The 54462-nt window shown below is 69.4% G+C and carries 60 protein-coding genes and 1 tRNA gene (2 of these 61 only partly in view); 33 read left to right on the top strand and 28 right to left on the bottom strand.

Annotated elements, in window-relative coordinates:
- From thiL to ACODRV_RS12295, 3 genes are all read left to right on the top strand, one after another.
- Window positions 1–632: the 3' portion of a thiamine-phosphate kinase gene (gene thiL / locus ACODRV_RS12305; RefSeq protein ID WP_141626865.1), read on the top strand. Its footprint begins 358 nt before the window's first position; only the last 632 of its 990 coding nucleotides appear in the window; the start codon falls outside the window, past its left edge; its stop codon occupies window positions 630–632.
- A gap of 41 nt (window positions 633–673) precedes the next feature.
- The gene (locus ACODRV_RS12300; protein WP_488908516.1) at window positions 674–1099 is read left to right on the top strand and encodes a hypothetical protein; all 426 of its coding nucleotides are present in this window, start codon (window positions 674–676) and stop codon (window positions 1097–1099) included.
- Window positions 1100–1277: 178 nt separating this feature from the next.
- Window positions 1278–3428: a sodium-translocating pyrophosphatase gene (locus ACODRV_RS12295; RefSeq protein WP_141626863.1), complete on the top strand. Its 2151-nt coding sequence runs from the start codon at window positions 1278–1280 to the stop codon at window positions 3426–3428.
- Between the two features lie 231 nt (window positions 3429–3659).
- Here the strand turns inward: ACODRV_RS12295 and ACODRV_RS12290 are convergent, their stop codons facing one another.
- Window positions 3660–4136 (bottom strand): outer membrane protein assembly factor BamE, encoded by a 477-nt coding sequence (locus tag ACODRV_RS12290; protein WP_141626862.1) that lies wholly within the window; start codon window positions 4134–4136, stop codon window positions 3660–3662.
- 87 nt (window positions 4137–4223) lie between these two features.
- On the opposite strand from ACODRV_RS12290, the gene ACODRV_RS12285 reads away from it, so the two are divergent.
- From ACODRV_RS12285 to ACODRV_RS12255, 7 genes are all read left to right on the top strand, one after another.
- Window positions 4224–4754 (top strand): ubiquinol-cytochrome C chaperone family protein, encoded by a 531-nt coding sequence (locus tag ACODRV_RS12285; protein WP_488908515.1) that lies wholly within the window; start codon window positions 4224–4226, stop codon window positions 4752–4754.
- Window positions 4751–5263, top strand: coding sequence for a YceD family protein (locus tag ACODRV_RS12280; RefSeq protein ID WP_488908514.1), 513 nt, complete (start codon window positions 4751–4753; stop codon window positions 5261–5263). Before ACODRV_RS12285 ends, ACODRV_RS12280 begins: the two co-directional genes overlap by 4 nt.
- Before the next feature lie 92 nt (window positions 5264–5355).
- Window positions 5356–6435, top strand: a complete 1080-nt coding sequence (gene plsX, locus ACODRV_RS12275; RefSeq protein ID WP_488908513.1) for a phosphate acyltransferase PlsX — start codon at window positions 5356–5358, stop codon at window positions 6433–6435.
- Complete coding sequence (locus tag ACODRV_RS12270) at window positions 6432–7409, top strand: beta-ketoacyl-ACP synthase III (protein WP_488908512.1); 978 nt, start codon at window positions 6432–6434, stop codon at window positions 7407–7409. Before plsX ends, ACODRV_RS12270 begins: the two co-directional genes overlap by 4 nt.
- A 71-nt stretch (window positions 7410–7480) precedes the next feature.
- Complete coding sequence (locus ACODRV_RS12265; RefSeq protein ID WP_141626857.1) at window positions 7481–7783, top strand: integration host factor subunit alpha; 303 nt, start codon at window positions 7481–7483, stop codon at window positions 7781–7783.
- 5 nt (window positions 7784–7788) lie between these two features.
- A complete protein-coding gene (locus tag ACODRV_RS12260; RefSeq protein WP_141626856.1) occupies window positions 7789–8229 on the top strand; it encodes a MerR family transcriptional regulator in 441 nt (146 codons plus the stop codon).
- Window positions 8230–8283: 54 nt separating this feature from the next.
- Window positions 8284–8360, top strand: a tRNA-Pro gene (locus ACODRV_RS12255).
- Between the two features lie 456 nt (window positions 8361–8816).
- Here the strand turns inward: ACODRV_RS12255 and ACODRV_RS12250 are convergent.
- Window positions 8817–9428, bottom strand: coding sequence for a TetR/AcrR family transcriptional regulator (locus tag ACODRV_RS12250; RefSeq protein ID WP_488908511.1), 612 nt, complete (start codon window positions 9426–9428; stop codon window positions 8817–8819).
- 113 nt (window positions 9429–9541) lie between these two features.
- Here ACODRV_RS12250 and ACODRV_RS12245 point away from each other — a divergent pair, with 113 nt between their 5' ends.
- Window positions 9542–10573 carry an aldo/keto reductase gene (locus ACODRV_RS12245; protein WP_488908510.1) on the top strand — a complete coding sequence of 344 codons (1032 nt, stop codon included), beginning with the start codon at window positions 9542–9544 and terminating at the stop codon, window positions 10571–10573.
- 319 nt (window positions 10574–10892) lie between these two features.
- On the top strand, window positions 10893–11807 hold the full coding sequence (locus ACODRV_RS12240) for an SDR family oxidoreductase (protein WP_488908509.1): 915 nt from the start codon (window positions 10893–10895) through the stop codon (window positions 11805–11807).
- A 74-nt stretch (window positions 11808–11881) separates the two neighbouring features.
- Here ACODRV_RS12240 and ACODRV_RS12235 read toward each other — a convergent pair whose 3' ends face one another.
- Complete coding sequence (locus ACODRV_RS12235) at window positions 11882–12343, bottom strand: nuclear transport factor 2 family protein (RefSeq protein WP_488908508.1); 462 nt, start codon at window positions 12341–12343, stop codon at window positions 11882–11884.
- Between the two features lie 76 nt (window positions 12344–12419).
- Here ACODRV_RS12235 and ACODRV_RS12230 point away from each other — a divergent pair, with 76 nt between their 5' ends.
- A complete protein-coding gene (locus tag ACODRV_RS12230) occupies window positions 12420–13061 on the top strand; it encodes a TetR/AcrR family transcriptional regulator (RefSeq protein ID WP_488908507.1) in 642 nt (213 codons plus the stop codon).
- A 157-nt stretch (window positions 13062–13218) separates the two neighbouring features.
- Window positions 13219–13830 (top strand): hemerythrin domain-containing protein, encoded by a 612-nt coding sequence (locus ACODRV_RS12225; protein WP_141626850.1) that lies wholly within the window; start codon window positions 13219–13221, stop codon window positions 13828–13830.
- Here the strand turns inward: ACODRV_RS12225 and ACODRV_RS12220 are convergent, their stop codons facing one another.
- A complete protein-coding gene (locus ACODRV_RS12220) occupies window positions 13831–14211 on the bottom strand; it encodes a winged helix-turn-helix transcriptional regulator (protein WP_488908506.1) in 381 nt (126 codons plus the stop codon).
- Between the two features lie 97 nt (window positions 14212–14308).
- Between ACODRV_RS12220 and ACODRV_RS12215 the strand changes: the two genes are divergently transcribed.
- Window positions 14309–14872, top strand: coding sequence for an FMN-dependent NADH-azoreductase (locus ACODRV_RS12215; RefSeq protein ID WP_488908505.1), 564 nt, complete (start codon window positions 14309–14311; stop codon window positions 14870–14872).
- 81 nt (window positions 14873–14953) lie between these two features.
- Here ACODRV_RS12215 and ACODRV_RS12210 read toward each other — a convergent pair whose 3' ends face one another.
- The 4 genes from ACODRV_RS12210 to ACODRV_RS12195 all read right to left on the bottom strand — a co-directional run bounded on the left by ACODRV_RS12210 (window position 14954) and on the right by ACODRV_RS12195 (window position 19366).
- Window positions 14954–15637 (bottom strand): Isoquinoline 1-oxidoreductase subunit, encoded by a 684-nt coding sequence (locus tag ACODRV_RS12210; protein WP_141626848.1) that lies wholly within the window; start codon window positions 15635–15637, stop codon window positions 14954–14956.
- A 1-nt stretch (window position 15638) separates the two neighbouring features.
- Window positions 15639–16097 (bottom strand): (2Fe-2S)-binding protein, encoded by a 459-nt coding sequence (locus ACODRV_RS12205; protein ID WP_141626847.1) that lies wholly within the window; start codon window positions 16095–16097, stop codon window positions 15639–15641.
- A gap of 3 nt (window positions 16098–16100) precedes the next feature.
- The gene (locus ACODRV_RS12200) at window positions 16101–18326 is read right to left on the bottom strand and encodes a xanthine dehydrogenase family protein molybdopterin-binding subunit (RefSeq protein ID WP_488908504.1); all 2226 of its coding nucleotides are present in this window, start codon (window positions 18324–18326) and stop codon (window positions 16101–16103) included.
- Between the two features lie 143 nt (window positions 18327–18469).
- A complete protein-coding gene (locus ACODRV_RS12195; RefSeq protein ID WP_488908503.1) occupies window positions 18470–19366 on the bottom strand; it encodes a LysR family transcriptional regulator in 897 nt (298 codons plus the stop codon).
- Window positions 19367–19505: 139 nt separating this feature from the next.
- On the opposite strand from ACODRV_RS12195, the gene ACODRV_RS12190 reads away from it, so the two are divergent.
- The 5 genes from ACODRV_RS12190 (at window position 19506) to ACODRV_RS12170 (ending at window position 24899) form a co-directional block, all read left to right on the top strand.
- Complete coding sequence (locus tag ACODRV_RS12190) at window positions 19506–20000, top strand: DoxX family protein (protein WP_488908502.1); 495 nt, start codon at window positions 19506–19508, stop codon at window positions 19998–20000.
- A gap of 73 nt (window positions 20001–20073) precedes the next feature.
- Window positions 20074–21033 (top strand): AraC family transcriptional regulator, encoded by a 960-nt coding sequence (locus ACODRV_RS12185; protein ID WP_488908501.1) that lies wholly within the window; start codon window positions 20074–20076, stop codon window positions 21031–21033.
- 77 nt (window positions 21034–21110) lie between these two features.
- The gene (locus ACODRV_RS12180; RefSeq protein WP_488908500.1) at window positions 21111–21746 is read left to right on the top strand and encodes a (2Fe-2S)-binding protein; all 636 of its coding nucleotides are present in this window, start codon (window positions 21111–21113) and stop codon (window positions 21744–21746) included.
- Window positions 21746–22744, top strand: a complete 999-nt coding sequence (locus ACODRV_RS12175) for an FAD binding domain-containing protein (RefSeq protein WP_488908499.1) — start codon at window positions 21746–21748, stop codon at window positions 22742–22744. The genes ACODRV_RS12180 and ACODRV_RS12175 overlap by 1 nt, the downstream gene beginning before the upstream one ends.
- 1 nt (window position 22745) lies before the next feature.
- Window positions 22746–24899: a xanthine dehydrogenase family protein molybdopterin-binding subunit gene (locus tag ACODRV_RS12170; RefSeq protein ID WP_488908498.1), complete on the top strand. Its 2154-nt coding sequence runs from the start codon at window positions 22746–22748 to the stop codon at window positions 24897–24899.
- On the opposite strand, the gene ACODRV_RS12165 is transcribed toward ACODRV_RS12170, so the two are convergent.
- From ACODRV_RS12165 to ACODRV_RS12150, 4 genes are all read right to left on the bottom strand, one after another.
- Window positions 24877–25491, bottom strand: coding sequence for a nucleotidyltransferase family protein (locus tag ACODRV_RS12165; RefSeq protein WP_488908497.1), 615 nt, complete (start codon window positions 25489–25491; stop codon window positions 24877–24879). The two genes, ACODRV_RS12170 and ACODRV_RS12165, sit on opposite strands and share 23 nt — an antisense overlap.
- On the bottom strand, window positions 25488–26402 hold the full coding sequence (locus ACODRV_RS12160; protein ID WP_488908496.1) for an XdhC family protein: 915 nt from the start codon (window positions 26400–26402) through the stop codon (window positions 25488–25490). Before ACODRV_RS12160 ends, ACODRV_RS12165 begins: the two co-directional genes overlap by 4 nt.
- A 227-nt stretch (window positions 26403–26629) precedes the next feature.
- Entirely contained in the window at window positions 26630–27013 is a 384-nt protein-coding gene (locus tag ACODRV_RS12155) for a winged helix-turn-helix domain-containing protein (protein WP_488908495.1), read from the bottom strand.
- Window positions 27014–27133: 120 nt separating this feature from the next.
- The gene (locus tag ACODRV_RS12150; RefSeq protein WP_488908494.1) at window positions 27134–27793 is read right to left on the bottom strand and encodes a TetR/AcrR family transcriptional regulator; all 660 of its coding nucleotides are present in this window, start codon (window positions 27791–27793) and stop codon (window positions 27134–27136) included.
- Window positions 27794–27993: 200 nt separating this feature from the next.
- On the opposite strand from ACODRV_RS12150, the gene ACODRV_RS12145 reads away from it, so the two are divergent.
- The gene (locus ACODRV_RS12145) at window positions 27994–28386 is read left to right on the top strand and encodes an ester cyclase (protein WP_488908493.1); all 393 of its coding nucleotides are present in this window, start codon (window positions 27994–27996) and stop codon (window positions 28384–28386) included.
- Between the two features lie 249 nt (window positions 28387–28635).
- Here the strand turns inward: ACODRV_RS12145 and ACODRV_RS12140 are convergent, their stop codons facing one another.
- From ACODRV_RS12140 to moaA, 6 genes are read right to left on the bottom strand one after another with little or no spacing between them, the layout of a single operon-like run.
- Window positions 28636–29835, bottom strand: a complete 1200-nt coding sequence (locus ACODRV_RS12140) for a molybdopterin molybdotransferase MoeA (RefSeq protein ID WP_488908492.1) — start codon at window positions 29833–29835, stop codon at window positions 28636–28638.
- A complete protein-coding gene (moaC, locus tag ACODRV_RS12135; RefSeq protein WP_488908491.1) occupies window positions 29832–30332 on the bottom strand; it encodes a cyclic pyranopterin monophosphate synthase MoaC in 501 nt (166 codons plus the stop codon). Before moaC ends, ACODRV_RS12140 begins: the two co-directional genes overlap by 4 nt.
- Window positions 30332–30898 carry a molybdenum cofactor biosynthesis protein B gene (gene moaB / locus ACODRV_RS12130; RefSeq protein ID WP_141626833.1) on the bottom strand — a complete coding sequence of 189 codons (567 nt, stop codon included), beginning with the start codon at window positions 30896–30898 and terminating at the stop codon, window positions 30332–30334. The genes moaC and moaB overlap by 1 nt, the downstream gene beginning before the upstream one ends.
- Window positions 30895–31353, bottom strand: a complete 459-nt coding sequence (locus ACODRV_RS12125) for a molybdenum cofactor biosynthesis protein MoaE (protein WP_488908490.1) — start codon at window positions 31351–31353, stop codon at window positions 30895–30897. The genes moaB and ACODRV_RS12125 overlap by 4 nt, the downstream gene beginning before the upstream one ends.
- A gap of 2 nt (window positions 31354–31355) precedes the next feature.
- The gene (locus ACODRV_RS12120) at window positions 31356–31610 is read right to left on the bottom strand and encodes a MoaD/ThiS family protein (protein ID WP_141626831.1); all 255 of its coding nucleotides are present in this window, start codon (window positions 31608–31610) and stop codon (window positions 31356–31358) included.
- Between the two features lies 1 nt (window position 31611).
- The gene (gene moaA, locus ACODRV_RS12115; RefSeq protein WP_488908489.1) at window positions 31612–32664 is read right to left on the bottom strand and encodes a GTP 3',8-cyclase MoaA; all 1053 of its coding nucleotides are present in this window, start codon (window positions 32662–32664) and stop codon (window positions 31612–31614) included.
- 146 nt (window positions 32665–32810) lie between these two features.
- Between moaA and modA the strand changes: the two genes are divergently transcribed.
- Genes modA through ACODRV_RS12100 form a run of 3 tightly spaced genes read left to right on the top strand, consistent with a single transcriptional unit; the run spans window position 32811 to window position 34834 of the window.
- Window positions 32811–33476, top strand: a complete 666-nt coding sequence (gene modA / locus ACODRV_RS12110; RefSeq protein WP_205750732.1) for a molybdate ABC transporter substrate-binding protein — start codon at window positions 32811–32813, stop codon at window positions 33474–33476.
- On the top strand, window positions 33477–34172 hold the full coding sequence (gene modB, locus ACODRV_RS12105; protein ID WP_488908488.1) for a molybdate ABC transporter permease subunit: 696 nt from the start codon (window positions 33477–33479) through the stop codon (window positions 34170–34172).
- Window positions 34169–34834 (top strand): ATP-binding cassette domain-containing protein, encoded by a 666-nt coding sequence (locus ACODRV_RS12100; protein WP_488908487.1) that lies wholly within the window; start codon window positions 34169–34171, stop codon window positions 34832–34834. The genes modB and ACODRV_RS12100 overlap by 4 nt, the downstream gene beginning before the upstream one ends.
- 622 nt (window positions 34835–35456) lie before the next feature.
- Here ACODRV_RS12100 and ACODRV_RS12095 read toward each other — a convergent pair.
- The gene (locus ACODRV_RS12095) at window positions 35457–36401 is read right to left on the bottom strand and encodes an AraC family transcriptional regulator (RefSeq protein WP_488908486.1); all 945 of its coding nucleotides are present in this window, start codon (window positions 36399–36401) and stop codon (window positions 35457–35459) included.
- A 195-nt stretch (window positions 36402–36596) separates the two neighbouring features.
- Between ACODRV_RS12095 and ACODRV_RS12090 the strand changes: the two genes are divergently transcribed.
- A complete protein-coding gene (locus ACODRV_RS12090; protein WP_488908485.1) occupies window positions 36597–37136 on the top strand; it encodes a nuclear transport factor 2 family protein in 540 nt (179 codons plus the stop codon).
- Window positions 37137–37267: 131 nt separating this feature from the next.
- The gene (locus tag ACODRV_RS12085) at window positions 37268–37531 is read left to right on the top strand and encodes an Atu4866 domain-containing protein (RefSeq protein WP_141626826.1); all 264 of its coding nucleotides are present in this window, start codon (window positions 37268–37270) and stop codon (window positions 37529–37531) included.
- 105 nt (window positions 37532–37636) lie between these two features.
- Here ACODRV_RS12085 and ACODRV_RS12080 read toward each other — a convergent pair whose 3' ends face one another.
- Together ACODRV_RS12080 and ACODRV_RS12075 are read right to left on the bottom strand one after the other, a co-directional pair.
- Window positions 37637–38329 (bottom strand): YkgJ family cysteine cluster protein, encoded by a 693-nt coding sequence (locus ACODRV_RS12080; protein WP_488908484.1) that lies wholly within the window; start codon window positions 38327–38329, stop codon window positions 37637–37639.
- 604 nt (window positions 38330–38933) lie between these two features.
- Window positions 38934–39836 (bottom strand): SDR family oxidoreductase, encoded by a 903-nt coding sequence (locus ACODRV_RS12075; RefSeq protein ID WP_488908483.1) that lies wholly within the window; start codon window positions 39834–39836, stop codon window positions 38934–38936.
- Window positions 39837–39928: 92 nt separating this feature from the next.
- On the opposite strand from ACODRV_RS12075, the gene ACODRV_RS12070 reads away from it, so the two are divergent.
- Together ACODRV_RS12070 and ACODRV_RS12065 are read left to right on the top strand one after the other, a co-directional pair.
- Entirely contained in the window at window positions 39929–40768 is an 840-nt protein-coding gene (locus tag ACODRV_RS12070) for a helix-turn-helix transcriptional regulator (RefSeq protein WP_488908482.1), read from the top strand.
- Between the two features lie 14 nt (window positions 40769–40782).
- Window positions 40783–41403: an NAD-dependent epimerase/dehydratase family protein gene (locus ACODRV_RS12065; protein WP_488908481.1), complete on the top strand. Its 621-nt coding sequence runs from the start codon at window positions 40783–40785 to the stop codon at window positions 41401–41403.
- Window positions 41404–41685: 282 nt separating this feature from the next.
- On the opposite strand, the gene ACODRV_RS12060 is transcribed toward ACODRV_RS12065, so the two are convergent.
- Window positions 41686–42621 carry an AraC family transcriptional regulator gene (locus ACODRV_RS12060; RefSeq protein WP_141626822.1) on the bottom strand — a complete coding sequence of 312 codons (936 nt, stop codon included), beginning with the start codon at window positions 42619–42621 and terminating at the stop codon, window positions 41686–41688.
- 173 nt (window positions 42622–42794) lie between these two features.
- Here ACODRV_RS12060 and ACODRV_RS12055 point away from each other — a divergent pair, with 173 nt between their 5' ends.
- The 3 genes from ACODRV_RS12055 (at window position 42795) to ACODRV_RS12045 (ending at window position 45908) form a co-directional block, all read left to right on the top strand.
- On the top strand, window positions 42795–43670 hold the full coding sequence (locus ACODRV_RS12055) for an SDR family oxidoreductase (protein WP_141626821.1): 876 nt from the start codon (window positions 42795–42797) through the stop codon (window positions 43668–43670).
- Between the two features lie 236 nt (window positions 43671–43906).
- Window positions 43907–44281: a DoxX family protein gene (locus ACODRV_RS12050; RefSeq protein WP_168196819.1), complete on the top strand. Its 375-nt coding sequence runs from the start codon at window positions 43907–43909 to the stop codon at window positions 44279–44281.
- Window positions 44282–44360: 79 nt separating this feature from the next.
- Window positions 44361–45908, top strand: a complete 1548-nt coding sequence (locus ACODRV_RS12045) for a methyltransferase regulatory domain-containing protein (protein ID WP_488908480.1) — start codon at window positions 44361–44363, stop codon at window positions 45906–45908.
- A gap of 49 nt (window positions 45909–45957) precedes the next feature.
- Here ACODRV_RS12045 and ACODRV_RS12040 read toward each other — a convergent pair whose 3' ends face one another.
- From ACODRV_RS12040 to ACODRV_RS12020, 5 genes are all read right to left on the bottom strand, one after another.
- Window positions 45958–46896 (bottom strand): AraC family transcriptional regulator, encoded by a 939-nt coding sequence (locus ACODRV_RS12040; RefSeq protein ID WP_141626818.1) that lies wholly within the window; start codon window positions 46894–46896, stop codon window positions 45958–45960.
- Between the two features lie 213 nt (window positions 46897–47109).
- Window positions 47110–47958 (bottom strand): SDR family oxidoreductase, encoded by an 849-nt coding sequence (locus ACODRV_RS12035; protein WP_488908479.1) that lies wholly within the window; start codon window positions 47956–47958, stop codon window positions 47110–47112.
- Between the two features lie 275 nt (window positions 47959–48233).
- Window positions 48234–49343, bottom strand: a complete 1110-nt coding sequence (locus ACODRV_RS12030; RefSeq protein WP_488908478.1) for an aldo/keto reductase — start codon at window positions 49341–49343, stop codon at window positions 48234–48236.
- Window positions 49344–49373: 30 nt separating this feature from the next.
- Window positions 49374–50642 carry an MFS transporter gene (locus ACODRV_RS12025; protein WP_488908477.1) on the bottom strand — a complete coding sequence of 423 codons (1269 nt, stop codon included), beginning with the start codon at window positions 50640–50642 and terminating at the stop codon, window positions 49374–49376.
- Window positions 50639–51559, bottom strand: a complete 921-nt coding sequence (locus ACODRV_RS12020) for an SDR family oxidoreductase (protein WP_488908476.1) — start codon at window positions 51557–51559, stop codon at window positions 50639–50641. Before ACODRV_RS12020 ends, ACODRV_RS12025 begins: the two co-directional genes overlap by 4 nt.
- A gap of 1022 nt (window positions 51560–52581) precedes the next feature.
- On the opposite strand from ACODRV_RS12020, the gene ACODRV_RS12015 reads away from it, so the two are divergent.
- Complete coding sequence (locus ACODRV_RS12015; RefSeq protein WP_488908475.1) at window positions 52582–53703, top strand: DUF2306 domain-containing protein; 1122 nt, start codon at window positions 52582–52584, stop codon at window positions 53701–53703.
- On the top strand, window positions 53637–54002 hold the full coding sequence (locus ACODRV_RS12010; protein ID WP_141626812.1) for a DUF1330 domain-containing protein: 366 nt from the start codon (window positions 53637–53639) through the stop codon (window positions 54000–54002). Before ACODRV_RS12015 ends, ACODRV_RS12010 begins: the two co-directional genes overlap by 67 nt.
- 6 nt (window positions 54003–54008) lie before the next feature.
- Here the strand turns inward: ACODRV_RS12010 and ACODRV_RS12005 are convergent, their stop codons facing one another.
- Window positions 54009–54462 carry the 3' portion of a LysR family transcriptional regulator gene (locus tag ACODRV_RS12005; RefSeq protein WP_488908474.1) on the bottom strand. 452 nt of this gene lie beyond the right edge of the window, so only the last 454 of its 906 coding nucleotides appear in the window; the start codon falls outside the window, past its right edge; the stop codon is at window positions 54009–54011.

Here is a 54462-nt window from a genome sequence, read left to right as displayed (position 1 = left end):
CCCTGCTCGGTGGAGACACCGTCGTCACCCCCGGTCCGGCGACCTTCTCCGCCACCTTGCTGGGTTGGTCGCCCAAGGGGCGCACCGTCAGCCGCAGCGGCGCGCGGCCGGGCGATCTGGTCTTCGTCACCGGCTTCATCGGCGACGGCTGGCTGGGCCTCCAGGCCGCGCAGGAGAAGCTGGCCCTGGAGCCCGAGCGGCTGGCGGCGCTGGTCGATCACTACCGCACGCCGATGCCGCGGCTGATCTTCGCCGATGTGATCCGCGACATGGCCACGGCCTCGCTGGACGTGTCCGATGGCCTGATCGCCGATCTGGGCCACATCGCCGAGAGTAGCGGCGTCCGCATCGACATCGATCTGGAGGTCACGCCCCGCTCGCCTGCCGGGCAGGCCTGGTTCGCCACGCGAGTGGACGAGGAGGCGGCTCTGGAGCGGCTGGCCACAGGCGGCGACGATTATGAGATCGCCTTCACCGCCTCAGCCAAGGACGAGCCCGCCCTGCGCCGCGAGGCCGAGCGTCGCCACATCTGGCTGACCTGTCTGGGCCGGGTGACGGAGGGCAGGGGGGTCACCGCCCGCTTCGGGGGCAAGCCGGTCGAGATCGCCAGCCCCGGCTTCAGTCACCGCTGAGCGCAACGAAATCTCAAGGCGTCGCCGCTAGAGGTGCGGTCATGCGCCGTCGTGACCTCATCTCCGCAGCCGCCGTCCTGCCCGCCGTGGCCGTCGCCTCAAGCGCCGCCGCGTCCGAAGACAAACCGGAGGGCGGGGCTTCGGTGAACATCTCGGGCGTCGGTCTGCCGGTGATTATCGGCGGTCGACTGCGGAACTATGTCTTCGTCTCCATGCGCCTGCACCTCGGCGGATCGGCCACGGTCGAATCGATGCGGGGCAAGGAAGCCTATCTGCGCGACGCCGTCGTTCGCGCCGCCCACCGCACGCCCTTCGTCGTCGCTGACGACTGGACCCGCATCGACGCTAACGCCATGTCGGCCAGCCTGATCCGGTCCGCCGCCTCGATCTGCGGACGAGGCTCGGTCGCCCGCGTCGAGGTCATCAGCCAGGCGCCCCGCTGGCGCTCCGGTATGCGGGCGGGCTAACGCCGTTCACCTTACCCCGTTGCGTCACTCCGACGCATTTGGCAGGCTTCCTTCCGTTATCCCCAAGGGTCGCCCTTGAGGCGTCCGTTGCGCACGGGGGGACCGGAAGGCGGAGAGAGGCGAAAACGCCCCCCGCGCCAAGGGTCCGGGCGCCCTACACACAGGGTTTGGAAACGCCATGTCTAACTATCTGTGGCTTGTCATAGCCGCAGGCGGTCTGGGGATTCTCTACGGAGCAATCCAGACGGCCGCCTTGATGAAAGCTCCCACCGGCAACGACCGCATGCGCGAAATCGCGGCGGCCATCCAGGAAGGGGCCTCCGCCTATCTGCGTCGCCAGTACGTGACCATCGGCATGGTCGGCGTCGTCATTCTGATCGCCGCATACCTGCTGATCGGCGCGTGGGCCGCCATCGGCTTCCTGATCGGCGCCGTGCTTTCGGGCGCGGCCGGTTTCGCCGGCATGCTGATCTCGGTCCGCGCCAACGTCCGGACGGCGCAGGCCGCCTCGGAAGGCCTGTCAAAGGGCCTGGACCTCGCCTTCCGCTCGGGCGCCATCACCGGCATGTTCGTGGCGGGCGGCGCCCTGCTGGGCGTCGCGGGCTACTACGCCTTCCTGACGGAGGGCATGGGGCTTGAGAACACCGGGCGTGAGGTCATCGACGGTCTTGTCGCCCTGGGCTTCGGCGCCTCGCTGATCTCCATCTTCGCCCGTCTGGGCGGCGGCATCTTCACCAAGGGCGCCGACGTCGGCGGCGACATGGTGGGCAAGGTCGAGGCCGGTATTCCTGAGGACGATCCCCGCAACGCCGCCACCATCGCCGACAACGTGGGCGACAATGTCGGCGACTGCGCCGGCATGGCCGCCGACCTGTTCGAGACCTACGCCGTCTCGACCGTGGCGACGATGGTGCTGGCCGCCATCTTCTTCCGCGGCACGGACTATGTCGGGGCGATGATGCTGCTGCCGCTGGCCATCTGCGCCATCTGCATCGTCACCTCGATCATCGGCAGCTTCTTCGTTCGTCTGGGCAAGAGCCAGAACATCATGGGCGCCCTGTATCAGGGCCTGATCGTCACCGGCGTGCTGTCCATCGGCGCCGTCTGGTGGATCATCGACACCATCGCCCCGGCAACGGTCACGACGTCGGGCGGGCTGGTCATCACCTCCATGCAGCTGTTCTGGTCCGGCGTGGTCGGTCTGGTGGTCACCGCGGCGATCGTAGTCATCACCGAGTACTATACGGGCTCGAACTTCCGGCCGGTGCGGTCGGTAGCCAACGCCTCGGTCTCGGGCCACGGCACCAATGTGATTCAGGGGCTGGCCGTCTCGCTGGAGGCCACCGCGCTCCCGGCGCTGGCGATCATCGTCGGCATCGTGGTCAGCTTCCAGCTGGCCGGTCTGTTCGGCATCGCCATCGCCACCACGACCATGCTGGGCGTGGCGGGGATGATCGTGGCGCTGGACGCCTTCGGTCCGGTCACCGACAACGCCGGCGGCATCGCCGAGATGGCCGGGCTTCCGCCGGAAGTCCGTCACTCCACCGACGCGCTGGACGCCGTGGGCAACACCACCAAGGCCGTGACCAAGGGTTATGCCATCGGTTCGGCCGGTCTGGGCGCTCTGGTGCTGTTCGCCGCCTACACCGAAGACCTGAAGTATTTCGCGGCGGAAGCCCTGCCGGGAAGCTTCTTCGAAGGTCTGGGCACGGTCGCCTTCGACCTGACCAACCCCTACGTCGTGGTCGGCCTGCTGTTCGGGGGGCTGCTGCCCTTCCTGTTCGGCGGCATGTCCATGACCGCGGTCGGTCGCGCGGCGGAATCGGTCGTGGCCGAGGTGCGCCGTCAGTTCCGTGAGAACCCGGGCATCATGACCGGGCAGGTCAAGCCGGAGTACGGCAAGGCCGTCGATATCCTGACCAGCGCGGCGATCAAGGAGATGATCGTGCCGTCGCTGCTGCCGGTGCTGTCGCCGATCGTGCTGTTCACGGTCATCCTGTTCATCCAGCCGGACAAGGCCAACGCCTTCGCCGCCCTGGGCGCCATGCTGATGGGCGTGATCGTGACCGGCCTGTTCGTGGCCATCTCGATGACCTCGGGCGGCGGGGCGTGGGACAACGCCAAGAAGGTCATTGAAGAGGGCTTCACCGACAAGAACGGCGTCGTCCACGGCAAGGGCTCCGAGGCGCACAAGGCCGCGGTGACCGGCGACACGGTCGGCGATCCCTACAAGGATACGTCCGGCCCGGCGGTGAACCCGATGATCAAGATCACCAACATCGTCGCCCTGCTTCTGCTGGCGGTGCTGGCGAGCGGCACGATCGGCTGATGGCCTGGGGGTTGGCGCCGGCGACGGCGCCGACCCTTCGCCTTGGGCGGCCGGCAAGGGAGCAGGGGTTGGTGCGTGGGCCGGTGTTGTGTCTACCAATGACGGTCCGCCGCCCACGCCGTCGAACCACTAACCACTCCCCACCAGCCACCTTCCGCACCGAAAGAGAAAGGCCCCGGAGAGCGATCTCCGGGGCCTTTCGACAAGTAGAGCGATCCGCGGAGGCCGCCGTTAGTCCGGACGGCGCTGGCCGGGCTGGTCCTCGTCGGTGCGCGGCAGCTGGCCGCGGGCCACGTTGCCCAGCAGCTGTTCGAGGATGGTCAGCTGGCGACCCCGGGTCGGGGTCTCGCGACCGTTCATGGTGAGCTGTTCACCGTCCGCCAGACCCAAGGTGCGGACGTTGGCGACCTCGCCGGCCTCGTTGAAGGTGATCTCGGTCACGCTGCGCTGGGTCACGCGGGGGACGTTGTAGGTATATTTCTCGGTGATCTGGGTCATGTAGTACCAGATCGTGTCGCTCTCGAAGGTCGAGGTCGTTGAGGGCGAGCCCAGCTTGGTCAGAACCGTTTGACGGGTGTCCGTGCCGGCGACGATGTCGGCGGGCCGGGCGTCAATGGCCTGGAAGCCGTTCTGGCCCACGATTGGCGCGCAGCCGGCGGTCAGGACAGTGGCCGAAAGAGCGGCGAAAAGAAGCTTCGAACGGAGCATTGGCGGCGCCTGCGACAGAACAAGGTCTTTGACCTAACCGGAGCCGAGCCTTAGTTCAACGGCGCGGCGGAAAAGGGGCCGCGAAACATGCTTCAAAATCTTCTCCGATCTTTCCGCCGAGAACGCGTTGGCGACGGCCTTTACGAGCAGGTGGTGTGTCAGGCGCGCGAGCCGCGCTTCTACACGGCGCTGGGCGTCCCGGACCGCATCGACGCGCGTTTCGAGCTCTACACCTTGCACATGCTGCTGCTGACCATGCGTCTGAAGGACGAGGGAACGGAGCAGGGCGGTGATGCGGGCCAGCAGCTGTTCGACACCTATGTGTCGGCTCTGGACCACACCCTGCGTGAACTGGGCGTCGGCGACGTCTCTGTAGGCAAGAAGATGCGCAAGCTGGGCGAAAGCCTGTACGGTCGCATGAGCGCCTATGAACAACCGCTGCGGGACGGCGACGCCGCCCTGCTGGCCGAACGGCTGGCCCGCAATGTGCTGGAAAGCGAGACGGCCTCGGACGGCGCGGCCCTGGCTGCCTATGCCCTGAACAGCCGGACGCAACTGGCGGCGCTGTCGTTCGCCGATGTGATGAAGGCGCCCGCATGGGCCGAGGTGTCGGCATGAGCGCGTCCGAACTGCCCTATAGCGAGCCTGTCCGCCTGCATCAGATCGGCGCGGGTGTGAAACGCACCCTGACGCCTGACGCCGCTGCGATCCGCCGGATCATCAAGGCGCTGGATCTGGCCGCGCTGGATTTGTTTGAGGCCGATGTCGAGTTGGTCCCGACGGCGGCGGGCTGGTCGCTGACCGGGCGACTGCGCGCGCGGTTGGCCCAGACCTGCGGAATCACGCTGGAGCCGCTGCCGCTGGAGATCGATGACCGCTTCAGCGTGCAACTGGCGGAGCCGGTCGAGGAGGACAGCGAGGAGATCGTGATCACCCTCGAGGACGAATCGCCGGACGTGGTCGAGGATGGCCAGATCGATCTCGGTCAGTACGTCGTGGAGCAGCTGGCGCTGCGACTGGACCCTTTCCCGCGCAAGCCGGGCGCCGAATTCGTACAGCCGCCCGAGCCCGCTGAAATCTCGCCTTTCGCCGTGCTGAAGGGCCTGCGCTCGTCCGACGAAGGTTGACGCGGCGTCCACCCGGTTGCATCCCCCCCGCGCGGCGCTATCGTCGCGCCTGACCAGCGCCGAGGCTTACGGCGCGACGGAGTCGAAACGGCTTGCCTTCCCCAGTTCTGATCTCGCTTGACGCCATGGGTGGGGACCACGGGCCGCCGGTCGTGGTCGGTGGCATCTGCGAGTACCGCAAACGTCATGGCGGCGAAGGCGTCCGCTTCCTGCTGAACGGCGATGAGGCCGCGATTCGCGCCGAGATGGCCCGTCTGGGGCTCGGCGACGACATTTGCGACGTCCGTCACACCGAAAAGGTGGTGGCCATGGACGAGAAGCCCGCCACCGCCATGCGCCGGGGCAAGGGCTCCAGCCTGTGGAACGCCATCGAGGCGGTGAAGACCGGCGAGGCGGGCGCGGTCGTATCGGCCGGCAACACCGGCGCCCTGATGGCGATCTCCAAGCTGATCCTGCGCATGTCCGCGCCCGGTCTGGAGCGTCCGGCCATCGTCGCCAGCTGGCCGACCAAGCGTGGCGTGACCGCGGTTCTGGACGTCGGCGCGAACGTGGAAAGCGACGCGGCCCAGCTGGTCGAGTTCGCCATCATGGGCGAGGCCTTCATGACCGCCGTGCACGGCGTCGCCAGGCCGACCATCGGCATCCTGAACGTCGGCTCCGAGGACATGAAGGGTCACGAGGAGGTTCGCGAGGCCGCCCGTCTGTTGCGTGAGGGCGACTTCGGGCTGGCCTACCATGGCTTTGTCGAGGGCGATGACATCGCCAAGGGCACGGTCGATGTGATCGTCACCGACGGCTTCACCGGCAACATCGCCCTGAAGACCGCCGAGGGCGTGGCCAAATTCATCGGCGGCCTGACCCGCGACGCCCTGACGTCCAGCCTGCTGGCCAAGGCCGGGGCGGCGCTGGCCTATGCGGCGCTCAAGCGGATGAGCGCCCGTATCGACCCCAACGCCATCAACGGCGGCCCGCTGCTGGGCCTGAACGGCATCGTGGTGAAAAGCCACGGCGGCGCGACGGCCGACGGGTTCGGCGCCGCGATCCGGATCGCTGTCGATCTGGCCCGCAGTGACTATATGACCAAGGTGGGGGCCAATCTGCAGCGATTGACCGCCGTGCTTGAGCAGCCGCCCGCGCCCGACGCGGACGCGGCCATGGAGACTTTCCAGTGAGCGTCACCCGCAGCGCCGTGACCGGCGTCGGTTCCTTCCTTCCCGAGCAGATCGTCACCAACGCCGAACTGGCCAAGACGGTCGACACCTCGGACGAGTGGATTCAGGAACGCACCGGCATCAAGCAGCGGCACAAGGCCCGCGACGACCAGCCGACCAGCGATCTGGCGGTCGAGGCCGCCAAGCGCGCCCTCATCGACGCCGGAAAGTCGGCGGCGGACGTTGATCTGATCATCGTCGCCACGACCACGCCGGACATGACCTTCCCGGCCACCGCCTCGATCGTGCAGCGCAAGCTGGGAGCGCCGGTGGGCATCGCCTTCGATGTTCAGGCGGTCTGCTCGGGTTTCGTCTATGCGCTGAGCGTCGCGGACGGCTTCGTCGCGCGCGGTCTGGCCAAATGCGCCCTGGTTATCGGCGCCGAGGAAATGACCCGGCTGATGGACTGGACCGACCGCACCACCTGCGTTCTGTTCGGCGACGGCGCCGGGGCGCTGGTGGTCGAGTCGCGCGAAGGGCAGGGGACCAAGGCCGACACCGGCCTGCTGGGCTTCGCCCTGCGATGCGACGGCTCCAAGACGGATCTTCTGTATGTCGACGGCGGCCCGGCCACGACCGGCACGGTGGGCCACCTGCGGATGGCGGGCAATCAGGTCTTCCGCCACGCGGTCGTCAATATCGCCGAAGCCATCACCGCCGCCTGCGACGCCTCGAACATCAAGGTGCCGGAGGTCGACTGGTTCGTGCCGCACCAGGCCAACCAGCGCATCATCCGCGGCGTCGGCGACCGGCTGGGGCTGGACGAGAACAAGGTGATCTCGACCGTCGCCATGCACGCCAACACCTCCGCCGCCTCCATCCCGCTGGCTCTGGACGCGGCGATCAGGGATGGCCGGATCAAGCGCGGCGATCTGGTGGTGATGGAAGCCATGGGCGGCGGTCTGACTTGGGGCGCCTGCGCGATTCGTCTGTAACGCGATTTCAGCTTTCCATTTGACGACGCTTGCCCTTTTATGGGCCCGCACTGACGATTGAGGGGGAGTGAGTGACGCAGACCCTGACCCGCGCTGATCTCTGCGAGGCTGTCCACGACGAAGTGGGACTGTCGCGACAGGAGTGTTCGACCATGGTCGAGCGCACACTGGAGCTGATCGTCGAGTCGCTGGAGCGCGGCGAGACCGTGAAGCTGTCCGGCTTCGGCGTCTTCCAGGTTCGCGAAAAGCGCGCCCGGATGGGCCGTAACCCCAAGACCGGCGAACCGGCGGCGATCAACCCGCGCCGGGTCATCAGTTTCCGCGCCTCCCAGATCATGAAGGGCCGGGTGCACGACGCCGTCGTCACCGACTGAGCCCCGTGGCCAAGAGCCCCAACGCCTTCAGGACCATCTCGGAAGCCGCTGATGAGATCGGCGCGCCGCAGCATGTCCTGCGCTTCTGGGAGACCAAATTCACCTTCGTCTCCCCGCTGAAGCGCGCGGGCGGGCGTCGTTTCTATCGCCCGCAGGATCTGGTGGTGCTGAAGGCCGTGAAGCGGCTGCTGCACGACGAGGGCCTGACCATCAAGGGCGTGCAGCGTCTGTACAAGGAACAGGGCCTCAAGCGGATCGCGGCCTGGGGCGACCCGGAGGGGCTGGTCAGCTTCGAGCCTGAAGGCGCGACGGCGCAAGCGCCCGCGCCGCAGCCGGCGGGGGAGACGACCGCCGCTCCCGTATCCACGGTCCGCCTGCGTCAGGTGCTGGCCGAACTGGAGGGCGCGCGGGCCCGTCTGGAAGCCGCTCTGACGAGAACCGCCTGAAGGCCTATTTTTCGGTTTGCGCGACGCGCGACCCCGTCTATAGGGAGCCCCTCTCGGAGCGTGGCGCAGCCTGGTAGCGCACTTGACTGGGGGTCAAGGGGTCGCAGGTTCGAATCCTGTCGCTCCGACCATCTAACCTTTTGGTTTTATGGCGGATTTTAAGGGGTCGCTCTCGGGCGGCCCCTTAGCAATTGGGCCTTGGGGAGCATATGGGGAGCAGACCGATTCTGGGCGCCGCGCCAGGCTCGGGTGCGGCCGGTCTCGCTTCAGGGCCGTTCATGGCTGTTCAGGCTCGGTCAAATTGATTCGCGCCTCTGAACCGGCCGCGAAACCGGAAGGTCGGGGTGCCGCGCGCGGGGGCCGATGCGCATGGCGTAGCGGCCGGGGGCGCCCTGACGCTTGGAGTTCTCTGCGCCTGCCGCGGTATCGCTTGAGCTCTGGCCTTACGCGTCGTAGGTGGTTTGAGGCCGGTATGGCGACGCTCGCGGGAGATTACCGGCGCTAGGTCGCCTGACCAGCGGCCCGCCCCGGGGATGGACTGGCAGGACGTCGGGCGAGGTGCGATCACCGCAGCGGCCTCGTCGTCTTCAGCCGCCGACGGGATTCCGTCGCAGACCGTCAATGAGCAGGCCTACCAGCCTTTCGGATTGTCCGGGCTTGTCCGGACTCGCCGACATTCCGAGGTGAGCGACGGCGTTGAGAATCTCGTCCGGCTCCATGTCGGTCCGGATGGCGCCGGCGGTCAGCGCGGCGTCGAAAAGCGTCCGGAAGGCCGGCCGGAGTCTCTGATCGAAATAGCCGGGCAGGGCGTCGAAGGCGGGATCGCCCGAATGCAGGGCCTTGGCCAGCCCCCGTTTGGCGCCCACGAAGCCGACATAAAGCTGCAGCCAGTTCCCCAAGGCCTCCACGGGCGGGTGTTCGGCGGCCAGGGCGGGCGCCGCGTCGGCGCAGGCGTCCATCTCACGACGGAAGACCGCCGCGATCAGGTCGGCGCGTTTCGGGAAGTGGCGATAGAGGGTGCCGACCCCGACCCCCGCACGATCCGCGATCTCACGCACCGGCGCATCGACGCCGCCTTCCGCGAACACGGCCTTGGCCGCCGCAAGCACGATGTCGAGATTGCGCTGCGCGTCGGCACGGACCCGCCGGCCCGCGGTCGCGGGGTTTGATCCCCCGGCATTGGACACCGTCTCGTCCACGTCAAGCCTTCTTGCAAACGGAACATGGTTCCGGTTATATCCGGAATGTCGTTCCGCTTCGTGTTCTACCGCGCGAATGCGATGGCGGCCAGCCCCCAGCAAGGATTCCCGTCATGCAGTATCGCTCTCTCGGACGCACCGGCATCAAGGTCAGCCCCTATTGCCTCGGCGCGATGATGTTCGGCTCGCCCGGATCCCCCGATCATGAGGACGGGGTCCGCATGGTCCACCGGGCGCTGGACGCCGGGATCAACTTTATCGACACCGCCGACGGCTACAGCCGAGGGGAGTCCGAAGTCGTCGTCGGCAAGGCGCTGAAGGGGCGTCGGGACGACGTCGTGCTCGCCACCAAGGTGCATCTGCCCATGGGCGACGATCCGAACATGCAGGGGAACTCCCGCCGCTGGATCACGCGCGCCGTCGAGGCGTCCCTCAAGCGGCTGCAGACCGACCATATCGACCTTTATCAGATACATCGGCCGTCACCGGAGACGGATATTGAGGAGCCCCTCTCCGTCCTGACGGACCTGATGCGCGCGGGCAAGGTTCGGGCGATCGGCTCTTCGACCTTCCCCGCGTCCGACATCGTCGAGGCGCAGTGGGTCGCCGAACGACGTGGGCTGGCGCGTTTCCGCACCGAACAGCCCCCATACTCGATCCTGAACCGGGGCATCGAACGCGAGGTGCTGCCGGTGTGCCAACGCTACGGCATGGGCGCCCTGGTCTGGAGCCCGCTCGCCAAAGGGATGCTCACGGGCAAATACCGGAAGGGGGAGGAGACGCCCGATAGCCTCCGGGCGCGCTATTTCCCCAACCAGATGCGTGACCCCGGCCAGCTCGACGCGGTCGAGCGGCTGATCCCATTGGCGGAACAGGCTGGCGTCAGCCTGGCGCATATGGCCATGGCCTTCGTCATGACCCATCCGGCGGTCACCGCGGCGATCATCGGCCCCCGCACCATGGAGCAGTTGGACGACTATCTGGCCAGCGCCGCCGTCGCTCTCGACGACGACCTTCTGGACGAGATCGACTGTATCGCTCCGCCGGGCGGCGACATCGGGCCCAACGACGCCAACTATGTGCCGCCGCCGCTGAAGGACCCGAAGGCGCGGCGTCGTGAGGCGGCTTCGCGGACTGCCGCCTGACCGTCTGCGGGGGGGCGCATCGGCGACCCCGACGATGCCGCTCCGGACCGCAGGTCCGCTGGAGGCGCGCCTTGGGTCCCTCGGACGCTGTTTGGGCCAGGCGCGGTCGTGAAGTCTCCCCCATGCCGGCCTCCCGGGCCGTCGGGCGGGGAGCGTTCGGCCTCGCCCCGCGGTCCTGTCTCGTCGCCTCGGGTTCCCGCCGTGGACGAGCCGTAAGATCAGGCAATAACCCCGGGGCTTCAGGTATTCGTGTTTGGGCGGGGTAGGCGCAAGTTTTCATGGCTGCAAGGGCCGAAGGGCGGCCCGCCAGGAGACAGTCATGACCAAATGGACCGCGAACGACATCCCCTCCCAGCAGGGCCGTTCGGCGCTCGTGACGGGTTTCGGCGGGCTCGGCTATGAAGACGGGCTGGCCTTGGCCAAGGCCGGCGCCGAGGTCATCATGGCTGGCCGCAATTCCGAACGCGGAGCCGAGGCGGTCGCGCGGATCAGGAGAGAGGCGCCGGCCGCGAACGTTCGGTTTGAACTGCTGGATCTGGCCAGCCTGGCGTCGGTCGCCGAGCTCGGCCAGCGTCTGCGTGATCAGCGGGCCGGCCTGGATATCCTGATCAACAACGCCGCAGTGATGACGCCGCCGACCCGGCAGGAAACATCGGACGGCTTCGAGCTTCAGCTGGGCACCAACTATCTGGGACATTTCGCCCTGACCGCCCATCTCCTTCCTCTGCTCAGACAGAGCCGTGCGTCCCGCGTGGTCAGCCTGTCGAGCTTGGCGGCGGTCCAGGGGCAGATCGATTTCGACGACCTGAACGCCCGGCGAAACTACAAGCCGATGACCGCCTACGCCCAGTCCAAGATCGCTTGCCTCATGTTCGCTCTGGAGCTCCAGCGCAGGAGCGAGGCCGGAGGCTGGGGCGTGGAAAGCCTCGCCGCGCATCCGGGGATATCCCGCACCAATCTGCTGCTCAACGCGCCGGGCCGATCCAGCACTGTCGGACGGGTTCGGAGCTTGTTGCCCTTTCTGTTCCAACCGGTCGCGCAGGGCGCCCTGCCGACCTTGTTCGCCGCGACCGCGCCCCAGGCGAAGGGCGGGGTCTACTATGGACCTGACCGGCTCGGCGGAACCCGTGGCCACCCGACGGAGGCGCAGATTCCGCCGCAGGCTCTCGACAGGGCCGTCGCGCGTAAACTGTTCGATGTCTCGGAGGACCTCGTTCAACTGCGCCTGGGCTGACCCGCGCCGCGCTGCCTGGGGAGGCGGCGGCGGGGACGTCTCCCCGTCGCCCCTTCCGGAGGCGGACCCGAGGCCTAAACGGCTACGCGCCCGACGATTTCATAATAGGCATTCAGGTCGAGCCACTCGATGCCGGAGACGACTTTCCCGTCCTGCAGGGTCATGATGTACATGTAGCCGTTGCGGTAGGGTTCGCCGTCCAGGGCGCGGCTGCGGCTGTCGATGCGGGCAAACACCTTGTCCCCGTCCGCCCAGACGCCTCGGGTCGTGATCGCCAGCGGTTCAGAGAACCGGGCGAAGAGCGCGGCCTCGGCATTGTCGAACAGATCCTTCATGCCGTGATAGGTGCGGGCGACAGGACCGTGACCGGCGATGGTCCATTCGACGTCGGGCGCGAAGATCGCGTCGAAGAATTTGGTGAAATCGCCCGCCGCTTGGGTCAGCGCGTCCGTCACGATGCGCAGGTTTTCAGCTTCTTGAGGAGTGTAGGACATGGTCGCCTTTCTGGTTGCGAATGGACCGGCCGGGTGGGACAAGTCTTTCCAGACCGGTCGTTCCAAAACCCGAGACTAGACCGATCGTTCCAAAAATCAACCGGGCTGCGGGGACTGCATGACGGGCGCCAGGATCGAGACCAAGCCGACCAGCTTGCCGAAGGCCTTTCCGGCGCGGGGGCGGCCCCGGCAGTTCAACCACGAGGAGGCGCTCGTGGCAGCGATGCGCATCTTCTGGCGGCACGGCTACGCCGGCGCGAGCATCGGTGCGCTGATCGAGGCGATGGCGATCAGCCGCGCCACTCTTTACGCCTCCTTCGGCGACAAGGAGGGCCTGTTCCGTCAGGTTATGGATCTCTACGAGCGGGAGAAGACCGCCTATATGTCCGACGCGCTGGAGCAGCCGACCACGCGCGGCGTCGCGGCGCATCTGCTGTCCGGCGCGATCGCCCTTCAAACGAATACGAGCGATCCGAAGGGCAGCATGGGGATCGTCCACTCCTTGAGCCATGCGCCCGGCGACGAGAGTGTCAGAGACTTCGTCGTGCAGCGCAGCCGATTCTGGCGCGAAAAACTCATCGCCCGTTTCGAAAGGGCCGCTTTGGACGGCGACATCCCGCCGCCCTACACGCCACGGCGCCTCGCGCTGACCCTGAAGGCGGCCACGGACGGCCTGCTGGTCGCGGCCGGTAGCGGAGCCGACGAGCGGGAATTGCGAGACATAGCCGACACGTTCCTGGAGATGTGGCCGGGCCGTTGAACCAGGCAGCCGCGAGCGTCTCCTGGGCGCTCAACCCCGTCGAGACACGGCGAGGCGGGCGACGAGGGACAGTCACACAGCTGTGCCTTCTTGGGGCGGGCGCGAGCCGGCGCCATCTGGGTAGGGATAATTGTGATCACGGCTGAGGAGATCGACGATGCCCGAGCTTGGGCCAGGCCCGCCCAGTCCTCCGGACAAGGCGTGGGCGCTTTCGGACAATCTGGTTACGCGCCAGGCCCTGCCGGAGGCCTTCCGCTATCTGGAGGCCGTCTATCCGCGCGCGCAGTGGCCGGCCCTGGAGATCCATCCGACGGCGCGTCACTGGCTAGAGGTCCATGACTGGTTCCGGGGACAGATGACGGCCTTGGGCGAGATCGGCGCCCTGTGGCGCGAAGGACGGATCGAGGCGGCCGATTACCGCGGCGCGGCCACGCCCCGGCTGAGACAGATGCTGACCCATCTGCACCATCACCACGAGCGGGAGACCCGCCAGGCCTTCCCGCTCCTGACGGCGGCGGAACCGCGCATGACGGAGGGCTTCGCCCTGCTTGACCGGGACCACGACCAGATCGAGGCGCTGCTGGCGGGGATGGCGGACGACGCCAACGCCTTGCTCCGGGCGGGGGCGACAACGGATCTGAGACCGCTGGCCGGAGCGCTCGCCGACCGGGTCGAACGCGGAACGCGCCTGATCAACCGTCATCTGTGGGATGAGGAAGAGATCGTCGTGCCGGTTCTGACCCTCAGGGGCGACCAGTTGGCGATCTGACTACAGGGCCTCCGCGGCCCGGGCGTCGAAGGCCTGGCGCGCCGCCTCGACGGTGGCGCGGTGGGTCGCGGCCCACTCGCCCATGGTCCGGGCCGCTTCAAGCACCGAACGTCCCAGGTCGGTCAGGTCGTAGTCCACGCGCGGCGGGATGCTGGGGGTCACCGTACGGGTGATGAAGCCGTCGCGTTCCAGACCCCGCACCGTCAGGGTCAGCATACGCTGGGACACGCCCTCGATCGCCCGCTTCAGTTCATTGAAGCGGTAGGGGCGCTCGCCGAGGGCGGCGATGACCAGGATGCTCCATTTGTCGCCGACCCGGGCCAGGACGTCGCTGACGCGCATGCACTGTTCTGCGGTGTGGGCGATGGCGTTGTCGGTCACCTGGGTGTGCCTTGGGTTACTAGAATGTGCCGTCTTGCGGGCGGTCGGCCCTTATCGCACTTCCGTCACCGGGCACAAACCGGAAGTGAGTTACAGAATGAAACTGCTGCACATCGACAGCGCCATCACCGGCGACGGATCGGTCAGCCGCAAGCTGACGGCGGACATCGTGGCGCGCCTGCGCGAAGGCGATCAGGCGCTCGAGACGACCTATCGCGACCTGGCCGCGGAGCCGCTCGGGCACCTGACCCTGGCCGACCTGCCGGCGGCGGAGCAGACGACGCCGGTGCTGGAGGAGTTCCTGGCCGCCGACGTCGTCGTGGTCGGGGCGCCGATGTACAATTTCAACGTCTCCAGCCAGCTTAAGGCTTGGATTGATCGCATCCTGGTGGCGGGCCGGACCTTCAGATACGGGGAGGCGGGCCCGGTCGGGCTGGCGGGCGACAAGCGGGTGATCGTGGCGGTGTCCAGGGGCGGCTTCTATGGCGCCGACACCGGAAGGCGGGCGGCCGAGCATGCCGAGACTTATCTGACCACCGTCTTCGGTTTCATCGGGGTGACGCCGGAGTTTGTCATCGCCGAGGGGATTCTGGTCGGGCCCGAACAGCGCGAGGCGGCGATCGCCCAGGCGGACCAAGCCATCGGAGCGCTGGCCGCATAGGCGTACAGAGCGGCGTGGACCGCATACTCCCCGAACGGGGCGGGCCGCCGGCCGAGCGCGCCTGCCTCCAACGGGCGCATGTTACGCCGGGCACTGGGCTCCGGTGGAGACCCAGGCGCGGATCAGCGCGCCGAACTCCTGCTGGGTGCCGGGAGCGGGGGTGCGGGCGCCGCCGGGGTTCCAGGCCCAGCCCACCAGCCCGTCCTCGGCCATGTGGCGCACGATGTCATCGAGGCTGCGGTCGCCGTTGCGCGCGCGGTCCTTGATCTGCCGACAGATCTCGCCGAGCGTCTTGCCCTGCCAGGCCATGTCCGCCGGCGCGAGGGCCCAGTGCGGATCGCCGGGCACGCCGGACGGGTCGAAATTGGTGAAGCCGTGGCAGGTCTTGCATTCCAGCCCCGGCGCGCCGTGACCGTCCGGGCCGCGCGTGACCCAGGGCTCGTGCGGCCGCATCCGATCGCCCTGCGTCGGGCGATCGCCGACCGGATGGCAGTTCATGCAGCGGGGATGCTGGATCACCCGCCCGGCCTCATTGAAGAGGGCGACGGACCGGCTGGCCTCGTCGGGGATGCTGGCGAAGGCGGCGACCGGCTGAAGATGATCGATCGCGCGCGTCGCCTCGACCGGGGCGATGTCCTCCCGTTCGGGCCGGTGGAGGTAGCTGTTTACTGACGACCAGGCGACGAAGCCGACGATCAGGACGGCCAGACCGGTGAGGATCGGGTGGCGGCGCGGGAAACTGCGGCGACCGGGTTCACGCGCCATCTCAGCCTCCTGCGGCGGCGGCCGCGTCCTTGATGGCCGCCCGGATGCGGCCGTAGGTCCCGCAACGACAGATGTTGCCCGTCATCGCGGCGTTGATGTCGTCATCGTCCGGACGGGGGACGGCGTTGAGCAGGGCGATGGCGCTCATCACCTGACCCGATTGGCAGAAGCCGCACTGGGGCACGTCCCGCGCCACCCAGGCGGCCCGGATAGCTTCCGCCACCGGCCCCGAAGCGCCCTCGATCGTGGTCACGGCGCCGTCGACCGCCGACACCGCGACGCTGCAGGCCCGGCGCGGAGACCCGTCGATGTGCACGGTGCAGGCTCCGCACTGGGCGACACCGCATCCGTATTTGGAGCCCGTGAGCCCCAGGAGATCGCGCAGCACCCACAGCAGCGGCATGCCGGGATCGGCGTCCACGACATGGGCGGCCCCGTTCACGGTGAGGGTGTAGCGCATGGGTCAGGCCTCGATGAGGGGGGTGCGCCGCGTCGCCTTGCCCGTCAGGACGAGCAGGGCGTTGGCGACGGCGGGAGTGATCAGCGGGGTTCCGGGTTCGCCGACGCCCGTGGGCGGGTCCGCAGAGGGCACGATGTAGGTCTCGATCTCGGGCGCCTCATGCATGCGCACCGAGCGATAATCCTTGAAGTTCGGGTTCTGAACGATCCCGTCGCGGAAGCGCACCGCACCGTAGAGGCCGGCGCTCAGGCCGTAGATGATCCCGCCCTCGATCTGCGCGGCCACGAGGTCGGGAGCCACGGCGATGCCGCAGTGAACCGCCGCGACCACGCGGCGGACGCGCGGCCCGGCCGGGGTGAGGGTCACTTCCGCGATCTGGGCGACCGTCGTCCCGAAACATCGGCCGACCGCCAGGCCGCGGGCCCACCCCGACTCTATCGGCCCGCCCCAGCCGGCCCGCTCGCAGGCCAGGTTGAGCACGTCCAGATAGGAGCGGGCGTTGACGCGCGAATAGATGTGCCGCCGATAGTCGGCGGGATCGATGTTCGCCCGTCGCGCCAGTTGGTCGATGGCGTGCTCGAGCGCGGTGAAGGTGTGGGAGTGGCCCACCGATCGCCAGAAGCCCGTGGAGATCGCCAGCCGGGGACTGTAGACGCGACAGTCGACGGTTTCTGCGAACTCAAGATAAGGCGACGGTTCGACGCCTTCGATGGTCTGCTGTGGCGGCACGACGGGGAGCAGCGCCTGGGCGACCGCCCGGTGCCGCCACGCCTTCGGATAGCCGGCCTCATCGACGGCGACGGTGATCTTGTGGTGCGCCATGGGGCGGTAGACGCCGCCGGCCATGTCGTCCTCGCGACTCCACAGCACCTTGACCGGCCGTCCTTGGGTGCGGCGGGCGATCCGCGCCGCCTCCACCGAATAATGCGCCCCGAGCACCCCCCGCCGCCCGAACGAGCCGCCGGCCGACAGGGTGTTGATCCGCACCCGTCCGGGCGCCGTGCCCATGGCCGCGGCCACGGCCACCTGGTCGGGGGTCTGGAGCTGGGTCCCGGACCAGAGGGTCACGTCGAGACCGTCAACCTGGGCCACGCAGTTCAGCGGCTCCATGGGCCCGTGCGCGAGGAAGGGCAGGGTCATCGAGGTCTCGAACAGGTCGCCCGCGAAGGCGGCGTCCGGATCGCCCTTGGCGCCGAAGGCCGTCGAGCCGTGCTGGACCCGCCCGTCCGCGATGTCGCGATACCAGGCGGCGATCTCGGCGTCCGAGCGGCGTTCGGCCTCGCTGTCGTCCCACAGGATCCGCAAGGCCTCGCGGCCTTTCTGCGCGGCCCAGGCGTGTTCGGCGACCACGGCCACCCCGGTGGGGATGGCGAAGACGTCGACCACGCCGGGGACGCGCCGGGCGTCGCGGTCGTCGAACCGCCGCAGCCGGCCGCCGAAGCGCGGCGAGCGCGCGACCATGGCCGTCAGCATGTTCGGCAGGCGCACATCCTGGGTGTAGATCTGGGCGCCGGTGCTCTTGGGCAGGCTGTCCAGCCGGCGGACGCGGGGCGTGCCGATCAGGGTGAACTGGTTCGGCCGCTTGAGGGGCGGGTCCTGCGGCGGCTCGAACGCCGCGGCCGCCCCGACGAGTTCGCCGAAGCCGGCGGATCGGCCGGACGCGGCGTGCCGGATCACGCCGTTGGCGACCGTCAGGCGGGCGGGAGGCACGTTCCACCGCGCGGCGGCGGCCTGGACCAGCATGGCCCGCGCCGCGGCGCCGACCTTGCGCATGCGGTCCCAGGAGGTGGCGATGGTGTTGGAGCCCGCCGTGCCTTGAACCCCGTAGACGGCGGCGTTGGCCGGGGCGGTCTCGACCCGGACCCGGTCCCAGTCGGCGTCCAGCTCCTCGGCGACGATGGCGGCCAGCCCCGCGTGGATGCCCTGGCCCATTTCCTGGAAGGCGTTGGCGACGATCACCGAACCGTCGGCCTCGATGCGGAGGTAGGGGCCGAACGGGCTGTCCTCGGGCCGCACCGCGCCGGCCCCCAGGATACGGGTGATGTTGGCGCCGGCCGTGCCCAGCACGAGGGCGCCGCCCACGACCACCCCGCCCGTGGTCAGGACGCGCCGACGCGTGAAAAGCCGCCGTCGCGGCTTGTTCGTCCCGAGGGGACCGGCGTTCGTCGATTTCGGAGATCGGGTCACGATCAAAAGCCCTTCGAACACCTGCGCCAGGGGCGGCAGCATCGGCCGGGACGGTCCCCGACAATATATCGGATTATCGGATTTATTTGCCTGATCCTCCCGCTCACCCACTTCGGCCAACCCTGCGGCGTCCCGGGATGGCGATCGCAGCCCCCTTCGACAGCGCCGGGACCGCTTCAGGGCGTTCAGTCCCCGGAACCGGTTCCCTCGGGCGCGGCGACCCGGAAGACCTCGGCGATCCAGTCGACGAAGGCGCGAAGGCGCGACGAGAGATGCCGGTTGTGGGGATAGAGGACGTAGACCGGCATCGGCGGCGGCGGCGTCTCGGCGAGGACCGGCAGGAAGGCGCCCGCCGCGATCTCGCGAACGACGCGGTAGCGCGGGATCTGGATCAGGCCAAGGCCCGCCCGGCCGGCGGCCGTATAGGTCTCTGCGCCCCGCACCACGATCTTGAAGGGCAGGGGGACTTCGCGGACGAGAGGGGCGTCCCCGAACTCCAGTGGATAGGGTTTGCCGGTCGCCGAGGCCGTATAGGCGACCATCAGATGACCTTCCAGGTCGTCCGGCGTCAGGGGCTCGCCGTGCCGCTCGAGATAGTCCGGACTCGCCACGGTGACCTGTTCGAAGCTCGCCACCTTGCGTCCGACGAGGCCGGAATCGGGCAGGTCGCCCGCGCGCAGGACGCAGTCGACGCCTTCCGCGACCAGGTCGACCATCCGGTCGCCCTCGCTGAGATTCAGGGTGATGTCGGGGTAGCGGGCGATGAAGTCCGGCAGGGCCGGCAAGACGAAGAAGCGGGCGAGCGTGCCCTGGAGATCGACACGCAGGGGGCCGCGGGGTTCGGCGTTGCGGAAGATGGTCTCCGCCTCGTCGAGGTCCGCCAGCAGCTGGACGCAGCGCTCCTGGTACAGGGCGCCGTCGAGCGTCGGCCTGACGCGGCGCGTCGTGCGCTCGAGCAGACGAACCCCGAGATCGCGCTCCAGCCGCTGGATGGCCGTGGTCGCCGTCGCGCGCGGCAGGCCGAGGTCGACCGCGGCCGCGGTGAAGCTGCCGCGCTCCACGATGCGGACGAAGAGGCGCATGATGTCGATCCGGTCCATGGCCGGCTGGTAGCGGATTGTTCCATATTTCGGAATAGTGATGTCCGGATCGCCGGACTAGTCGTCTCCCGCGAACCAGCTACCCTGACCCTCCTGTTTCCACGGCGTGCAGGAGGTCCGCTTGCCCATCCCCGATCCGCGCGGCCTGGCCGGGCGAGACGCCCGGCTTCTCATTCCCGCCCTGGGGCCCTTCTATGCGGTTGCGGGCCCGGTCGCCTCGGCGATGCTGCGCGCGGCCTTCGGCCTCACCATCGTAACCCACGGCGTGCCGAAGCTGCTGGGAACCGCTCACGGATCGATGGCGGACCCCATGGCCGGCTCCACGAACCTGATCGGAAACGTCCTAGGTCTGCCCTTCGCGCCAGAACTCGCGGCCCTTGTCGCCCTGCTGGAGACCTTCGGCGGCCTGGCCGTCGCGGCCGGGTTCGCCACCCGGCTGTTCGCCCCCATGCTGGCCGTGCAGATGGCGGTCATCTGCCTGGCTCTGGGGCCGATCTATCCCTGGATCGACCGGGGCGTCGAGTATCCCCTGATCCTCGCCTTTATAGCACTGTGGATCGCCGTGCAGGGCGGCGGCCGTTGGTCGGTCGATCGCCTTCTGGGGCGTGAGCTCTGAGCGGGACCGCGCTTGGATCGATGCGCGTCCGCGGCGCCGGCGCCGTTGCGCACGCGCGTGAAGGAGGGACGGATTGGCGCTGATTGACGACGTCTTCTCGGATCTGCGCCTGCAGGGCGTGGTCTTCTCGCGCATGACGCTGAGAGGCGACTGGGGTTACGCCAAGCCGGACCTTCAGGGCGCCCCGTTTCATCTGGTTGTGAGCGGAGAGGCATGGGTCGTCGCCGACGCGCTCGGCGAGCCCCGCCGGCTCGGGGAGGGCGACGTGGCCGTTCTGTCGCACGGCGATCCCCATCTGCTCCTGTCCGGCCCCGGCGCCCGGACCCGGCCCTGGAGCGATATCGTGGCCCGTGAAGGCCTCGGCCGCTGGAGCCCCGGCGAACGGTTCAAGACCTGCGATCTGGTACTGGGCGAAGGCGCTCCGGAAACCGTCCTGATCTCGGGCGTCTTCGCCTTCCACGATCCCCGCCCCAACCCGTTCCTGCAAGGGCTGCCGTCGGTCATGGTGGCGCGGTCGGACGCGGACCTCCAGGCCGTGGCCGGCTTGCTGGATCGGGAGATCCGCACGCGCGCGCCCGGGGCGGAGGGCGTCGGCGGCAAGCTGGCGGACCTGCTGCTCGCCCAAGTGATCCGGCGACAGCTGACGTCGAGCGAGGCGCCGGCGGGATGGCTGAGGGGATTGGCGGATCCCGAGATTTCCGGGGCCCTTTCGGCCATTCACCGGACACCGGAACGCCGCTGGTCGGTGGAACTGCTCGCGCGCGAGGCCGGCATGTCGCGGTCCCGGTTCGCCGCCCGGTTCCGCGCCGTCACTGGCCAGGCCCCGCTCGATTACCTGACCCGTCACCGGATGTTCCGCGCCGCCGGCGATCTGGCGATGCGCCGGGTGCCGCTCGCCGAACTGGCGGCTGCGGCCGGCTATGAGTCCGAGGCCGCCTTCAGCAAGGCCTTCCGGCGCTGGTCGGGTCACGCGCCGACGGAATACCGGCGTCGCCTGTTGCGGGCCGGACAGGACGATCGAACGGCCCTTTGAGACGATCGCTTCGGACGGAGCCGGACGCCTCAGGTTAGCTTTCGGCACGACCGCCTTCACGACCAGGGAGAGACGCCATGCGCCCGACCGACCGACCCGACGATCCTGATCACGATCTCGACCTCACCCGGCGCGGCGCCCTGGGCGTGGGCGGCGTGGCTGCGGCCGTGTTGGCGAGCCCCGCCGCCCGGGCGGAGAGCCCGGCCCAGGCGGCGCCGGTTACGGCTCGGGCTTTCGGCGCCGACCTCGTCGTCCGGCCGATCGTCAACGGCGAGGCCGTGGAGGCGGGGATCGATGTCCGCACCAGCCTGCTCGACATGCTGCGCGAGACCCTGAAACTCACCGGCGCCAAGAAGGGATGCGACCACGGCCAATGCGGCGCCTGCACGGTGCATGTCGACGGCCGGCGGGTGGCGTCCTGCCTGACCTTGGCCGCGAAGGTCGATGGCCGGGCGGTCACCACCATCGAGGGCGTCGCCGACGGCGACCGCCTGCATCCCATGCAGCAGGCCTTCATCGACCACGACGCCCTGCAATGCGGCTACTGCACGCCTGGCCAGATCATGGCCGCCATCGCCTGCGTGGGCGAAGGCAACGCCACCAGCCCCGAGAGCATCCGCGAGTACATGAGCGGCAACATCTGTCGCTGCGGCGCCTATGTCGGCATCGTCGCCGCCATCGAGGACGTCGCGCGCCAGGGGGGGAGGGGCTGATGCGACGCTTCACCTACGCCCGGCCCGAGACGCCCGACGCGGCCGTCGCGGCCTTCGCCGCGGCCGGAGCGGGCGCCCGCTATATCGCCGGCGGCACCACCCTGTTCGACCTGATGAAGCTGAACATCGAGCAGCCCGGCCACCTTGTCGACGTCACCGCGATCCGCGGCCTGGACGGGATCCACACCGGGGGACGACGTCTCAGGTTCGAGGCTCTGGCCCCGATGAGCGCTGTCGCGGCCCATCCAGTGGTGCTGCGCGACTATCCGGTTCTGGCCGAGTCGCTGTCGAAGGCGGCGTCGCAACAGCTGCGCAACATGGCGACCGTGGGCGGCAACCTGCTTCAGCGCACGCGCTGCCTTTATTTCCGCAACGGACCGGCCGTGGCCTATCCGTGCAACAAGCGCGAGCCGGGCTCCGGCTGCGCCGCCCTCGAGGGGCTCGATCGCGGCCAGGCCGTGCTGGGGCAGAGCGCGCATTGCAATGCCGTGTCCCCGGGCGACTGGCCGGTGGCCCTGACGGCCCTGGACGCCGAGGTCGAGGTTCTGGGCCCCGCGGGGCGGCGGACCCTCCCGATCGAGCGGCTCTATCGTCTGCCGGGCGACACGCCCCATCTGGAGTTCAATCTCCAGCCCGGCGAGATGATCACCGCCATCGTCGTGCCCAAGACCCGGGCCGGACGGCGTTCGACCTATCACAAGATCCGCGACCGGGAGAGCTACGCCTTCGCCCTGACCTCCGCCGCCGTCGCGCTGGAGACGGCGGGTGACCGGATCACGGCGGCGCGGATCGCGCTCGGCGGCGTGGCGACGCGCCCTTGGCGGGCGACGGCCGCCGAAACGGGCCTCGTGGGTCGCCGCCTGACGCCGGAGACGGCTCTGGAGGCCGGGCATGCGGCCCTGGCCGGGGCCGTGGCGGGGCGCCACAACAGCTTCAAGATCGAACTGGGCGCGCGCACCGTCGCCGACGCCCTGATGATCGCGGCGAGGAGGATCTGAGATGACCACCGCTCCTTTTCCGAACCGCCCCCGGGTCGACGCCCGGGAAAAGGTAACCGGTCGCCTCAAGTACGCCGCCGACGTGGCGCTCGAGGGTCTGCTCTACGGGATGATGGTGACCTCGACGATCGCCCGCGGTCGGGTGGGGAAGGTCGAGACCGACGCCGCCTTGGCGGTTCCTGGCGTCGTGCGCGTCCTGACGGCGGCCGATTGCCCGGCGCCGCCGCCTCCGGGGCCGGGCGGACCGCCGCCGCCGCCCATGATCGTGGACCGGATCTCCTATCGGGGCGAGCCCGTCGCCCTCGTCGTGGCCGAGAGCCACGAAGCCGCGGTCGAGGGCATGGAAGCGGTGCGGGTCCGTTACGAGGCCGCCGCCTTCTCGCCGTTGATCGACAGCGAGGGCGGCGTGCGCGAGCCCGTGGAGGACGTAAAGGCCGGAGACGCGAACGCGGCCCTGGCCGGGGCGGTCACGCGGCTAAGCGGGGAGTATTTCAGCCCGAACCAGCATCACAATCCGATCGAGATGCTGTCCACCACGGCCGTCTGGGCCGACGGACGGCTCCAGGTCTACGAAGGCACCCAGGGCAGCAACATGGTCAAGGGCGCCATCGCGGGCAATCTGCGGCTGGACCCGGCGAAGGTGGTGGTGAGCAGTCCGTCGGTCGGCGGCGGATTCGGGCAGAAGGGGTTCGCCCGGCGGCAGACGAGTCTGGCGGCGCTGGCTGCGGTCCTGATCGGGCGGCCGGTCAAGATCGTGGTGCCCCGGGGCCAGATCTTCCACAACGCCACCTACCGGCCGCGCAGCCGGCACCGGATCGAGCTGGGGGCGGACGCCGCCGGAAAGCTGGTCGCCATCCGCTACGACGCGGATCACCAGCAGTCCCGCCGCGGTCAGTTCGCGCCCGAGTACCATGAATCCTCGACCCAGATGTACGGGGTCGAGAACTATCTCGGGACGGCCGCCAACATCCGCATCGACACCCAGGCGCCGGGCTACATGCGGGCGCCCCATCCCCACCCGCAGGCCTTCGCCTTGGAAAGCGCCGTCGACGAACTGGCGTTGAAACTCGGGGTCGATCCTGTCGAGTTCCGGCTTCGCCACGACGCCACCACCGATCCGATCCACAACAAGCCCCTGTCCTCGCGCCATCTGAACGCCTGCATCCGCGAGGGCGCGCGCCGGTTCGGCTGGCGGGACCGGCCGCTCGCGCCGGCGTCCATGGGGCTCGAGGATGGCGTCCAGGTCGGCTGGGGCATGGCCAGCGGCGCCTATCCGGTGCTGACGCACCCCGCCGAGGCCACCCTCAGGGTGAGCGCGGACGGGACGACGCGCTTCTCGGCCACCGCCCATGAGATGGGACAGGGCATTCGCTCGACCCTCGAACAGGTGCTGATCCGCGCGCTCGACATCGACCCGCGCAAGCTCGAGATCCGCATCGGCGACACCTCGGTGGCCGCCCAGCATGTGACGGCGGAATCCTGGGGCACCGCCAGCGGCGCGACCGCGGCCGGGGAGGCCGCCGCCGCTCTCAAGGCGCGGATGGCCGAGCTTCTGGAGGGGCGGGCGGTGTCCGGCAACCTGCACCAGCAGCTGGCCGCCGTCCGTCGGCCGTTCGTGGAGGTGGAGATCTCCCGGGTTGGGCCGGGACAGGGACCGCGCGACCTCGCCACCCTGCGGGCCGGGGGCATGGCCATCTCCGGCCCGGTCTATCCGGAGTTCACCAGCTTCAGCTACATCGCCCACTTCGTGGAGGTTCGGGTCGAGCCCCGGACGCGTCGCATCCGCGTCCCCCGTGTCGTCAGCGTGGCCGACTGCGGGCGGGTGGTGTCGCCGAGGACCGCCGAGAGCCAGGTCCGGGGCGGGGTCGTCTGGGGCGTCAGCGCGGCGCTTCGCGAGGAGACGGAGGTGGATCCGCGCTACGGCGGCTGGCTCAACAACGATCTGGCCGACTACGTCGTGGCGGTGAACGCCGACATCGGGGACATCGAGGTCGGCATGATCGATCAGCCCGATCCGGTCATCAATGCGATCGGCGCCAAGGGACTGGGCGAGGTGGCCATGGTCGGCGTCGCCGGTGCGGTCGCCAATGCGGTCTTCCACGCCACCGGCGTGCGGGTCCGCAAGATGCCGATCAGGATCGAGGACCTGCTCTGAGCGAAGCGGGGCCGACCGCAGGGTCGAGATCCTCGGGACGATCGACGTCGAACACGGCCCCGTCGTCCGTGGTGTCGAAGACGGCGACGTCGGCGCGGCCGGCGAGCAGGCTCCGCGCGCCTCGGTCGCCGCGGATCCCCAACAGGTCCGCGAAGAACGCGCGCCCGAAGACGATGGGGTGGGCCGGCCCGTCGGCATGGTCGAGGCGCGCGGCGACGGCCCCGGCCTCGACGGCGTCGAACAGGGGAGCGGCCGAGGACGGGTCGACCAGGGGCATGTCGCCGAGGAAGACGGCCAGGCTTGCGGCTTTCGGGGGCAGGGCGGCGACGCCGGCCCGGAGAGAGGCGGACAGTCCGTCGTCCCAGTCGGGCGCCTCCACGAGCCGCAGCCTCGGATCGGCCAGATCGTCGAGCGCGGCGCGGACCTCCGAAGCGCGGCATCCGACCACGACGACGACGCCGTCGACCGGCGCCGCGAGCGCGGTCTGGACGGACCAGACGACCAGCGGCCGGCCGCGCCAGTCGGCCAGGAGCTTGGCGCCGCCGAACCGTCGGCCGGCGCCGCCGGCCAGGACCAGGGCGTGCCGGCTCATGCGCGCGAACCGATGATCTCGCCGATGACGGCGGCGGCGACCTCGTGCGGCGCGCGGGCGGCGATCTTTAGGCCTATAGGGGCGTGCAGCCGCTTCAGGTCACCGGCCGTCACGCCGTCCGCCGCCAGCCGCGCCAGGCGGTCGGGCAGGCGCCGGCGCGCGCCGAGCACGCCCACATATCCGGTGTCCCGGCCGAGCGCGGTCGTGATGGCCGCGTGGTCGAGATCGACGTCATGAGTGGCGATGGCGACGGCGGTCCACGGGTCCAGCCGCAGGGCGGCCAGGGCGGCGGCGGGGTCGTCGCGCCGGTAATCGACGGCCAGGGGCGGCGGGGTCTCGGGGCCCTTGGGACGAACCAGGGTGACCTGCCAGCCCTGCGCCTGACCCGCCGAGGCCATGGCGAGCGCGAAGGCGTCCGAGCCGATGACGACCAGCCGTTGCGGCGGCGCATAGTCCCGCAGGCGGTCAGGATGGTCGGCCGGACCGTCCACGACGGTTCGACGCTCACCGTCGGAAATCAGGGTGACGAGGCGACGGTCGTCGCGCGCCCGTTTGAGCGCCGCGATGATCGGATCGTCGGGCGCGACGGGTTCAACGAGCAGCTCCAGCCGCCCGCCGCAGGGCAGGCGGGTGTCGACATAAGGGCTGCCGCGCCCGTAGACGACCCGCTTCGGCGCGCCGGCCGCCAGGACCTCGCGACCGTGCAGGGCGACGTCGGCCTCGATGCAACCGCCCGACAGGAAGCCGCCCATGTCGTCCCGGGTGACCACCATCTGTGCGCCGACGCCGCGCGGCCCGCCGCCTTCGGCCGCCGTGATGGTGACCAGGGCGAAGGCGTCGCCGCGGTCGGCGGCCGCGAACATTCGCGGCCGCATGTCGTCCTCGAGTCCCGCGGTGTACCAGTCGCTCATCTTTCCTCGCGACGCGGAGCGGGACCGCTGCATGGCCGGGGCGCGTCGATCCCGGGCGCGGTCCAGGCTTCGGGCCGAACCGCCAGAGATCGGCGGGAGCTCCGGGAAGGAACCCGGAGCCTTCCGCCGGGAGAACCGCCGCGTTTCGAAATCCCTGATGGGCCGACCGATATGTTCATCCGGCCATATCGAAGGGCGAACGGATATCCGTCAAGTCGAAGCGGGGGTCAGGAGCCGGCGGGGGGCAGGGGCGTGTCGCGAAGGTGGTCGACCAGCGTCGCATAGGCGGGATCGTCGCGGGTCGCCGCCGTCAGCCGCTGCTCAAGGGCGCGGAAGGCCTCCAGGATTAGCGCGCCTTCTTCTGTCAGAAGAGCGCCTTGGGTCGGACCGCCCCGAACGGCTGTCACGAGAGGCGTGCGCCAGCAGCGGTTCATCTCGTCTACCAGGGCCCAGCAGCGTTTGTAGCTTATCCGGAGGGCGCGTCCCGCGCCTGTGATGGAGCCATGCGTCCGGATCGCTTCCAGGACCGCAGCCTTGCCCGGACCCATCGCGCCTGTCTCGGCGCTCATCACCTGCAGCCGCAGTTTCACCGGTCCGACACGCGCCAGCATCCGAGGCCCTCCTGTTCCCTCTCCGTCCTACACGCCGCATCGAGCCGACAGAAAGAGGAATGGACAAGACTCCGGGACGAACGCACGGGAATGCCGGACCGCCGCGCCGGAGCGGAGGCCTCAGGCGCCGTCCACAAACCGGTCCCATCCGCACAGCGCGATCTCCGCCGCGCGCTCCAGAGCCGCCCGGTTGGCCCCGTCCCGGGCGAGGATGGACATTCCGCTCTGAACGGTCTGGATGAAGGTCGCGAGACCGGACACATCCGTCGTGGGGGGGAGGTCGCCCTGATCGACGCCTCTGGCGAAACGGTCCCGCAGCATGTGAAAGCCTCCGAGACGATTGAGGCGCACGACGTCGGCCAGGGCCTCATGGCCCTCGCTTGAGACCGTAGCCAAGGTGGCCATGCAGCCTCTGGGAAGGTCGGGAACCGACCCGGTCAGGACCGCCGCAGAGTCGAGGAGGTAGGCGGAGGCCGCCTCGCGCGCCGTCGCCGCCGCTCGGAATCGGCCGAGCGCGAGATCGCCGTAGGTATCCACATAATGCTGGAGGGCTTCGGCGTAGAGGGCGTCCTTGGAGCCGAAGGCGGCGTACAGACTGGTGGTGCCGACACCCATTGCCTGTGTCAGGTCCGCAATGGACGTCGCCTCATAGCCCTTGCGCCAGAAGAGCAGGGTCGCCTCAGCCAGCGCCCTGTCGCGATCAAAGACGCGGGGCCGGCCCCGCACGCCCGCCGCGGCCGTGAGGCGCGTCTTGTCTGCGGGCTGGCGTTCTTTTTGCATCGATCACTTCATAAATCGATTGACCCGTCGCTGGCAATGTCTCTATCTGTTTATGTAGTGATCGCTACATAATAGCGGAGATGATCGCGCGCCGGATTCCAGGGTCTGGGCGCCGGTCATCCCGATCCCCGTGGCGGGCCACTGCAAAACGCCTTCCCCCCACCGTAAGGGCTCCGGTCCGGAGCCAGAGGATGACGAGAATGTCCACGTTCGACGCCCGAAAATTCTACGCCGACTACATCGAGGTGCTTAACACGCGCCAGTTTCAGCGCCTGGACGCCTTCGTCAGCGACGAGATCGTCTATTTCGGCGACCGCGCGACCCGCGATCAGGTCATCGCCGCCATCTCTGGCCTGGTCGAGGCCGTGCCGGACCTTTTCTGGGAGGTCCAGGAGTTCGGGGCGAATGGCGACGACCTGGCCGTCCGGCTGATCAACCGGGGCACGCCGGTGCTGCCGTTCCTCGGACTCGAGCCCACGGGCGAGGCTTTCGAGATCAACGAGTTCGCGGTCTACCGCGTGCGCGACGGACGTTTCACCCACATGTCGAACGTTCATGACGCCGTCGCCTTGCGGGCGCAACTCGGCGGCTGAACGGGGATCAGCGCAATGACAAGAGGGCGCATCAAGGCGTCCCCCACGTCACCGCACCGGGCGATCCGTTGAAATCTGCATCACCGCCCGTCTCTCGTGACGCCTGGACGGTCCGCGGCGGCGGGGCGCCCAAGGGTGCCGGCCCTCACCCTGCGCAATCTCGAGCTGGACGGCCTCCTGGTGCGGTGCGACTTCCCGAGGCGTCGACGCCTGTCGGCAGGCCTATGACAAGGAGGACTCCCGCTGGGCTCAGCGCGCCGGGATGAGAACCTCGACCTCCGCCCCGGTCCGGAGCCCTTCCGCGCCGGCGGGGCGGCGCACAAGGCCGTTGGCGGCGGCCATGACCGTGACGAGGGAGGAGTCCTGGTCGGTCATCGGGCGCGCGCGGCGGACGCCGTCGGGCCCGGTCTCGATCACGGCGCGCATATAGTGCTCTCGGGGGCCGTTGGCCGCGAGCGGACCGGCGAGCACCGCCCGGTCGACCTCAAGGTTAGGTAAGCCGCCCTGAAGGGCCGCGATCAGGGGACCAAGGAACAGCTCTGCGCAGACCAGGGCTGAGGCGGGATTGCCCGGCAGGCCCAGCAGGGGCCGGCCGTCGGCCAGGCGCGCGAACCAGACGGGCTTGCCGGGGCGCACGGCGACGCCTTCGACCGAGAGCCGCCCGCCCGCCGAGCGGATCGCCGGCTTGACGCGGTCGTGGTCGCCGACGGAGGCGCCGCCGACCGTCACCAGAAGATCGAAGGCGCCGCCGTCGACGGCGGCCAGGATTGAGGCCTCGTCGTCCCGGGCCGGGCCGAGGTGGACGACCGTTCCGCCGCTGAGGCGGACGAAGGCCGCAAGGGCCGGGCCGCAGGCGTCGTAGATCTGGTGCGGACCGGCGGGGGTTCCGGGGGCGACGAGTTCGTCGCCGGTCGAGAGGAGGGCGACCACCGGCCGGCGCCGGCAGACGACCGTCGCGCGGCCCGCCGAGGCGGCGAGGGCCAGACGCCAGGGATTGAGCCGGGTCCCGGCCTCGAGCAGGACTGTGCCGGCCTGGAAGTCGCAGCCGCGCGGACGGACCCAGGCCGGGGTGTCCGGGGCTGCGGTCAGGACGACGGTCTCGCCGTCGCGTTCGGCCTCCTCCTGGATCACCACCCGATCGGCGCCGGGGGGGAGGGCGGCCCCGGTGAAGATGCGGGCGGCCTGGCCCGGATGAAGGGTCACGCCCGCATCGTGGCCCGCGGCGCTTTCGCCCACGATCTCGAGCCGCGCGCCCGGTCCGACGTCGGCGCCGCGAACGGCCCAGCCGTCCATGGCCGAGGCGTCGAAGGGCGGCTGATCGCGTCTGGCCGTGACCGGCTCCGCCAGCCAGCCTCCGTCGGCCTCGGCAAGGGGGACGGCTTCCGCCGCCAGCGGAACGATCCCCGCAAGCATAATCGTGCGAGCGGTCTCGACCGAAGGCAGGCTCACGGCCGGCCCCAGTCGCCGGAGGCGCCGCCGGACTTGGCCAAGAGGGCGATGTCGGTGATCGTCATCTCGCGTTCGACGGCCTTGAGCATGTCGTAGAGGGTCAGGAGGGTGACGGAGGCCGCCGTCAGGGCCTCCATCTCGACACCCGTCTGACCCTGGGTCCGGGCCGTCGCCGTCGCCTCGAGGCCCGAACCGTCGTCGGTCGGCCGGACGGCGACCTTGACCGAGGTCAGCATCAGGGGGTGGCACATCGGGATCAGGTCGGAGGTTCGCTTCGCCGCCATGACGCCGGCGATCTCCGCCACGGCGCGGACGTCGCCCTTCGTTCCGCCGCCCGACAGGGCCAGCGCCAGGGTCTCGGGCCGCATTACGATCCGGCCTCGCGCCGTCGCCTCGCGCGTCGTCACCGCCTTGTCCGAGACATCGACCATGCGGGCGCGCCCGTCGGCGTCGATATGGGTGAGGTCGGTCCCGGCGGGCGCGTTCGGATCCGCCATCATTGCTCCAGCAGCCGGGGCATCAGTTCGACCATGTTGCAGGGCTTGTGACGGCTGTCGAGTTGCCAGCGGATGACCTTGTCCCAGCCGTCGCGAACCGCCCCGTTGGAGCCGGGCAGGCAGAAGACGAAGACGCCGTCGATCAGGCCCGCCGTCGCCCTGGACTGCAAAGTGGACAGGCCTACGGTCTGGTAGCTGACCTGGTGGAAGATCACCGAAAAGCCATCGATCCGCTTGTCGAACAGGGGTTCCAGCGCCTCGGGCGTGACGTCGCGGCCGGTCAGGCCGGTGCCGCCCGTGGTGATGATCGCATCGACGGCCCCGTCTGCGATCCAGCGCCTAACCCGGGCCCGGATGGCCTCGACGTCGTCGGGCACGATGTCGCGCAGGACGGGGAGATGGCCCGCCTCGACGATCCGGTCGCCAAGGATCTTGCCGGAGGTGTCGCTCTCCTCGTCACGGGTGTCCGACACGGTGAGGACGGCGATGCGCACCGGGGTGAAGGGCAGATCGACGAGGCGGCCGCCGGGGGCGGGCAGATCAATGTCGGCAAGGGTGTCGGTCATTTGGTCTCCTCGGCCCAGCGGGCCAGATCGGCGTGGTCCTGGTCGCGGGGCTCGATCCAGCGGCGGCCGTCCGGACCGTCTTCCCGTTTCCAGAACGGCGCCCGGGTCTTGAAATGGTCCATCAGGAAGTCCGCGGCCTCGAAGGCGGGCCGCCTGTGCGCGGCGGCGACGGCGACGAAGATCACCGGCTCGCCGACCGGGATCGCGCCCCAGCGGTGGACTGTCAGGGCGTCCTGGATCTCGAAGCGCGCGCGGGCGTCGGCCTCGATCGCCTCCATCACCCGTTCGGTGAACCCCGGGTAGGCTTCCAGCGTCAGGGTGTCGACAGTCCGGTCGCCCGTGCGTGCCCGCGTCAGGCCGGTGAAGGAGACCACCGCCCCGGTGTCGAAGCGATCGCGGCAGAAGCCCTGCAAAAGGGCGGCCGCGTCGAGCGGGTCCCGGGTGATGCGGATCATGCTCAGCCCCCGCCGACCGGAGAGCCGAACGCCACCTCGTCTTCGGGTGCTATGGGAAGGTCGTCGCTGCGCAGGCTGTGGGGGGTGAGGGTGGCGTTGAGTATCACCAGGGTGCTCCGATGATCGAGATGGTCGGCGAGGCGCGCGTTGTCGCCCGCGGCCGCCGCCTTGATCTGGCCGAGGGTCGCGCCGTCGAGCGTCGCCTCTGACCAGCCGGCGATGTCGCCGAGGGTCCCGAACAGTTTCACGACCGCCATCTCATCCTCCCGTCGTTGACATGGTGCGCAACACCGCCGGCGCGGCGCCCGGACGGTCTATTCTAAAGTCGTGTCCCTTGGGCTTGATGGCTATAGCCGCCCGGATCGCCTCGCGCAGCGGCGCGTCGTCTCCCGGGTGGTCGCGCAGAACCTGGCGCAGATCCGCCTGATCCTCCTGGCCCAGACAGAGGAAGAGCTGACCGGTGCAGGTCACCCGCACGCGGTTGCAGGCCTCGCAGAACACATGGCTGAGCGGGGTGATGAAGCCGAGCGTTCCGCCGGTCTCTTCCACCGTCATATAGCGTGCGGGGCCGCTGGTGCGTCGCGTCGAGGGGGTGAGAGTCCAGATCCGATCCAGGGTCTCGCGGACGGTCGCCAGCGACAGGTACTGATCCGTTCGGTCCGCGCCGGTCTCGCCGATCGGCATGGTCTCGATCAGGGTGATGTCCATGCCCAGTCCGTGGGCCCAACGGATCAGGTCGGGGATTTCATCGGCGTTGTCGCCCTTTAGGGCGACGGTGTTGATTTTGACGCTCAGGCCCGCCGCCCGGGCGGCCTCCAGCCCGGCCATCACCGCCGCCAGATCGCCGCCACGGGTGATGCGCCGGAACTTGTCGGGGTCGAGCGTGTCCAGGGAGACGTTGACGCGCCGCACCCCGTGGCCGGCCAGGGCTTCGGCGTGGCGGGCGAGCTGGGTGCCGTTGGTGGTGAGGGTGATCTCCTCCAGATCCCCGGCCCTGAGGCGGCGCGACAGGGCGGCCACCAGATCCATCATTCCCTTGCGGACCAAGGGCTCCCCCCCGGTCAACCGGATCCGGCGGCAGCCGAGATCGATGAAGGCGCCACACATGCGCTCGAGCTCGTCCAGACTGAGGAGATCGGCCTTGGGCAGGAAGACAGGATTTTCGGCCATGCAGTAGAGGCAGCGCAGGTCGCAACGGTCCGTCACCGAGATGCGGACGTAGTTGATGGTGCGGCCGAACGGATCCACCAGCGGGGCCGCAGCGCCGAGGTCGATCGGGGTCGCCTTGTCAGACTGGTAGATGACCGTCATGTTCGAGCGACTATAACGGGTGTTCGTGAAAGGGCGTCGAGATTTTTCTGCTGAACCGCAAATCTCTGTCGGCGGCCGTGATCGGCCTGGCGTTGATCGCCCTGGCGGCCTGCACGCCTGCGGCCCCGCCGCGGCCGGAGGCGACCGTGACAGTCTTCGCCGCCGCCTCCCTGACCGACGCCCTGACCGAACTCGCGGCAGACTACGAGCGGAACGAGGGACCCGCGGTTCGCCTGTCGTTCGGCGCCAGCGGTGCAGTGGCGCGTCAGGTGCAGGCCGGCGCTCCGGCCGATGTAGTCATCCTGGCGGATTCCGAATGGATGGATCGCCTGGGCGCGGCGGGGCGGATCACACGGCGGGTGAACCTGCTGCGCAACGACCTGGTCGTGATCGCTCAGGCCAGAGCCGCCGACCAAACGGATCCCTTCGCGCCGCTGGCCCAGGGCGGCCGTCTGGCGATCGGCGATCCCGACAGCGTGCCGGCCGGGGCCTACGCCCGGACCTGGCTCCAGACGTCCGGGCGATGGGCCGCGGTCAAGGACCGTCTCGTCTTCGGGGCCGATGTGCGTGCGGTGCGCGCCTTCGTGGCGCGGGGCGAGGCGGCGCTCGGGGTGGTTTATCGCAGCGACGTCGTCCGCCGCACCGACATACGGATCGTTATGGAGCCGCGCGCGGCCGAACAGCCCGCCATCGTCTATCCGGCGGCCGAAGTGACCGGCGGCGGTCGCAAGGCGCAGGCCTTCCTCGACTATCTGGCCACGCCGGCTGCGGCGTCGGTGTTCCGGCGCCATGGTTTCATGCCCGCAGCCTGAATGTTCGAGCCCCTGTCCAACTTCGAGCTCCAGGCCCTGAGCCTGTCAATCAAGGTGGCGACCGCCGCCCTGATCGTCTGCCTCCCGCTCGGTCTGGGTCTGGCGATGCTGCTCGCGCGCAGGCGGTTTCCGGGGCGCTGGATCCTTGAGGCGGCGGTCAACCTGCCCCTGGTCCTGCCGCCGGTGGTGACGGGGCTGATCCTGCTCAGCCTGTTCGGGGTCCGGGGACCGGTCGGACGCGTCCTCCACGATCTGTTCGGCGTGACGCTCGCCTTTCACTGGACCGGGGCGGCGCTGGCCGCAGCCCTGATGGCCCTGCCGCTGGTGGTTCGGCCCATCCGGCTCGCGATCGAGGGTGTCGACCGGGGCCTTGAGGACGCCGCCTCGGTGCTGGGGGCCTCCCGCCTGGCCGTGTTCGCCCGCATTACCCTGCCGCTGGCGGCGCCGGGACTGGTGGCGGCGACCCTGCTGGGCTTCGCGCGAGCCTTCGGTGAGTTCGGCGCCACGGTGACCTTCGCCGGGGCCATTCCCGGCGAGACCCAGACCTTGCCCGTTGCGATCTATTCGGCCCTGCAGCGGGCCGAGGGCGATGGAGCGGCGATGCGCCTGGCCGTCATCGCCGTTCTGGTCTCCGTGCTCGCCGTCATCGGCTCGGAAATCTCCAACCGGCGCATCCTGCGGACGCGCGGCGCATGAGTCTCGCCTGTCACGCCACGGGCCGTCGGGGCGACTTCAGCTTCGATATCGGGTTCGAGAGCACGGACAACGCCGTGGCGGTCGTCGGCCCGTCCGGCTGCGGCAAGACGACCTTCCTCCACGGTCTCGCCGGTCTGCTTGCCGAAAGTTCCGCGCGGATAGCGATCGACGACGTCACGGTCCTTAATGACGCCGTGACGCGCCGACCCGCCCACCGGCGCGCGATCGGCTATGTGTTCCAGGACATTCGTCTGTTCCCGCACCTGACGGTCGAACAGAACATCGCCTTCTCGCGACCCTACGGCGGAGACGAGATGACCGTGGCCCAGGCGCTCGACCTGATGGATTTGCGCGGCTTCGAGCGCCGACGACCCGCCGGGCTCTCGGGCGGAGAGGCGCGTCGCGTCGCCCTGGCCCGCGCGCTGGCGGCGCGGCCGCGACTGCTCCTTCTGGACGAGCCCTTCACGGGCCTGGACCCGGCGCGCCGGGAGCGGCTCGCCCCCTATCTGCTGCGGCTGCGCGACGAGGTTCGTCTGCCGATGATCCTGGTGTCCCACGATCCGCGCGACCTCGACCTGATCGCGCAGGACGTGATCCAGATCGCCGACGGTCGGGTCGGGGCGGCGTCGCATTCCCCCGCAGCCGGGGCGGCCGGAGCCTGAGGCCGGCCCACGGCCCCGGTCGATCGCCGCACGCCGTCCTTGGCCCGCGCCGGCTAACGTCCGCCTTCGCGCCCTCCGGCCTCACGCAGAAGATCACCGACCCGCCGCCTGGCAGGCTTCTGGCGACACCGTCCTCGCTTGGATCGGCCTGCTGCCCGAGGAGGAGCAGAGGGCCCTGCTCGCCGAGCTCGCCGCGATCAGTCTGGATGTCAGGGAAACGCGGACGGACGACGTGCGCCGGCAGGGGCGCGCCGAGGCGGCGGAACGCAGCGATGTCTGCGGGGCCGACATCGCCGCGCACTGGACGCCGGACGCCGCCTTCCTGCATCCGCATTCCAAGGGCCAGCTGCTGGAGATGCTGGTGGAGATGAACGCCGAGGACATCCGCGCGGCGTCGCTGAAGAAGGACGAACTGGTGACTGGGTCGCGGAACAGGCCGCGCTGCGGGCCTCGGCGCCCCCGGGTCTGTCCTGGACGGCGGCGGCGGCGCCCGTCGGTGAGCCCGACCCCGGCGACCCCCGGGGAAGCGGAGACAGACGCCGGCCCCGCTTCCACAGGGTGGCGCCGCCCCGGCTTTCCAGCAGCGTCCACTGACCGGGCTCGTTCGGATGAGGATGAGGTTTCATGCGTGCGAAGTTTCGCGGTCGGCCGTCGCGTCGCCAAAGGTCGGCAGGCCTCGCGCACCGCTTTCGCTGCGCAGGCGTTCGGCGTCGCGCGCCGGCGGGGCGCCGAACAGACGCGCGTAATCCCGGCTGAACTGGGACGGACTGTCGTAGCCGACCGCGAAACCCGCGCTAGCGGCGTCGGCGGCCTCGCTGACCATCAACCGGCGCGCCTCCTGCAGGCGCAACTGGGTCCGGAACGCGATCGGGCTCATGGAGGTGATCGCCCGGAAATGTTCGTGGAATGTCGAACGGCTCATGCCCGCGATCTCCGCTGCGTCCTCGATGCGGCAGGGCTGCCGGTATCGAGCGCGGATCCACAGGATGGCGCGCGAGATCTGGTTGAGCCGGCTGTCCGCCTGGACCATGTGGCGGATCACGCCGCCGCCGGGTCCGGTGAGGAGGCGATAAAGTATCTCGCGCGTGACCAGCGGCGCGAGGGCGTCGCGGTCGTCCGGCGTGTCCAGAAGGCTGAGGAGCCTGGCGGCGGCGTCCAGAAGAGCCGGGCTGACGTCGTTCAACGCCAGCCCCTCCGCCGGGCCGATCGAGGCGCCTGCGGGGGGCGGGTGGCGAAGGACGAGATCCGCGAGTTCGGTCACGTCCAGATCGAGCTGGAGGCAGAGATAGGGTTTCGCCTCGCTGGCCTCGATGACCGATCCCATCACCGGCAGGTTGATCGAGGCCGTCAGATAGCGGGCCGGGTCGTAGATGTAGCGCGTCCGGCCGAGCGCGGCCTGTTTGCGACCTTGGGCGACGATACAGATCGTGGGTTCATAGATCACCGGCATCGGCAGGGTGGGGGCGGAGGCGCGGATGAGCTTCACGCCCGGCAGCGGGGAGGTGAACGCGCCGTCGCCGGGCGCATGGCGTCCGATAAGGTCCACGAGGGTCGAGAGGCGGTCCATGACCGCCTTATCTCACCTGGGCGCTCGTCGGCGAAGCGCCGCCGGTCACATCCGGACGATCGTGCAAGCATCCCGGACAACCGGCCTATCCGTTCCGACCCTCCGGACGTCAGATGAAGGGGCCGGAACTGACAGGAGACCAAGCCGATGACGACCGCTTTCCCACGGAGACCCTGGGCCTGTTTGGCCGGCGCCTTGGCGCTCGCCGCGACCGGCGGGCCCGCTTCGGCGGCGTTCGCCCACGCGGCGACCACCGCGCCGCCGCCGGCTGCGTCAAGCCGCTCCGCTGCGCCCGGGGCCTCGATCACGGAAAACAACCGGCGGCTCGTTACGGCCGCCTTTGACCGGTGGGCCGCGGGCCGCGGCGATTTTTTCGAAACGGTCCTGTCGCCCGATGTCGTCTGGACCATTGAGGGGTCCGGCCCCAGCGCCGGGACCTTCCGAGGCCGCGACCATTTCGTGGCGCAGGCCGTCACGCCCTTCTCGGCGCGGCTCATCGCGCCGGTGCGGCCGGTCTCTCACCGGGTCTGGGCGGATGGAGACCACGTGATCGTCAACTGGGTCGGGGAGACGACGGCCGCGGACGGCGCGTCTTATCGCAACACCTATGCGTGGATCCTGCGGCTGGAGAACGGCAGGGCCGTGGAGGTCAACGCCTTCCTCGACCTCGCACCCTATGACGACATCCTGCGCCGGGTGCCGCTCCCGGCGCCGGTCGACGGAGGTCGGCCGTGACGCCCGGTCGGACGCGCCGGACGAGTTTCGGCGCGGCGACTGCTCTGGCGGTCGCCGGATTCGGGGCGGCCGGGTTCGCGACGACCGGGTCCCGGGCCGTTGACGCCCTCTTTTCAGGACAGGAGACGACGATGCAACACCCTTATGTCGGCATGTGGGTCACCGAAGACGGACGGATCCGCCAGGAACTGCGTTCGGACGGACGCTACGATGAAGCTCGGGGCTCCCGCCGAAGCGCCTACCAGGGCCGCTACGAGGTCCGCGGGACCCATATCGACTACTGGGACGATACCGGCTTCACGGCGGACGGCACGTTCGTCAGCGAAGACGAACTTCGACACGGGGGAATGGTGTTCCGCCGCGAACGCACGGGCGCGTCCGACCCTCTCCGGTGACGCCTCCGCAGGCGATCGGGCCGTCAGCTCCGGGGGGAGCTCGGCCGACGGAGCGCCGTTGGAGTTCAAGGCGTCCCTTCGCGCGTCGGCCCGGCCGGCGGCCGGCTATGCGAGGCTTCCCGGCGCGGGCGGGGGCGCGTCCGGCGAAGGACGGCCCATCGCGTCGAGCAGGGCGCCGGCCAGATCTTTCTGCATGGGGGACGCGCCGCGACCGCGCGCGGTCTGTTCAAGCACGGCCGTGGCGTCCCTGTGCAGCCGGAAGAGGGAGGCGTTCTGGGGAATGCCGCCTTCCGGCGCCGCTCCGGCGATCAGGGCCTCGCACCGCCTCGCCGACGGCGAGGTGAAGGCGCGACACGAGATCGGGCGGACCGGATAGACGGAGCAGCGGTCGTCGGCGCCCAGGAGCGGGCACCGGTGGCGCAGACGTGTTGGGTCGGCGACGGCGGCGAGAGCTTCGGCGGCGCGGAGCCGGACCAGCAGGGCGGACCGCGCCTCGCTGGGGAAGGTCTCGGCCACGTGATCCCGGATCGCCTCCGCGACGCCCGGCGGGACGGCCACCGGCAGGTGACAGCAGAAGGCGCAGCCGGCGGCGCAGTCTGTGGCGGGCTGGTTGGGGAAGGCCGCCGAAAAGGCCGAGCCGGCGGCCTGGAGGACGGCGATCACATCGCGCGCCGCATCCGCGAGTGTCGGCGCGGCGTCGGCCAACTGCTGGAGTTCTTCGCGATAGGTGTGAAAGACGCCTTCGAAGCGCGCGGCGACGGATCGGGTCAGGGCTCCGACCTCGGCGAATTCGCCCACAACGCGATCGACCGCGTGCGCTCTGTTCAATGTGTCCAACCTGGGCCTCCCTCGACGCCGACGCGCCGGCCGCCGTTCCCGGGCGACGAGCGCGCGAAAGGCAGGCGGAAAGGCGACGGTGACGAGAGCATCCCGCCTCAAGCGGACGAACGGGATATGCGATCCTCGCTTTGTCTTGCCTCTTCCTCCGCCATCCCGAACGAGTCGGCGCGCGCACGCCCGCTGCGGCTCGGGGCAGACGAGGTCAGAGGCTCTTCGCCGGTCGGTCGCGCGGCGCGGGCCAGGGCGTGAGCGTTCAAAATGGCGGCGGCGGGATTGCCGGCCGTTCGGCCCCAGGACGGCCACCGAGGCTGGGGGGGGAGGGCCTCGGTGGCCTTGCGGGGGATCGCCTGAGGTCAGGGAAGGGGCGATCCCTGCCGGATCGGCGGGCCGGGGGAAGGCGAAGCCGATCCGATGTCTGGAATGACGGGACAGCGGTTTCGAGGGGCCGCTGTCGCCGTCACCATGAGAGAGAGGCTAGAGGCGGACGTCCCCGGCGGCGATGCCCTTATGGCCGAGAAACTTGCCCAGGGCTCCGAAATTGCCCGGCCGTGCGAAAGGCCCGTCAACCCGCCTGGAGCGGCGTGTACTCCATGGCGCGCAGGTCCGACAGCAGATCCGGACCCTCGGGCGTCCAGCCCAGTTGGTCCCGGGTCCAGGCGCTGGAGGCGATCAGGTCGAGACCGGCGAAGGGCGCCATATACCCGAAATGGTCGCCGGCCTCGTGCTCCGGGATGGAGACGACGGGCACTCCGAGACCGGCGCCCAGGACTTCGGCGATCGCGCGCAGCGTGACGCCCTCTTCCGCGACGGCGTGGTAGCGCGCGTTCCGGTGACCGCCTTCAAGAGCGAGACGGTAGAGCCGTGCGACGTCCGATACATGGGCGGCGGAGAACCGGTTGGCGCCTGCGCCGAGATAGGCGGAGACGCCCTTGGCTCGAGCGATGTCGATAAAGGGCGAGATTAGCCCCTGCCGGACCGTATCGTGCACCTGGGGAAGCCGGACCGTTATGACATTGACGCCCTCGGCCTTGAGGGCTTCTCCGGCCTGTTCGGACGCAACCCGGGGAATGGGGTGGGCCAGGTCGAGATGGCCCTCGGCGGCGGGCTCGCCCGGCGCGGAAGAGCCGATGCCGGTGACAGACGTAATGATCAGCGGACGTTCGCCCCGCCCCAGCGCCTCGCCGAGCGCGGCGATGGCGCGACGATCCTTTTCACAGTTGGCGGCGTAACGGCTGAAGTCGTGATCGAAGGCGGTATGGATCACCGCGTCGCTGTCGGCGGCGCCGGCGCGAAGGCTGTCGAGGTCATCGATGTCGCCGCGGTGAGCCGCCGCGCCTGCGGCCTCAAGGGCCGCCACCCCGCGCACAGACCTTGTAAGGCCGAGCACCTCGTGCCCTGCCGACAGCAGTTCGGCGGTGATTTGCGAGCCGATAAAGCCGGTCGCTCCGGTGATGAACACGCGCATCTCTTGTCTCCTCGGGAAATGAGGAACGGTGTGTGCCGTGTCTGATTACCGTGTTAAAGTCGTGATCTTATCCTGTTATAAGGTTTAATCCGATGTCAGACTCCGAGGGTCGACTGGGGGCCTATCTGCGCAGCCGCCGTTCGGCCCTGGAGCCGGTCTCGCTCGGCTACCCGGTCGGCCGGCGCCGAACACCCGGTTTGCGGCGGGAGGAGGTGGCGCAGAGGGCGGGCATCAGCCCGACCTGGTATGCCTGGCTTGAGCAGGGGCGCGGCGGGGCGCCGTCGGCGGATGCGCTCGAACGGCTCGCGACCGCCCTGATGCTGACCGAGGCGGAACGTGAGCATCTGTTCCTGATCGGTCTGGGGCGGGCGCCGGATGTCCGCTATCGGCCGGGCGAGGGGATTACGCCGCGACTGCAGCGGGTGCTCGACGCCATGCCCTGGAGTCCCGCCATCATCAAGACGGCGACCTGGGATGTGGTGGCTTGGAATCGGGCCGCCATCGCGCTGAACGACTATGGAGCCCTGCCGCTCCGGGAGCGGAATGTCCTGAGGCTGATCTTCCGGGATGCGGGTGGCCGGGCGGCGCAGGACGACTGGTGGAGCGTGGCGCGTTTCGTTGTCGCGACCTTCCGCGCCGATGCGGCCCGCGCCGGCGCGGGCGTCGAGATGACCGAACTGGCCGAGGAGCTGTCCCGCGAGAGTCCCGAGTTCGAGGCGCTGTGGCGGGGCGACGACGTCGCGGCGCCCGGAGGCGGCGTCAAGCGCCTGAACCCGCCCGAGGTCGGGGGAATCGAGCTGGAGTTTTCCACCTTCGCCGTCAGCGGCCGTCCCGAGCTTGCCCTGGTCGTCTACAATCCCGTGGGGGAAGACGATGCGTCTCGGCTGCGGCGACTGATCGAGACGCGAGCGCCCGGCGCGATGTTGGCGTGATCGGATTTGCGGGAATGACCGAGGCCGGACGGCTTGAGTTCGTCGCCGCGGATCTTCTGAGCGACGCGGGTTGCGCCGAGGCGCTCGCCGGCGTGGACGTCCTCTTCCACATCGCATCCCCGGCGCGGCCGGGACGCGTCGCCGATGAGAATGAACTGATCGTCCCCTCGGTCGACGGCGCCTTGCGCGTTCTCAGGGCGGCCCCGGCGGCGCGGGTCGACCGCGTCGTCCTCACCTCCGCCTTCCATACGGTGAGCTGGGGTCACCGGCGCAGCCGTCAGATCTTGACCGAGGCCGACTGGACCAATCCCGAGGGGCCGGGCGTCGACGCCTACGGCCAGAGCAAGACCCTCGCGGAGCGCGCCGCCTGGGCCTTCATGGCGGCCGAGGGCGGGGCGAATGACCCTGACGATGCTTCCGGTGGCGGTGATGGGGCCGGTGCCGGGGCAGGCCGTCTCCGGCTCCAACCACCTCATCCGGCATATGCTCGACGGCGAGATGCCGGCCTTCCCGGACCTGTACATTCCGATCGTGGACGTCCGCGACGTGGCGGCCGCCCATCTGCTCGGCATGCCCCCTCCTGCGCCGCGAGCTCGGGGGCGCCGCGGCACGCGTCCCGGAATGCATCCTGCTGAACCTGGTCCTGCGGGCGCGAACTTCGGCCGGTCGTTCAGGATCTCGGCTACGCCAAGGCGACCTCGAACGACAAGGCGCGGCGGGACTGGACTGGTCGCCTCGCGCGCCGCACGACGTGATCGTCGCTGCGGCCACGAGCATGGTCGACCGGGGCCTTCTTAAGCCCTGACCCGCCAAGCCGGCCGGGCGCCGAACGAAACCGGCCAGGCGCAGAGGCGTGACGGACAGCGGAGGCGACTTCGCCAAGGTCGCCCGCTAGAGGCGATGCGTCCGGACCCTCGTCAGTGAATGGCGGTCGAGCCGCCGTCCAGAAGGGCGGCGAACCGGGCGGGGTCGGCCTTGGCGTGCTGGGCCTCCCGGCGCGGCGGCGCGCCGAACATGCGCGCATATTCCCGGCTGAATTGGGACACGCTCTCGTAGCCGACGGACACGGCCGCAACCCCCGCCTTGACCCCCTCGGTGACCATCAGGCGTCGGGCTTCGAGAAGTCGGAGCTGCTTCTGGTACTGAAGCGGCGACATCGAGGTCAGGGCCTTGAAATGCTGGTGGAAGGTTGAGGGGCTCATGCCGGCCTTGCCGGCCAGTTCGGCCACGCTCATCGGCACGTCGAAATTCTCGCGCATGTAGACGATCGCCGCGGCGATGCGGAGCGGCTGGCCTTCCGGCAGCACCATTCGAGCCACATTGCGTCCGGCCGGCCCGATCAGCAGCCAGTAGGATATCTCGCGCATGATCGCCGGATAGAGAATCTCCACGGCCTGGGGCTGGCGGATCAGATCCAGCAGGCGCAGCAGCGAGCCTGTCATCTGGGCGTCGAGGTCGTTGACCACCAGGCCGAAGCCGGCCGGGCCCTGCAGATGGCTCATGGGCTCAAGCCGGGTGACGACGTCGAGAATGATCTCCGGGTCCAGTTCAAGCGTGGCGCCGGTGAAGGGGTGGTTCGGGGTCGCCTCCACGATCTGGCTGAGGACCGGCACCTCGACGGTCACCACCAGCGTCTGCCCGGCTCCGTAGGTCACGGTGCGGTCCGCGACCATGATGGATTTGGCACCCTGGGTGACGAAGCAGATCTTCGGCCGGTACTGCATGTGCTGGGGCGGCAGGGCAAGGGTGGAGCGCATGAGCGTCAGGCCGGGAACCGGGGTCGCATAGAAGCCGTCGGGGCCGATGTGAGCGTCCAGTATCCGTGTGATGACGGCGTTCAACTCGCTGTTCATGGGCGGTCTCGCTGAGGGGATGACAAAGCCTAGGCCGTCCCGCGAACCCCCACAAGACGGTCCGTAGTTTTAGGCAAATAACAAGGCGGTTTGGACATTCGCTTTCACGCCTAAGTCCGCATGCTGAAGGCGTCGGCGATCCTGACCGCAAAGCAGCCGGAAGTTCATCCCCAATGCGACTGATGCACGCGACCATCCTGATCACCGGGGGATCCTCCGGAATCGGTCTGGAACTCGCACGACAGCTCCTGGCGCGCGACAACACGGTGATCATCGTCGGACGCCGGCCGGAATCCTTGGAGGCTGCGCAGGCGAGGTTACCCGACCTGCACATAGCGGTCTGCGATGTGAGCCGCCCGGCGGCCGTGGCCGAACTCTTCGATGAACTGGCCCCCGCCTTTCCGGCGCTGAACGTTCTCGTCAACTGTGCGGGCGGGATGCAAAGGCTGGACTTGCTGGCGGATCGAGGTTCGCCCGAGCTGACCGCCGAGATCGACGTCAATCTGAAGGGGGCGATGTGGATGGTCGCCCGGTTCCTCCCGTTGCTGAAGACCCAGCCGCAGGCCGCGATCGTCAATGTGACCTCCGGCCTCGCCTATGTGCCGCTGGCGGCGGCACCGATTCACAGCGCCAGCAAGGCCGGCTTCCACGCCTACACCCGCGCGCTACGCGCGCAACTGGCGGAGTCCGCGGTTCAGGTGTTCGAGATCGCGCCGCCCCCCACAGATACGCCGCTGCGCGACCGCTTCCCCATCGGCCGCGGTCGGGTCCTTTCCGCCGAGGCGGTGGCGCGGGCCGCAATCGCCGGGATTGAACGCGGCGTATGGGAGGCAGCGGTCGGCCGTGCGGGCCTCCTGCGACTTTGGAGTCGGATTGCGCCGCAATTGGCCTTCGCCCGCCTCAATGACGCGGCCGGGGCGAGAAAGGCGGCCGCGCGGATCGGCGGACGGCGAGCTGGTCGGCGCCCGCCGTCCGTCCCGCCGAGACCTGGCGGCGTCGATCGCCAAAGTCCACCCCCGTCAGGCGGTCTGGGCGTCGCTGCGACATGAGGATCGCCACTGAGGATCGCAACGGACTGCACGGAGCCCCGCACCAATTGCGAAGGCGGCCGGTTTCACCCGGAACCTCTGCGGCTAGCGGACCGGAACCGAGGAGCGCGAGGCCTGGCCCCCGCGTCGTCGGATGGTCGCCGCAGCCTCCTGTTCGCCGTCTTGAGACGTTGCGGCACGCCGACGGCGCCGCGCGCCCGACGACTGAACGGCGGTTGAGGGGCTTCTATCTCCATATGGCGCTCTGGACCCTGCAGGCCTGGTTGGCGATGTTCTTCACGGGCGCCGCCTACGCCAAGCTGACCCAGTCGCAGGAGATGCTCGGCCATCTGCTCGGCTGGTCGCAGGGGGTTGATCTGACCCTTGTCCGCGCCGTGGGGATGATCGAGCTGTCGTTGGCGCTCGGCGTCCTGGCGCCGCTCGTCGCCTGGCGAGGCGGCGGAGTGGTGATGGCCTTCTCCGCCATCGGCCTGACCGTCCTGACCGCCTTCACCCTTGCCCTGCATCTGTCGCGGCTGGAGTTCGGGTTTGCCGCGCTGAACCTGGTGCTGGCGGGCGGCGCCCTGGCCGTTCTGATCGGGCGTCTGCGCGACGGTCGGGTGGTCCGCTAGGGGTTTCCCAATGGCGGACCGGCCCCGCCTCGCTTCCTTTCATCGGCGCCTGACGACGCCTTTCGGAGATCGGGCCTCCATGCAGTGGACGGACGGCTACTACACCGGCACGGAGTACACCTCCGGCTACTATCCCAACCTCGCGCCGGATCATCTCCGGTTCGTCTGCCACGCGGCGGGCGTCCGCTGCCGCATTCCCGATCGGCCGACCTACCTGGAGCTCGGCTTCGGGCGCGGGGTGTCGGTCAACATCCATGCGGCGGCGAACGCCGGCGTCTTCTGGGGCGTGGACTTCAACCCGGCCCATGTCGCCCATGCCGAACGGCTGGCGGAGGCCTCGGGCGCGGACGTCGTCCTGTCCGAGGAGGGGTTCGCGGACTTCTGCGCTCGGGCGGACCTGCCGATGTTTGATGTTATCGCCCTGCACGGCGTGTGGAGCTGGATCTCCGAGGCCAACCGACAGGCAATCCTGGGTCTGATCCGCCTGCGGCTGCGGCCCGGCGGCGTCGCCTATGTCAGCTACAACGCCCAGCCGGGCTGGTCGGCGCTGGCGCCGGTGCGTCACCTCCTTGAACTCGGGCGAGACCGGCCGGCCGGCGCGGCGGCCGGCGTGGACGATCCCGGCGGCGTCGAACGCGCCCTCGACTTCCTGAAAGACGTGGTCGGGGCGAGCCCCAAATTTTTCGCCGAGGTAAAGCCGGCCGCGAACCTGGCGTCCGGTCTCCCGAAGAAAAATCGCAGCTACCTGGCCCACGAATATCTGAACGCCGACTGGCACATTCCCTATTTCGCCGATGTCGCGGGCGCGATGGCCGAGGCCAAATTGACCTTCGTCGCCTCGGCGCGCGTGCTTGATCGCGTCAACGACCTCAATCTGACGCCCGAGGCGGTCGCCCTTCTCGATCGCTGCAAACCGCTGGAGCTGCGGGAGGCCGTGCGCGACTTCATGGTCAATCAGCGCTTCCGGCCCGATGTCTTTGTGAAGGGCCTGGTCCGCATGACCGTAGCCGAGCAAGAGCGGTTCTGGGCCGGGCAAGCGTTCGTCCTCGCCAGCGCACGCGACGAAATCGTCCTGGCGGTGAGCGGCGCGCTGGGCGAGGCAGTGCTGCCCGCTGAGGTGTACGGGCCGGTCGTCGACGCCTTGGCGGCCGAGGACTACAGGCCAAAGACCTTGCCGGAGGTGGTGGCGGCGAGCGGTCTGACGACCTTGCGGACCATGGACGCGGTTTCGGCTCTCACGGTCTTGGTCGGGATGGAGGTGCTGCGGCCGGCTCGGGTCCCGTCGGCGCAAGAGGCGGCGCGCTCACGGGCCTACAACGCCCATGTCCTGGAGCGGGCGGTGACCGGTCCGGCCCTGAAACATCTGGCGGCGCCCGTGACCGGCGGGGGGCTGGCCTGTCCGAGGCCGGTCCAGCTGTTCCTGCGGGCTTGGCTGGCCGGCGATCGCGAGGCCTCGGCGCTCGCCGCCTCGACCTGGGCGGTGTTCCAGACCACGGGCGATCGGGCCGTGAAGAACGATCGGGAGATGGTCACGCCGGAAGAGAACCTGGAGGTGCTCACCGAGATGGCCGAGCGGTTTATTCAGGCGGTCCTGCCGCTCTATCGGGCGCTGGGGGTGCTCGACTGAGGCCCGAACCCGCGCCGTCGGAAGCGGCCGGAGGCCGGGCCCTCCGGTATCAGCCCATAGCCGCGCCGATCCCGGCGCCGTGATCTTCCGACCCCGGGCGGGCGGACCGCGGCTCAGATGCCCGGGTTTGCCGACGCGGGGAGTCGCCGAACATGCGCGCGAACTCGCGGCTGAACTGGGACACGCTCTCGTAACCGACTGACAGGGCGGCGTTCCCGGCCTTTTCGCCGTCGGTCATCATCAGGCGCCGCGCTTCCAGCAGGCGCAGATGCTTCTGGTACTGGAGCGGGGACATGCAGGTCAGCATCTTGAAATGCTGGTGAAAGGAGGAGGCGCTCATGCCGGCTGTCCTCGCCATGTCCGGGACGCTGATCGGCGCATCGAAGCTTTCACGCATCTGCTGGATCGCCTTCGTGATGCGCGCGGGCTGGCCCTCCGGGATCGCCAGGCGCGCCACATTGCCGCCGGCCGGACCGGTCAGGAGCCAGTAGGAAATCTCGCGCATGACCACCGGATAAAGGATCTCGACGCCCTGCGGGTGGCGGACGAGGTCGAGCAGACGCAGGATGGACGCCGCGACATGGGCGTCGATGTTCTGGACGACCAGGCCGGATCCCGGCTTGCCTCGCGGGGCCCCGCCGGCCTCAAGCTGCGTGGCGACCTCCAGAATGATCTGCGGGTTGAGCTCCAGCACGGCGCCGACATAGGGCTCCTCGGCCGAGGCCTTCATCTGGCTCAGGACAGGAACCTCGACCGTCACGATCATCGACTGCATGTCGCCGTAGGTGATGGTGGTGTCGCCGACCAGCACCTCCTTGCGACCCTGGGCGACGAGGCACAGCGACGGCCGGTAGTGCATGTGACGCGGCGCTACGGAGGCGTGGGTGCGCAGCAGGCGAAGGCCGGGTACGGGCGTGTCATAGGCGCCGTTGCTCACACCCTCGGCGTCCAGGATTTCGGCAATCGCCGAGGTGAGTTCGGTGGCCATGATCGACGTCCGCAGCTGTTTATGACCGAATCCTACGCCCGCAGCGGAAGTCGAACAACGGCCCCCGGAGGATTGGGCAATTTTGGCGTTGGATTCGGCAAGCGCAGATTGACGCACCTCGTGCGCGGGACGTCGACCACCGCGCAAGATCGCGCCGAAGCGGCCGGTGGGCCGCCGCGTCGGCGACCGGCGCGCGCGGACGTTCAGGCCGTCCTAGAGAAAGCCGCCGTTGGCGTAGACGATCTGGCCGTTGATCCATTCGGCGTCCGTCGAGCAGAGCGCGGCGATGGCGTTGGCGACATCCTCCGGCTCGCCGATGCGGCCATAGGGCGTCATCTGGGCGGCCTGGGCGCGCAGGGGCGGCGGCACGTCGAGCAGGCTCGTATTGGTCGGTCCCGGGGCCAGGGCGTTGACCGAGATGCGGCGCCCCGCGAGCTCCTTGGACAGGACGCCCGCATAGATCTCCTGAACGGCCTTGGTGGCGGCGTAGCCTCCGTGGGTGGCCCGCTTGGCCTTGATGGAGGTGGAAGCCAGGGTGACGATGCGTCCGCCGTCCCGGGTGCGGCGGGCGGCTTCCCGCAGGACGTTGAAGCTGCCCTTCACATTGGTGGCGATCATGCGGTCGAAAGCCTCGTCCTCGAACTGGGCGAAGGGCGCGGTGTTCATGATGGCCGCGTTGCTGATGACGACGTCCACGCCGCCGAAGGCCTGCTCGTTGGCGTCGAACAGGGCGCGGACGGCGGCCGGATCGGCGACGTCGGCCTGACGGGCGATGGCGCGTCCGCCGGCCGCCTCGATGTCGCGCACGACCCGGGCGGCGAGCTCGGCGTTGGTCAGATAGTTGACTGTGACCGCAAAGCCGTCACGCGCCAGTCGCCTTGCGGTGGCGGCGCCGATGCCGCGGGACGAGCCGGTGACGATGGCGGCGCGGCCGGCTCCGGCCCGGGGCTGGACGCCGCCGGAGGCGGCCGCGGTTTGGGCCTTGGCGGCGTCGGCCATGGCGAGGGCGGGTGCGACTGCGGCGGCAAGGGCCAGGAGGGATCGGCGGGAGGTGTCGGACATGGGCTGGGTCTCCGTCTGGGGTGGGCCAAGAGGAGCACGGGCCCGTCGGACGGGTCTTGCCGTATCGAAACGATGATTTGCCCGATCCTTTGACGCGCGGCCTCGCTTCAACCCGCCGCCGGGCAAGTTACTAACTGCCCCGGGGGCGGGGGAAACCGCCGGCGTTGCGCAGGCCGGCCATGGTTTGGACTGCACCCGTACGCCGACGGCCGGATGCGGGACGCTCTGAGGTCGCGTCGGGCGCCACCCCGTGGGAGCGTCGCCGCCGCAGACGCTCAGCCTGTCAATCGATCCCGCATCGCAGCCTGTGAGGCCCGCATCAGCCCCTGATACTGGCTGTCCTTGCCCGGATACCAAGGCATTCGACCGATGTCGGAGAAGCCCGGGAGGGTCTCCATGTGCGAGACCATCCGCCGCCGCATGGCCGCGTCCGGCAAGGGACCGTACATCGCCCGGACGTTATCGCTCGCGTGGTCCGGGTTTGAGGTGCCGCAGAGGACGGTGGTGACCGCCGGATGGCCCATCACCCATTTGAGGAAGAACTGCGCCCAGGTGGAGGCCTCGAACTCCCGGGCGAAGTCGGGCAGGGGGCGCCCCTGCACCACATGCATCAGCCGGGCCTTCTCCAGCGGCAGATTGATGAGGACGCCGACGCCCTGATCCGCCGCGGCGGGCAACAGACGCCGTTCCGCGGCCCTGTCGAAGATGGAGTAGTTGGTCTGGACGACGTCGACGTCGCCCCGTTCGACGAACGCGGCCAAGGCGTCCTGCTGGCCGCTCTCGTGGTGGGTGACGCCGACGTGGCGGATGCGGCCCTCCTTCTTCCAGGCCTGGAGCAGGGGCACGACGAACCCCGCGTTCACGAGGGCGTGGCACTGCATCAGATCGATGGTGTCTCGCCAGGTGCGCAGCCTCGACTGCTCGAGACTGGCGACGGCATGACTGTCGTCGCCGGCGTATTCCCCTGTCGACCAGATCTTGTTCGCCACGAAAAGTTCGTCCGACGGGGTATCCGCGAGGAAGGCGCCGACTGAAACCTCGGCGGAGCCGTAGAGGGGCGAAGTGTCGACGACACGCCCCCCGCCCTCGACATAGCGACGGAACACCTCGCGCAGGCGCGTCCGGTCGTCCCCGGGTCTGGCGTCGAAGGTCATGAAGGTGCCGAGGCCCAGCGTCGTGAGGCTTTGACCCGTCCTCGGGACGGACCGGGTGCGCGCCGGCGGCCGGTCGGCGGGGCCAGCCGGGTGTGTCTGCGTGCGCCCGGCCTGGGCCGCCGCCGGCGCGGCGACGGAGGCGGCGCCCAAGGCGGCGACGCCCAGGCCCATCGCCCCCAGAACAGCCCGCCGGGCGGGTCGCGAACCTCTGTCTTCAGTCTCATGTTTCATGGCTGTTTCCTCGGTTGAGCGGGGGATGATTCAGACGGCCACAACGCCCTCGCGCAGACCGCGGGCGATCCGGCGGTCCGCGACCAGGCAGGCCAGGCCGGTGAGGATGACGCCGACCGGCACGATCAGCAGTCCGACGCCGAGGCTGTTGGCCAACCCTGCGGAAGACACGCCGTCGCTGATCAGGCCGACCAGTACGGGTCCCACAGCCGGGCCCAGAAGGCCGGAGGCGATCATCACCAGACTGGAGGCGAGCGCTTGGCGGCCCGGTCCGGCGACCAGGTGCGCCGCGCTGAAGGCGGCGGGCAGCAGGAAGGCGAAGGCGAACATGGCCGGGACGAACAGGGCGATGGACATCCATCCCTGCGGGGCGAACAGGCCGGCGCCTATGGCGGGCGCGGCGATCAGAAGGCCGACGGCCGGTATACGGAGCACATGGCCGGTCCCCGCCCGGGCGCGGTCGAAGGCGCGGCCGCCGAGCAGGGTCCCGGCCACCCCGGTCAATCCTTGCAGCAGGCCGAAGGCGAGCCCCACCTGTCCGGCGGTGAAGTCGTGCGTCCGGATCAGGAAGGGGGCGGAGAAGGCGTAGAAGGGCGCGCTGCCGAAACCCAAGGCGAGGCTGGCGATCATGAGCCAGCGGAAGCCGGAGGAGGTGGCGAGCCGGACCGCCGAGGCCAGGAAGGGCTGGGCGTCCGCCGGTCCCCGGGGTTGGGACGGGGTAGGGGGGATCACCAACAGGGCGAGCGCCGCGGCCAGGCCGCCGGCGGCGCCGAAGGCGATCAGAGCCGTCCGCCAGCCGAGGCCGTCGGCGATCGCGCCGCCGGCGGCGAAGCCGACCATGGTGCCGAGCGGAATGCCCATGGAGAAGAGGCCGATGGCCAGGCCACGGCGTTCAGGAGACACCAGGCGGCCGATCAGACCGTGCCCCGAAGGCAGGGCGCCGGCCTCGCCCACGGCGACGCCGAAACGCGTCAGGGCGAGAAACACGAAGCTCCCCGCCAGACCGCCGAACGCGGTCATGGCGCTCCATACGATGAGACAGACCAGAAGCACCCGCCGGGGGGACCCCCGGTCTGCGGCCCGCGCGAGCGGGAGGGACAGCAGGGTGTAGCAGATGGCGAAGGCGGCGCCGGTCAGCAGGCCGATCTGGGTATCGGTCAGGTTGAGGTCGGTCTTGATCGCCTCCGCCAGGATGAAGGGGAGGATGCGGTCAATCTGGCTCAGGGCGTTGATGAGGAGAAGGACGGCGAGAAGGGCGGCGAGACGCCACCCCTGAACGTAGGGGAACGAACGGATCATGATTGAGCCTCGAACTGGACCCCGGTCAGACGTTCCGACATCTCCCAGAGGCGGGCGGCCGCAGCCTGGTCGAGCGCCGCCGGGGGAATGCGGGCGACAGCGGGATGACCCCGGGTTTCGGCCAGGCCGTCGGGGCCGTAGTAGCCGCCCCCTTCGGCCTCGTGCGCCGTCGCCGCGTAGAGAGTCGGCAGCGCGCCCCGGGCGACGGGCTGGAACAGGAACCAGAGCGCGCTGCGCAGACGCCGGTGGGGATGCCCGCCGGGCGTGTTGTAGAGTAGCTGGGTTCGCGAGATGCCCGGATGGGCGGCGATGCCCGAGACGCCCCAGCCGGCCGCGTCGCTGCGACGCTGGAATTCCAGCGCGAACATCAGACAGGCCAGTTTGGACTGGGCGTAGGCGGGCATCGGACGATAGTCGCGCTGGGCGTTGAGATTCTCGAAATCGATGGCGCCCCGCCGCGCGGCGATGCTGGACACGCTGACCATGCGCGCGTCTTCCCCCTTCTTCAGCAGGGGCATAAGCCAGGCCGTCAGGGCGAAGTGGGCGAGGTGGTTGGCCCCGAACTGAAGCTCGAAGCCGTCGACGGTCAATTCCCGGTTCGGCGGGGTCATGACCCCGGCGTTGTTGATCAGCAGGTCCAGGCCGTCGAGCTGGGCCTTGAGGCGGTCTGCGAAAGCGTTGACGGCGGCGAGGTTTGAAAGGTCGATGAACTCGAACCGGACCGCCGCCGAGGGGACGGCGTCGCGGATGGCGGTTGCCGCGGCCTCACCCTTGGCCGGATTGCGGCCGGCGAGGATGACGTTCGCGCCGGCTCTGGCGAGCGCGAGGGCGTCCTCGAAACCGAGCCCGCCCGGCCCTGTGACGACGGCGGTGCGACCGCATTGGTTGGGGATGTCTGAGGTGGTCCACTGGGTCATTCGATGTCTCATGCGGAGTGATCGCATTTGCACATTCGAAGATCGGGGCCCGGATGCGAATGTCCGAAACCTCAAATTAGTTGCCGGATCCTATGATCTCTGTCGCCGCTGCGCGGTGGCGGATGGAGGTCGGACGAAGGGAAAGACCGCTGCTGACTCTTTGCGGATTCGCAGAAGATCCGCTTCCCGGCTAGGGCCAGCGTACTATGAGGTGCGGGACGGGGCGCTCCCTCCGACTTCAACACGAAGTTCGAAACACCCGCCTGATGCTGGCGCCCCTCGGGGAGTAGCAGCCGATCTGCACGGGCCTGAACCGCTTGCTCTTGCACGCCGGCCTCTTTGAGAGCCTCAAAGATTTCGCCGATCTTGGTGTTGCGGTCATATCTGCAGCGGGTCATTAGCAAGCGGTCGCGTGCTCGCGATGCTAGCGACAAAGACCACTGAACGGCCTTCCGAGGGGGTCTTTGAAAAGCTCCACCATTTTTCGTCGTTCAGCCCCAACAGGATCACAAGGCTGTACTCAAGGCCCTTGGTGGAGCACATCGCCAGCATCATTCGCTCTACCGTCTGGCGCATGGAGCGTGACGGCGCTTTTCCCCGGGCGCGTCCGGGTGTCGCCGGGCGGGGTCGGTTGGTGGGAGAGCGAACTGACGGTCTGGAAGCGGACGCGGGGTGGATCGCTGCCCCCGCCGCCGCTCAAGGCCCCGAGAACGCCGCGTCTGCCGGGCATGGCCCGCCCCATGCCGGCGCCTGCTGCGGCGCCGGTCCGGACTCCGGCCCCGGACGCGCCCGTCTTCCAGGGCGTCGCGGTCGTCCCGTTCAAGGCCCGACGCCGAGGCCGCAATCCTCTGCCCCGACCGATCAATTCGACTTCGGATTCTGAGGGGGGAGGCCTCTGACGCGCGCAGGCCTGAAGAATAAGGCAGGTTTCCGCCAGATTTGGGCATCGACCGCCGATGCGAAGCCCCTCACCTTCGACGGCCGGGGCGGGGGCCTCGGATCCGATAGGGGCCATCCGCGACATGACGCAATCTCAGGTTCGAATGCGCTCCGCCGACACGGCGCGGGCGGGCGGGGACGGCCGGGGCTGGTCCGATGCGATCCTGAGATGGAGCGGGCGTCTGCTGGTCGCCGCGACCTGGATCAGCGGGGCGATCTTCGCGATCTACATCCTGGCCTTCTTCGGCGGCGTCGCGTTGCGCGGCGCGGCCGAGCGGTGGAACGAATCCCTCCCGGGACTTCACGACGCCGCCGCGCCGGCCGCCACGCTCGCGATCGGCGTTCATTTCGCGGCCGGCGGGGTGCTCCTGCTGTTGGGCCCGATCCAGTTGATCGGCAGGCTGAGGCGGCGTCTGCCGGCGCTTCACCGGTGGCTGGGGCGGACCTATGTGATCTCGGCCGGTCTGGCCGGCCTCGGCGGGCTGGGCTTCATTCTCGGCGCCGGAACGATCGGCGGCAGGCTGATGGACGTGGGCTTCGGCGGCTACGGCGTCCTGATGGTGCTCTGCGCCGTCGAGAGCTGGCGGCATGCGCGGGCGGGTCGCTACGACCGGCACCGCGCCTGGGCCATCCGCCTGTTCGCCCTGACGGTCGGCTCGTGGCTCTACCGGATGGAGTACGCCGCCTGGTCGGTGCTGGCCGGCGACCTCGGCCAGGGGCGGGGGTTCACCGGCTGGTTCGACGCGATCATGATGTTCTTCTTCTACATCCCCAATCTGATCGTCGCCGAGGTATTCATCCGGGCGCGGGGGGCGCGCCCTCATCCCGTGGCGGCTGGCGACCGCGGCGCTGCTTCTGGCGGCAACGGCCTTCGTCGCGCTCGCGACCTGGCTGTTCGCTCGCGGCGTATGGGTCCCTCAGGCGATCAGTGGTCTCTCGGGCGGCCCGGTCTGAAGCGTCGCGGCCCGGTCTATCGGGCAAGCAATACGGCGGATCGAGCAACGGGAGACCCGCGCGACGAGGGCCCCCGTGCGCTAGACTCGCGATTGTTCCTCCACCGACCGCACGGGCCGGGGCCGGCCCGGATCTCCGCGCCGATCGCCCGCTTGTCCCGCCGATCGTCAACAAAGGCCGTCCAATGCTCACCCTCATCCCCGAAGCCCTCTCCGACTTCGTCGCCGACGACGATGGCCAGCCCGTCGTGATGCTCAATCTCCTGCGGTTCAAGCCGGAGGGCGGCCGTGCGCGCTATGCGGAATATCTGGCGGCCGTGGGTCCCGTGGGCGCGCGGTTCGGCATCGAGGTCGTCTATTTCGGCGACGGCCTTCCGGCCCTGTCGGCTGAGGACGGCCAGTCGTGGGACGCCGTCCTCCTGGTCCGCTACCCCGACCGGAACGCCTTCGTCGGCATGATCGAGGACCCCGAGTACGCCGAGGCGGCGGGACCCCTTCGGGAGGACGCGCTGACCGAGGCCGTCCTGCAGCCGTTGCGGACCCGGGCGTGACTCCGGTCAGGCCCCGGCGGGAGCCGGGGCCTTCATGGCGTCGATGAAGGCGCGCAGGGCCGGAGGCGGGTTCCGCCGCCCGGCATAGTAGAGGTAGTTGGGCGGCAGCATTGGCCGCCAGGCCTCCAGCACGCTGACGAGCGCGCCCGATTTGACGTAGGGCGCGGCCTGGGTCTCGAGCACGCAGGCCAGGCCGACGCCGGCGACGGCCCCCTCGCACAGGACATCGATGTCGTTGGTGACGAAACCGCCTGGGACATCCATTGTGGTCGTCTGGCCGTCCCGCTCGAACGTCCAGCGGTAGAGCGAGCCCGCCGTCGGCAGGCGGTAGCTGAGGCAACGGTGGCGGCTCAGGTCGGAGGGATTTTCCGGCACTCCGAAGGCGGCTAGGTAGGCCGGAGCGGCGACAATGCTGAGCCGGGCCCCGTCGTCCAGCCGAACCGAGACCATGTCCTGCTCC

This window comes from Brevundimonas sp. FG8 (genome assembly GCF_057808845.1).
Note: the sequence above shows the minus strand (reverse complement) of the source record. Positions and strands in the feature narration are given on the sequence as shown.

Coding starts and splice junctions, on each gene's coding strand:
- ACODRV_RS12095 (WP_488908486.1), bottom strand. CDS start 36,401: ATGGACCGCCTCTCGACCCTCGTGGACCTTATCGGACGCCATGCGCCC.
- moaA (WP_488908489.1), bottom strand. CDS start 32,664: ATGACGGTCATCTACCAGTCTGACAAGGCGACCCCGATCGACCTCGGC.
- ACODRV_RS12075 (WP_488908483.1), bottom strand. CDS start 39,836: ATGCGCGTGTTCATCACCGGAGCGACCGGCTTTATCGGCTCGCAAATC.
- ACODRV_RS12165 (WP_488908497.1), bottom strand. CDS start 25,491: ATGAGCCGGCACGCCCTGGTCCTGGCCGGCGGCGCCGGCCGACGGTTC.
- moaB (WP_141626833.1), bottom strand. CDS start 30,898: ATGACCGACACCCTTGCCGACATTGATCTGCCCGCCCCCGGCGGCCGC.
- ACODRV_RS12155 (WP_488908495.1), bottom strand. CDS start 27,013: ATGCTGGCGCGTGTCGGACCGGTGAAACTGCGGCTGCAGGTGATGAGC.
- ACODRV_RS12215 (WP_488908505.1), top strand. CDS start 14,309: ATGAAACTGCTGCACATCGACAGCGCCATCACCGGCGACGGATCGGTC.
- ACODRV_RS12100 (WP_488908487.1), top strand. CDS start 34,169: ATGAGTCTCGCCTGTCACGCCACGGGCCGTCGGGGCGACTTCAGCTTC.
- ACODRV_RS12160 (WP_488908496.1), bottom strand. CDS start 26,402: ATGAGCGACTGGTACACCGCGGGACTCGAGGACGACATGCGGCCGCGA.
- ACODRV_RS12290 (WP_141626862.1), bottom strand. CDS start 4,136: ATGCTCCGTTCGAAGCTTCTTTTCGCCGCTCTTTCGGCCACTGTCCTG.
- ACODRV_RS12230 (WP_488908507.1), top strand. CDS start 12,420: ATGACGGGCGCCAGGATCGAGACCAAGCCGACCAGCTTGCCGAAGGCC.
- ACODRV_RS12295 (WP_141626863.1), top strand. CDS start 1,278: ATGTCTAACTATCTGTGGCTTGTCATAGCCGCAGGCGGTCTGGGGATT.
- ACODRV_RS12055 (WP_141626821.1), top strand. CDS start 42,795: ATGCGACTGATGCACGCGACCATCCTGATCACCGGGGGATCCTCCGGA.
- ACODRV_RS12120 (WP_141626831.1), bottom strand. CDS start 31,610: ATGGCGGTCGTGAAACTGTTCGGGACCCTCGGCGACATCGCCGGCTGG.
- ACODRV_RS12145 (WP_488908493.1), top strand. CDS start 27,994: ATGTCCACGTTCGACGCCCGAAAATTCTACGCCGACTACATCGAGGTG.
- ACODRV_RS12195 (WP_488908503.1), bottom strand. CDS start 19,366: ATGCGCCTCTTCGTCCGCATCGTGGAGCGCGGCAGCTTCACCGCGGCC.
- ACODRV_RS12175 (WP_488908499.1), top strand. CDS start 21,746: ATGCGACGCTTCACCTACGCCCGGCCCGAGACGCCCGACGCGGCCGTC.
- ACODRV_RS12170 (WP_488908498.1), top strand. CDS start 22,746: ATGACCACCGCTCCTTTTCCGAACCGCCCCCGGGTCGACGCCCGGGAA.
- ACODRV_RS12050 (WP_168196819.1), top strand. CDS start 43,907: ATGGCGCTCTGGACCCTGCAGGCCTGGTTGGCGATGTTCTTCACGGGC.
- ACODRV_RS12280 (WP_488908514.1), top strand. CDS start 4,751: ATGAGCGCGTCCGAACTGCCCTATAGCGAGCCTGTCCGCCTGCATCAG.
- ACODRV_RS12070 (WP_488908482.1), top strand. CDS start 39,929: ATGTCAGACTCCGAGGGTCGACTGGGGGCCTATCTGCGCAGCCGCCGT.
- ACODRV_RS12015 (WP_488908475.1), top strand. CDS start 52,582: ATGACGCAATCTCAGGTTCGAATGCGCTCCGCCGACACGGCGCGGGCG.
- ACODRV_RS12285 (WP_488908515.1), top strand. CDS start 4,224: ATGCTTCAAAATCTTCTCCGATCTTTCCGCCGAGAACGCGTTGGCGAC.
- ACODRV_RS12040 (WP_141626818.1), bottom strand. CDS start 46,896: ATGGCCACCGAACTCACCTCGGCGATTGCCGAAATCCTGGACGCCGAG.
- ACODRV_RS12205 (WP_141626847.1), bottom strand. CDS start 16,097: ATGCGCTACACCCTCACCGTGAACGGGGCCGCCCATGTCGTGGACGCC.
- ACODRV_RS12245 (WP_488908510.1), top strand. CDS start 9,542: ATGCAGTATCGCTCTCTCGGACGCACCGGCATCAAGGTCAGCCCCTAT.
- ACODRV_RS12045 (WP_488908480.1), top strand. CDS start 44,361: ATGCAGTGGACGGACGGCTACTACACCGGCACGGAGTACACCTCCGGC.
- ACODRV_RS12200 (WP_488908504.1), bottom strand. CDS start 18,326: ATGCTGCCGCCCCTGGCGCAGGTGTTCGAAGGGCTTTTGATCGTGACC.
- ACODRV_RS12030 (WP_488908478.1), bottom strand. CDS start 49,343: ATGAAACATGAGACTGAAGACAGAGGTTCGCGACCCGCCCGGCGGGCT.
- ACODRV_RS12020 (WP_488908476.1), bottom strand. CDS start 51,559: ATGACCCAGTGGACCACCTCAGACATCCCCAACCAATGCGGTCGCACC.
- ACODRV_RS12025 (WP_488908477.1), bottom strand. CDS start 50,642: ATGATCCGTTCGTTCCCCTACGTTCAGGGGTGGCGTCTCGCCGCCCTT.
- ACODRV_RS12010 (WP_141626812.1), top strand. CDS start 53,637: ATGCTCACCCTCATCCCCGAAGCCCTCTCCGACTTCGTCGCCGACGAC.
- ACODRV_RS12065 (WP_488908481.1), top strand. CDS start 40,783: ATGACCGAGGCCGGACGGCTTGAGTTCGTCGCCGCGGATCTTCTGAGC.
- ACODRV_RS12240 (WP_488908509.1), top strand. CDS start 10,893: ATGACCAAATGGACCGCGAACGACATCCCCTCCCAGCAGGGCCGTTCG.
- ACODRV_RS12125 (WP_488908490.1), bottom strand. CDS start 31,353: ATGATCCGCATCACCCGGGACCCGCTCGACGCGGCCGCCCTTTTGCAG.
- modB (WP_488908488.1), top strand. CDS start 33,477: ATGTTCGAGCCCCTGTCCAACTTCGAGCTCCAGGCCCTGAGCCTGTCA.
- ACODRV_RS12210 (WP_141626848.1), bottom strand. CDS start 15,637: ATGGCGCGTGAACCCGGTCGCCGCAGTTTCCCGCGCCGCCACCCGATC.
- ACODRV_RS12060 (WP_141626822.1), bottom strand. CDS start 42,621: ATGAACAGCGAGTTGAACGCCGTCATCACACGGATACTGGACGCTCAC.
- ACODRV_RS12300 (WP_488908516.1), top strand. CDS start 674: ATGCGCCGTCGTGACCTCATCTCCGCAGCCGCCGTCCTGCCCGCCGTG.
- ACODRV_RS12180 (WP_488908500.1), top strand. CDS start 21,111: ATGCGCCCGACCGACCGACCCGACGATCCTGATCACGATCTCGACCTC.
- ACODRV_RS12085 (WP_141626826.1), top strand. CDS start 37,268: ATGCAACACCCTTATGTCGGCATGTGGGTCACCGAAGACGGACGGATC.
- ACODRV_RS12035 (WP_488908479.1), bottom strand. CDS start 47,958: ATGTCCGACACCTCCCGCCGATCCCTCCTGGCCCTTGCCGCCGCAGTC.
- ACODRV_RS12225 (WP_141626850.1), top strand. CDS start 13,219: ATGCCCGAGCTTGGGCCAGGCCCGCCCAGTCCTCCGGACAAGGCGTGG.
- ACODRV_RS12150 (WP_488908494.1), bottom strand. CDS start 27,793: ATGCAAAAAGAACGCCAGCCCGCAGACAAGACGCGCCTCACGGCCGCG.
- moaC (WP_488908491.1), bottom strand. CDS start 30,332: ATGGCGGATCCGAACGCGCCCGCCGGGACCGACCTCACCCATATCGAC.